Here is a 57,671-nt window from a genome sequence, read left to right as displayed (position 1 = left end):
GCAGGACGAGGTAGCCCGCGGTCCAGCCGATGGGGTACCAGAGCATCTCGGCGCCGAAGGTCAGCAGCAGTCCGGCGACGCCGAGGAAGGAGGCGGCGGAGAGGTACTCCCCGCCGATCGCGCTCGCGTTGAGCCGCGGCCGCACGGTGCGCGAGGCGACGAAGAAGTCGCTCGTCGTGCGCGAGATCCGCAGCCCCCACGTGCCGATCACGAGGGTCGCGAGCGAGACGAGCACGACCGCGACGACGCCCGGCACGACGTCGGTGCTCACCCGGGGTCCCTGCGGCGTTGGTCGGAGGAGCGAAGCGGGGGAGAGGAACGTCGTGGGGTGTTCATCGCGGCTCCTCGTCGGGGCCGTCGGACCCGACCGACCCGACCAGGTCGGCGAAGTCGCGCTCGTGGTCCTCGGCGCGCCGGATGTAGAACCAGCCGAGCACCACGAGCCACGGGTAGGCGAGCACCCCGAGCAGCAGCCAGGCCAGCGGCATCTGCCCCACCCGTTCGTCGCCGAGCGACGGGAAGAGGTGGAAGAGCAGCGGCAGCATCCCGAGCGTGAGCGCCAGCGCGGCCAGCACCCGCAGCGCCAGGAAGAGCTGCTCGCGCAACAACGAGCGCATGAAGACCTCGCCCAGCGCGGTCTCAGCGTCGATCTCCCGCGTGCCCACAGGGCGTACGACGTCCGCGCGACGCCGCGGCGGTCCGGTCACCCGGACCCGCGGAGGTGGCTGGTCGCTCACGGCTCGTGCCTCACGTCTCGCGGCGGGTGAGCACCGACCGCAGCTCGCGCGTGTGGCGGCGGCTCACCGGCAGCTCGGTGCCGGCGATGACGACGCTGACCCGCCCTCCCTCGCTGCGCACCTCCTCGACGTGGGGGAGTGCGACGAGCACCGAGCGGTGGATCCGGACGAACCCGGCCGACGCCCATTGCTCGGCGAGCGACGACAGCGGGGTGCGCACGAGGTGCGAGCCGTCGGCGGTGTGCAGGCGCGCGTAGTCGCCCTGCGCCTCGACGTGGGTGATCTCGGCGCGGCTGATGAAGCGGGTGACCCCGCCGCGCTCGACGGGGATCTGCACGTCACCCGACGGCGCGGGGCCGCCGGCCTCCACCACGCGGCGTACGGCCTCGGCGAGCCGTTCCTCCCGCACCGGTTTGAGGACGTAGTCGACGGCGCGCAGCTCGAACGCCGCGACGGCGTGCTCCTCGTGGGCGGTGACGAAGACGACCGGCGGCGGCGACTTGAAACGCGAGAGCACCTGCGCCAGGTCGAGCCCGGTGAGGCCGGGCATCTGGATGTCGAGGAAGACCGCGTCGACCTCCTCGGCCTGCAGCACCCGCAGCGCCTCGGTCGCGGAGTCGCTGCCGCGCACCTCGCCGATGCGCGGGTCGCGGCCGAGCAGGAAGGTGAGCTCGTCCAGCGCGGGACGCTCGTCGTCGATGACGAGGACCTTCAATTGCGTCATTTCGGGGTCCCTGTGCGAACCGCAGCGAAGCGAGGATTCGGATGGGGTGAATTCATACCTGCACTCCGGGGGCGAACTTCGGCACCCGGACGATCACCTTCGTGCCCGCGCCGGGTGCGGTCTCGACGACCAGACCGTAGTCGTCGCCGTAGGCGTTGCGCAGCCGCGCGTCCACGTTGCCCAGGCCGACGGAGTCCATCGACACGTCGCCGGCCAGCGCCTGTCGTACGCGCTCCGGGTCCTCGCCGGTGCCGTCGTCCTCGACCTCGAGGACGCACTCCTGGTCGTGGTCGCGGGCGACGATCGAGAGCCGCCCGACGCCGTCGACCTTGTCGGCGCTGGCCTCGAGCCCGTGGCGTACGGCGTTCTCGACGAGCGGCTGGATGCACAGGAACGGCACCGCGACGGGCAGCACCTCCGGGGCCACCTGCAGCGTGACCTGCAGCCGGTCACCGAAGCGCGCCTGCTCGAGCAGCAGGTAGCGCTCGACGGAGCGGAGCTCCTCGGCGAGCGTCGTGTACTCGCCGTGGCGTCGGAAGGAGTAGCGCGTGAAGTCGGCGAACTCGAGCAGCAGCTCGCGCGCCCGGTCGGGGTCGGTGCGCACGAAGCTGGCGATGGCGCCGAGCGAGTTGTAGATGAAGTGCGGGCTGATCTGCGCCCGCAGGGCCCGCACCTCGGCCTCCATCAGCCGGGTGCGCGACAGGTCGAGCTCGGCGAGCTCGAGCTGGCCGCTGACCCACGACGCCACCTCGTCGGCCGCGCGGACCAGGCCCCCGGTGGTGTGCGGGGCGCCCACCACGAGCGCTCCCACGAGGGTGTCCTCGACGACGAGCGGGCTCACGATCGCCTGCCGGACCTGGCAGCCGCCGTCCTCGCAGACCAGGGTCCGCTGGTCCACGATCATCGTGCGCCCGGTCTCCGCGACCTGCCCGATCGTGCCGGCGAGCTGCGAGCGGTGGTGGCTGCCGAGGCCGTCCCACGCCAGCAGCCCGCTGGTGTCACCCAGGCCAGCGGCCGGTGTGCCGAGCAGTGCGCGCAGGTGGCGTACGGACCGTTCCGAGCTCGCCGTGGTCAGCCCCTCCCGCAGGGCCGGGCTGGCGAGAGAGGCGTTGTGCAGCGCGCGGAAGGCTGCGCGGTCGGCCTCGCCACCCAGCGACGTACGCCGCCACCGCCATCTCGCCACGGCAGCGACCCTAGCCCCGCACCGGGGCCAGAGCCTGGGTCACCGCTCGCAGTGCTTCTCTCGCTCGGAGACGCAGCGGTCGCGGCCGGGGCCGCCGTCGCTTCTGTCCCGGCCACCGCCGCCGACGAGGACGTCGTTGCCGCTGGTGCCGTCGAGCCGGTCGTCGCCGCCCTCGCCGCGCAGGCGGTCCCGGCCGTACGCGCCCATGAGGTGGTCCCTGTCAGGTCCGCCCCTCATCGCGGTGGTGGTCCGGCAGCCGAAGTCGTAGGACTCGAAGACGTAGTCGAAGCCCTTGGCCAGGAAGTCACGGCCGTGCCCGCCGCTCAGGGTGCCCGTGCAGCCGGTGAACGTGAGGGCGTTGTCGGCGTTGCTGCCCACCATCGTGACCCGGGGAGCCATCAGGAAGGCATCCTCCAGCTCGTCGACGTCCGCCACGTCCTCGCCGGCGACGACGAACCGGTCGTGGAAGCCGAGGTCGAGCTCCAGGGAGCCGTTCCGCCTCGCCGCGATCAGCTTGTCGTGGCCGGCGCCCGTGTCGATCGTGCTGCCCGCGCCGATCGTCGCGGGCTCGAGCACCACCTGGTCCTTCCCCGCCCCGGTGGCGAGGTCGAGGACGGGTGCCCCCTCGGTGCGTACGGCGAGCGAGTCGGCGCCCGGCGTGCCGCGGTAGTGCACCGTCCCCGTCCCGGCGTCGATCGTCACCGACGCGAAGGAGGTGAGGGCGGCGGTGCCCGCAGCCGACGTGAGGGTCCCCGTGGCCTGGTCGACGGTGACCTCCTCGGTGCCCAGACGGAACCGGAGCGGGTCATCGCCCTCGCCACCGTCGAAGGCGGCGTCGCCCGCCAGCTGCGACGTGCCGAGGAAGAGGGAGTCGTCGCCGTTGCCGAGCGCGATCACGTCGTGGTCCACGCCCCCGGAAGACCCGGAGTGGACCTCGTCGTCGCCGGCGCCCGTCTCCACCCGGTCGCCGTCGACGTCGGAGCCCGGCTGGACCGGGTCCGCGGCGTCGCCGGCGTACACCAGGTCCAGCGACGCACCGCCGACGAAGGTGTCGGCTCCCGGGCCGAGCGTGGTCCTGGTGGCCACGTAGCTCGAGGTAGCGGCCGTGGCGTCGACGGTGTCGTTGCCGGGGCCTGCGTCGATGTCCTGCACGTAGTAGTCGTCGACGTCCTGGTTGAGGCAGATCAGGTCGTCGCCACCGAGGGCGTCGACCTCGTGCGAGATGCCGAGGACGATCACGTCGCGCCCCTCCGTGCCCCGGATCGGTCGACCGGTGCCCACGATGGTCGCGGCCTCGCCGCGACAGGTCTCCGCTGCTGCGGTGGCGGAGTACGCCGGTGTGAGCAGTGCCAGGCTGAGCAGCCCGACGGCCGCCAGTGTCGTCGTACGCATGGTGCTTCCCGTTGTCGTCGTGTGTGGAGGATCAGCGCTCGCAGGAGCGGGTGCGCTCGGCGAAACAGGTGTCGCGGCCCGGCCCGCCGACGGCGACGTCCTTGCCCTTGCGCCCCTTGATCCAGTCATTGCCGCCTCCGCCGCGAAGGACATCGGCGTTGATCGTGCCACGGATGGAGTCCTTGCCGGCGCCGCCGTCGACACGCATCCGCGGGGTGCACGACCTTCTCGGCAGGGCGTCGTCGCGGAGGTAGAGGATGTCGTCGTCGCCGCCGCGGCCCTCGACGACGCCGAGGCCGCAGGCGCCCGCGGCCAGGCGGTCGACCCCCGGGGAACCGACTAGCTCGACGCGCTGGGCGACGCCGAAGAGCATCCGGGGCGAGATGCCGAAGGTGTTGACGACCTGGCCGTCGACCCGGACCTCGCCGGCCTTGCCGTCGATCGCGATGCGGCGACCGACGGCCGTGACCTTGATCCACCCCGAGGAACGGTTGCTGATGGTCGAGCCGACCGTCTCGGGGAGGGCCTCGCCGGGCTCGATGCTGTAGCTGACGAGGTCGTCGCCGCGGTCGGCCACGACGGTGTCCTCGAAGCCGGCCTCCACGCGGTCCTCCCACCCGCCCCCGCGGAAGGTGTCAACGCCCGCGCCGAGCGTGGTCCACGAGTGGTTGTGCTCGCCCTCGGAGACGACGGTGTCGTCGCCGGCGCCCGCGTCGACCTCGGTGACGTTGCCGAGCAGGTCGCCCTCCAACGGGGGGATGCAGACCAGGTCGTCGCCGTCGCCCGCATCGACCGACCACGCGCCGCCGGACACGATGACGTCGTCACCGGCGGTGCCGACCACGTGGCCCTCGGGGGTGCCGACGATGGTGGCGGGCACGCCCTGGCAGGTCTCGGCGGCCGCCGCGGTGGCGGCCTGGATCGGGCTGAGAAGGGTGAGGCCGAGCAGGGCTGCGGCGGTCAGGGTCGTCGTGCGCACGGGTGCTCCTCGAGAGGTCGGGTCGGTGGTGGCGGGTCAGCGCTCGCAGCGCGTCTCGCGCTCGGCGACGCAGCGGTCGCGGCCCTGCCCACCGTCGGCGGTGTCGCGGCCCCGGCCGCCGAGGAGGGTGTCGTTGTCCGCGCGACCGATGAGCCGGTCCTTGCCCGTGCCGCCGCGGATGTCGTCGCGGCCCTCGCCGCCGTCGAGCTTGTCGTCGCCGGTGCCGCCCCGGATCGTGTCGTCGCCGCCCCGTCCGAAGACCTTGTCGTGGCCCCGGCCGCCGATGAGAAGGTCGTCGCCGCCGGAGGAGCGCAGGAAGTCGCGGCCGTCACCGCCGTCCATCGAGACCTCGCCGGCGCAGCGGAACTCGTAGGTCTCGAAGAGGTAGTCGTAGTTCCACTGCAGCGCGTCGTTGCCGGCACCGCCGCTGAGGGTGGCGTCGCAGCCGCTCCAGGTGAGGTCGTTGTCGCCGGGGTCGCCGGTGAGCGCGACGGTGGGAGCCATCAGCCACGTGTCCTCGACGCCGGTGGCGGTCGCCTCGACGCCCTGCACGGTGAGCAGCTGGCGGGTCAGGTCAATGGCGAGCTCGCCGGTCTTGCTCGCGACCACCAGCTCGTCACGACCGGCGCCCATGTCGATGCGGCTGCCCGCGGAGATCGCGGCGTCCGGTACGGCGACCTCGTCGTCGCCGTCACCCGTGGTCACGTCCAGCGTCGGCGTGCCGCCCTCCGGGCGGATCTCGAGGGAGTCCTTCCCTTCGGTGCCGCGGTACGTGACCGATGCCTCGCCCGCAGTGATGCCGACGGACTCGATGCCGGTGAAGGCTGCGGTGCCGGCCGGGCTGGTGAAGGTGCCTGCCGCCATGTCGAGGACGACGTCGGTGCTGCCGGACTGCAGGTCGATCCCGTCGAAGCCCTCGCCGCCGTCGAGCACGAAGTCGCCGCCGACCGCGGGCGAGCCGACGTGGACCTGGTCGCGGCCCTCGCCCAGGCGCACGACGTCGTGGTTGGTGCTGCCCGGCGAGCCGGTGAACACGTGGTCGCCGCTGCCGCCGGTGTCGAGGACGTCGCGCTCGGTGTCGACCCACGGGTCCTTGCCGTCGCCGCCGTGGACGGTGTCGCTGGCCTGCCCGCCGACGAAGGTGTCGCTGCCCGCGCCGAGGGTGGTCGTGACGTAGTTGCCGACCGGGGTGGCGGTCGTGTCGACCACGTCGTCACCGCTCCCGGCGTCGATCACGAGGACGTTGGAGCCGACGCGCGTCGGCGCCACGCAGACGAGGTCGTCGCCGCCGAGGGAGTCCACCACCCCGGCGCGCGCCGTGACGATCACGTCGCGCCCCTCGGTGCCGGTGACCTTGTCACCGGTGCCGACGAGGGTGGCGGCCTCACCGCGGCAGGTCTCGCCGGCGGCGGTGGCCGGAGCCGCCCAGGACGCCGGTGCGAGCAGGGCCAGGCCGAGGAGGCCGGCAACGGGCAGGGCGGTCGTACGCATGGTGTCTCCCCCGAGATCGGTGTGGTGTGTCCGGGGTGGGACGATCCGGAGCCTCGGGAAGTTGTCGCGCGTCAGCGGAAGTCGATGAGCAGCATGTCGGTGTCGCTGCCGTCGCTCACGACCGGTCCGTCGGGCTCCCGGTCGTCGGGGGACGGGCCGGTGTCGTCGCGGTCGACCACGACGGCGCGGTAGCAGCGCGTCACGTAGGGGATCTGCATGCCGTCCATCCCACGGCCGAAGTCGTCGTAGAAGGCGAGCACGTCGGCCAGGTGGCGCTCCCGCTGTGCCTCGTCCATCATCGCGAAGCTCGAGCGCGAGCGCGCCATGTCGAGGATGGTCTCGCGGTTGACCTCCTGCCAGTGCTTGAATCTCGCCTCCTCCATGAAGCCGAAGAGGTCGCTGTGCACGAGCCGCTCGGCCGAGCTCGTGTCGAGGTCCTGGCGGCCGAGGAGGTCACCCATGCGGCGCACCCACGGGATGCGCTCGTCACGGCTATTCCACACCAGGGCGACGTGGCCGCCGGGTTTGAGAACGCGAGCGATCTCGGGCAGCGCCACCTCGTGGTCGAACCAGTGGAAGGCCTGCGCCACGACCACCACGTCGACCGAGCGGTCGTTGGCCGGGATCTCCTCCGCCGTCGCGACCTTGGCGCTCACCTCGGGCACCCGCTGGCGCAGCACCTCGAGCATCGCCTCGTCGGGCTCGGTCGCGAAGACGGCGTGGCCCTGGTCGACCAGCTCGCGCGTCAGCTTGCCGGTGCCGGCGGCCAGCTCGAGGACGACCTTCGCCTCGCCGCCGGCCAGCCAGGCGACCGCCTCGGCGGGGTAGGTGGGCCGACCCCGGTCGTACGCCTCCGCGACGGACCCGAAGGACCGCGCGCGGTCGGTGGTGGCTGGGGTGGTCGAGGGTTCGTCGCTCATCGCGCTCACCGTATCCCGCGATCGGGCGATACCGCCGCCGCGACTACCGTCCTCCCCATGACCGACCCGCTCGCCTGGCTCACCGACCTTGAGGGTGTCCGCTCGGCCTACGCCGGCACCCGCGACGGGATCGACGTGATGCTGCGCGACCGCGGCCTGAGGCGTACGTCGCCGGAGCTGACCGCGGAGTCCCTCCTGCGCGGCGCCCACGCGAGCGCCGTCCTCGAGGGGTCGGAGTCCACGCTGGAGCAGGTGCGGGCGGGCGAGGGCGACGAGATCGCGAGCGACGCCGTACGGCTGTCTGCCTCGATGCTCGCGCTCGCGCCGCTGCTGAAGACCGCGCCGCTGCAGGCCATCGCGCGCCTGCACGCCGTCGTCGGGTCCGCGGCCCTCGCCCCCGACGAGCTCGGGCGTCCGCGCGACGCCGCGTCCGCCGACCGGCTGCGCGGCGTCGCGGAGCTCCTGCTGTCCGGCAGCGAGGCGCCCGCCCTGCTGACGGCCGCCGTGGCGCACGCCGACGTCGCGACCGCCGCGCCCTTCGCGTCGCACAACGGCATCGTGGCCCGGGCGCTCGAGCGGCTCGTGCTGGTCTCGCGCGGCGTGGACGCCAAGTCGCTCGTCGTGCCGGAGGCCGGGCACCTGGCCCACCGGGCGGCGTACGAGTCGAACCTGCGCGCCTACAGCAGCGGCGGGCCGAGCGGGGTGCATGCCTGGGCGCTCTACGGGGCCGAGGCGTTCAGCGCGGGGGCCGAGGCCTCGCCGCTGCGGGGGTAGCCGCCGCCAGCACGTGCGAGCGGCACCCGCTCACGTGGATCGGGTGCCGCCGCTTACACGTGAAGCCGTGGCTACCAAGCGTGCTCTTCTCAATCGCTGCCTCGGGCAGATCCCGATCGGCTAGCACCCCATCGGATGGGTGGATCGCCGCGTGGGTACCCGGTTCACGTGCTGCTGTGTAGTTCTGCCTCAGTTCTATCCCTGTCCACAGCCACCTTCAAGGGTTGACTTTGGCGGATGCGGATGGGTCCCGCTCAGGTGTCGGTGGTCCGCTTGCGGCGGTTCGACCAGATGAACCCACCTGCCGCGACGGCGCCCCCGACCGCCAGGGCGGCGAGGGTCGGCCGGGCTGGCGGCACGGGCAGCCGCCGGCGGAGGGCCACGGGACGGACGAACAGCAGGACCGGCCACTCCCGGGCCGTCGCGATGCGGCGCAGCTCGCGGTCGGGGTTCACCGCGAACGGGTGGCCGACGACCTCGAGCATGTGCACGTCGGTCACCGAGTCGCTGTAGGCGTAGCACTCGTCGAGGTCATAGCCCAGGGTCGCGGCGAGGTGCTCGATCGCGCGCGCCTTCTCCTCGGCGTAGGCGTAGTAGTCGATGTTGCCGGTGTACTTGCCGTCCGCGATCTCCATCCGCGTGGCGATCACCCGGTCGGCGCCGAGCATCTCGCCGATCGGCTCGACCACCTCGGCGCCCGACGCCGAGACGATGACGATGTCGCGACCGGCCGCGCGGTGCTCCTCGATCAGGGTGACGGCCTCGTCGTAGACGAGCGGCTCGACGATCGTGGTCAGGGTCTCGTGGACGATGTCGCGCACCGTCGCGACGTCCCAGCCGGCGCAGAGCTGCGACATGAACTCGCGCATCTTGTCCATCTGGTCGTGGTCGGCACCGCCGGTGAAGAAGACGAACTGGGCGTACGCCGACCGCAGCATCGCGCGTCGTGAGATGAGCCCACCCGCCTGGAACTCGCGGCTGAACGCCAAGGTGCTCGACTTGGCGATGATCGTCTTGTCGAGGTCGAAGAAGGCCGCTTGGGGGCGGGGCATGCGGCCATCGTAGGGGCCCCGACCGACTGCTTCGGGCCGCCAGGTGTCCACAGGCGGCGCCGGAAGACTGTTGTCCACAAGCACGGTCGGCGTGGGCTGACGGGGGTCGGTGCCGCCGTCGACGCTCGTCGCATGCCCGTCCTCCTGATCACCCGGTCCCCGTCCGTCCACGACTCGGTCGTCCCCCTCTGTGCGGCGGCGGGGGTCGGGGCCGAGGTCTGTGCCGAACCGTCCCTCTCCCTGGCCGCGTGGCGCGAGGCCGACCTGGTGCTGGTCGGAGACGACCTCACCGGCGCGCTCGTCGGCCTCGCACCCCCGAGACGGACGGGCGTCCACGTCGTCGGGGTCGGTGTCGGCGACGACGCCTTCCGCCACGCCGTCGAGCTGGGCGCGGCGTCGGTGGTCGACCTGCCCACGGGCGAGGGCTGGCTCTCCGACGAGCTCTCCGACGTCGGCGAGCGGGCCTCGCCCGGCCGTCTGGTCGGGGTGGTGGGCGGGGCGGGTGGCGCTGGAGCCACGACGCTGGCGTGCGCGCTCGCCCAGTGGCACGCGGCGCGAGCGTCGACGCTGCTCGTCGACGGCGACCCTCTCGGACCGGGGCTCGACCGCCTGCTCGGCATGGAGGACCTCCCCGGCGTGCGGTGGGAGGCCCTCGCCGAGACCGCCGGCCGGCTGGGCGCGCGAGCCCTGCGCGAGGGCGTGCCCCGGCGCGACCACCTCGGGGTCCTGACGTGGTCCGGCCTGCGACGCCGCCTCGACGTGGCGACCGCGCGGCGGGTCCTGCCGGCCGCGGTCCTCGGCCACGACCTCGTCGTCGTCGACCTCGCCCGGCAGGGCGGCCCGCTGCTGGCCGAGCTGGTCGACCGCTGCGACGACCTGCTCGTGGTGACGCCGGCGACCGTGCCCGGGCTGGCCGCCGCCGCCCGTCTCGTCGCCGACCTCGGCCGGGACGACCGCGCCGGGCTGGTGCTCCGGCCGGGCGGCCTCAGCGACGCCGATGCCGAGCGGGTGACCGGCCTGCCCGTCGTGGCCGCCGTCGCCGACCAGCGCGGTGTGGCCGCGTCGGTCGACCGCGGCCTCGGCCCCCTGGCCGGGAGGGGGCCGCTCGCCAGGGCCGCCCGTGCCCTGCTGGCGGACGCGGCATGAGCACCACCCCACGACCTTCCTCGCCTCCCCCACTCCGCTCCTCCGCCGAGCAGCGCCGCGGGGACCCCGGCATGAGCACCCCCGTCCCGACCGCGGTGCTCGACGACGTACGCCGCCGCCTGGCGGTGTCGGCGGGCGACCTGACGCCGCACCGGGTCGCGGAGGCCCTGCGGGCGTCCGGGTCCCCGGTCGGTGACGCGACGGTCCTGGCCGTGCACGACCTGCTCCGACGCGATGTGCTCGGTGCCGGCCCGCTGGAGGACCTGCTGCGGCTGCCCGACGTCACCGACGTGCTCGTCAACAGCCCCGACGAGGTCTGGATCGATCGTGGGGCCGGGCTCGAGCGCGCGGCGGTGTCGTTCCCCGACGACGCCGCCGTGCGTCGCCTCGCGCAGCGGCTGGCCGCCACGGCCGGGCGGCGCCTGGACGACGCGACCCCGCACGCCGACGTACGCCTCCCGGACGGCACGCGCTTCCACGCCGTGCTGGCGCCGGTGGCCAGGTCGGGCACCGTGCTGTCGCTCCGGGTCCCCCGGGGTCGGGTGTGGACCCTGCCAGAGCTGGTGACGGCGGGAGCGGTGCCTCCCGACGGCGCTTTCCTGCTGGAGGAGATCGTCGACTCGCGGTGCGCCTTCCTCATCACCGGCGGCACCGGCACCGGCAAGACGTCGGTGCTCTCCGCGCTCCTGTCGCTGGTTGACCCCGGCGAGCGCATCGTCCTGGTCGAGGACGCCAGCGAGCTGCGACCCGACCACCCCCACGTCGTCGCATTGGAGGGCCGCCCGGCCAACATCGAGGGCGCGGGCGAGACCTCGCTGCAGGTGCTGGTGCGTCAGGCACTGCGGATGCGGCCCGACCGGTTGGTGGTCGGGGAGGTGCGCGGGGCCGAGGTGGTCGACCTGCTGGCAGCACTCAACACCGGCCACGGCGGAGGGTGCGGGACGCTCCACGCCAACTCCGCCGCCGACGTCCCGGCGCGCGTCGAGGCACTGTCCCTGGCCGCCGGTCTGCCGCGCTCGGCGGCTCACAGCCAGCTCGCCTCCGCGCTTGACGTGGTCATCCACCTGGGCCGGGGTCGCGACGGGCGCCGCAGGGTGCTCGAGCTCGGCGTCCCCGAGCGGGACGAGTCCGGTCATGTCGCGCTCCGCACCGCAGCGACCTTCGAGGCGGACCGCGTGGTGCGGGGGCCGGCCGCGGGTGCCCTCGCCGCCCGGCTCGGATCGGTCGCGTGGTGAGCGCGTGGCTCCTCGCGCTGCTGGCCGGCATCGCCGTCGCGGCGCTCGTGCCGTCGGCGGGGCCGGGGCCGCGTCGTCCGGGCCGGTCGCGACCGGAGTGGTCGGTCCCGGTCCTGGCCCGCCGCAGGCGTGTCGCCGCCGACCAGGCGGCCGTGCTGGAGGTCTGTGACCTGCTGGCCGCCGACCTGGCGGCGGGGCGTCCGCCGGACACCGCCCTGGCCGCCGGCGCCGAGCGGTGGCCGCCACTGGTCCCGGTCGTCGAGGCGATGCGGCTGGGAGCCGACGTCCCCGAGGCGATGCGCCGTCTGGCAGCCGAGCGACGCGGCGCGGCAGACCTCCGCTGGGTCGCCGGGGCGTGGCAGGTCGCCCAACACTCCGGCCACGGACTCGCCGCGGCGCTCGAGCGCACGGCCGCCGGCCTGCGCGCGCGTCGTCGTACGCGCCGCCTCGTCGATTCTGAGCTGGCCTCGGCCCGGTCGACCGCGCGGCTCGTCGCCTGCCTGCCGGTCGCCGTGCTGCTGATGGGGTCGGGCGCCGGCTCCGACCCGTGGTCCTTCCTGCTGGCGACACCGGTCGGCTGGGTCTGCGGCGCCGCCGGCCTGACGCTGGTGGGGCTCGGCCTGTGGTGGATCGAGCGACTCGCCGACCAGGCGGCGGCGCCGTGACCTGGCTGAGCGTCGCGTGCGCGTCGCTGGCGGTGGCGGCGCTCGTCCCGTCGGTCCCGCGGAGGGTCCGCCGGCGCCGGGCCTCGTCGCCCGGCCTGCGTCCGCTCGCGGTCGGGGGCGTCGCGATCGGCGCCTGGCTGTTCGTGGGCGGGATGGCTGGGGTGCTGGTGGCAGCGGTGGCCACCGCGATCGCCCGGCACGTCCTCGTCGCCGCGGAGGCTCCGTCTGCGCGCCGAGAGCGGGAGGAGGTCGAGCGGACGCTGCCGCACCTCGTCGACCTGTTCGCCGCCACGCTGCGCGCCGGTTCCGAACCCGTCTCCGGCCTGGCCCGGGTGTGCGCCGCGCTCCCGGGCCCGGCGGCCGACCGGCTGGTGCCGGTCGTGGAGCAGGCCCGCTGGGGAGCCGCCGGCGTCGAGGCGTGGTCGGTGGTCGCCGACGACCAGGAGCTCGCCCCGCTGGCCCGGGCCATGGTCCGTTCGCAGGTGTCCGGTGCGTCCGTCGTGCAGAGCGTCGAGCGGCTCGCCGACGAGCTCCAGCGGGAGTCGCTCGCCCGCGCCGAGGACGCGGCCCGGCGGGTCGGGGTGGCTGCGGCGATCCCGCTCGGTGCGTGCCTGCTCCCTGCGTTCATGCTGCTCGGCGTCGTGCCGACCGTGGCGTCGCTCTTCGGTTCGGTGACGCCGTGACGGGCCGCCCGCCGTCCACAGGGCGGCGGATGCGGGCGTCCTCCACAGGCTCGCGTCCGTGGCCGTGCAGGAGGCCCGCGGTCCTCGCAGGCTGGGTGTCGGTCGGGGTTCATCGGGAGCCCCGCGACGACAGGGGAACTGATGAAGGTCACGCGTCATCTCGGACGGAACAGGTGGGGCGGGTCGGGCAGGTCGGCCCGGTCGGACAGGTCCGGCATGGAGGCGGGCATCACGACAGCGGAGTACGCCGTCGGCACCGCCGCCGGGGCCGGGTTCGCCGGCTTGCTCTACACGCTGCTCACCGGCGCGTTCGGCGACCAGCTGCTGGGGCGGCTGTTCAAGCACGTCATGGGCCTGCTCGGCATCGGGTGAGCGCGGTGTGGTCTCGCGGGGGACGGACTCGCCCGGAGTCGGGTGCGGCGACTGCGGAGCTCGCGCTGGGCATCCCGCTCCTCGTGGCGCTGACCGCCGGCCTGGTCTGGATGCTGGCGGTCGGCGCGGCACAGGTGCGCGTCATCGACGCCTCCCGCGAGGCCGCCCGCGCCGTCGCCCGCGGCGACGACGTCGCCTCGGCGCAGGGCGTCGCAGTCCGGATCGCCCCCGAGGGTGCCCGAGTGCGGGTCGAGGTCGGCGAGTCCGACGTCGTGGTGACGACCAGCGCCCGGGTCACGGGCCCGGGCGGCCTGCTCGGCTCGCTGCCCGGCGTGACCGTCTCCGCGGAGGCCGTCGCGGTCGTGGAGGAGTCGTGATGCGCGGATCCGGGACCCGTGAGGAGCGAGGCGGGGTGACGGTGCTCGTGGTGGCGATGGCGGGCGTGCTGATGTTCGTCATGGTCGGCCTGGCAGCGGCCGGCGGCCTCGTGACGGCCCAACGCCGGGCCCAGGCGGCAGCCGACCTCACTGCCCTCGCGGGGGCGTCCGCGCTCGCGGACGTCAGCGATCCGACGGACGCCTGCGCCGCGGCCGACAGGGTCGCGGGTCGCAACGCAGCCGTGCTCGATGCGTGCACGCCTGACGGTCGAGCGATCCGGGTCACCGTCTCGGTGGCCGGCCCGGACGTCCCGTGGCAGGAGGTGAGGGTGACCGCCGAGGCGCGCGCCGGTCCCGGCTAGGCGTCAGGGGGTGGTGTCGCGGCGCTCCGGGTCCTCGGTGCGGCGCTCGGCCTCGACCCGCTCGAGCTTCTGGTTGAGCTCGGTGAGCTCCTTGCGCTCGCGGCGGTGGGCCAGGCTCCGCTTCGTTCCCCACTTGAGGATCGCGAAGCCCCACAGGATGGCTGCGCCGGCGGCCACCCCGACGAGGAACGACTCGAGGGTGGTGACGTTGAAGCCCAGGAGCTCCCCACCGCTGCCCGGCTCGCTGACGAAGAGGGCGGAGAGCACGGCGATGCCGCCGAGGATGATGAGCCCGAGACCGAGGATGACCATGAGTCGAATCTAGCCCTAACCGTCCACGTGCGGTGCACCCGCGAGGAGGGCGTCGAGCAGCAGGATCGCGCCGTCCTTGTCGAGCGGGTTGTTCTGGTTGCCGCACTTGGGTGACTGGATGCACGACGGGCAGCCGCTGGCGCACTCACAGCTGGCGATCGCCTCGCGCGTGGCGGTGAGCCAGGCGACGGCCGTGTGGAACCCACGCTCGGAGAAGCCGGCCCCACCCGGGTGGCCGTCGTACACGAAGACGGTGAGCACACCGGTGTCGGCGTGGCGGGCCGTGGAGACGCCGCCGATGTCCCAGCGGTCGCACGTCGCGAAGAGGGGGAGGAGGCCGATCGAGCAGTGCTCGGCCGCGTGGGCCGCACCCGGCACGTCGAGCGTGGCGAGGCCGGCCTCGGCGACGACGTCGTCGGGCACCGTCCACCACACCGCAGACGTGCGCAGGGTGCGCTCGGGGAGGTCGAGCGGCTCCTCCGACAACACCTCGCCGCCGGGCTGGCGCCGTCTGAGGAACGAGACCACCTGGTGCGACACGTCGACCTCGCCCAGGGACAGCTCGCACCCGCCCCACGAGCGGCGCTCGCGGGTGGCGACGATGCTGATGTCGGTGACCTCCCGCGCGGTGGTGGAGTACGACGGCTCGTCGCGGTGCATGGTCGCGACGTGGTGCTCGAGGTCGAGGTCCTCGACCAGCCAGGTCTCGCCCTGGTGGACGTAGACCGCGCCGGGATGCGCCTGGTTGTGGGCACCGCCGGCGTCGACGGTGCCGACGACCCGACCGGTGTCGGCCTCGATCAGCTGCACCGGCGACCCGCCGGCCGACCGGATGTCGGCCAGGTCGGCCGCCCGGCCCCGGTCGGTCCAGAACCAGCCGCGCGGCCGCCGCCGCAGCAGCCCGAGGGTCGTCAGCTCGTCGACGACGTCGCGGGCGGTGGCTCCGAAGAGCGGCAGGTCGGCCTCGGTGAGCGGCTGCTCCTGCGCGGCCGCGCAGAGGTGCGGACCCATGACGTGCGGGTTCGACGGGTCGAAGACCGACGCCTCGACCGGCGCACCGATGAGCTTGTCGGGATGGGTGACCAGGTAGGTGTCGAGCGGGTCATCCTTCGCGACCAGCACCCCGAGCGCGTCCTGCGCACCCCGCCCGGCCCGTCCGACCTGCTGCCAGAACGCCGCCCGGGTCCCCGGGAAGCCGGCGATGAGCACGGCGTCGAGCCCGCTGATGTCGATGCCGAGCTCGAGTGCGTTGGTCGCGGCCAGCCCGACCAGGTCGCCGCGGCGCAGCGCCGCCTCGAGCGCCCTTCGTTCCTCGGGGAGGTAGCCGCCGCGGTAGGCCGCGACCCGGTCCGGCAGCGACGGGTCGACCTCGGCGAGCAGCTCGGCCGCCGACAGGGCCACCTGCTCGGCGCCGCGCCTCGAGCGGATGAAGGCGAGGGTGCGCACGTCCTCGGCGACCAGGTCGGCGAGCAGGTCGGCGACCTCCGACGACGCGGCCCGGCGCACCGGCGCGCCGTTCTCGCCGGCATGGGAGGTGAACGGCGGTTCCCAGAGCAGGAGCGACACCTGCCCGCGCGGGGAGTCGTCGCGGGTCAGCGCGACCACGTCGAGCCCGGTCAGCCGCGACGCGGTGACCTGCGGCTCCGCGACGGTCGCCGAGGCGAGCACGAACGTCGGGTGGGCGCCGTACATCGCGCAGACCCGTCGCAGGCGACGCAGCACGTGGGAGACGTGCGCCCCGAACACGCCGCGATAGTGGTGGCACTCGTCGACGACGACGTACTGCAGCGACCCGAGCAGCCGCGACCACCGGTGGTGTGAGGGGAGCAGCGACCGGTGGAGCATGTCGGGGTTGGTGAGGACGTACTCGCCGAAGTCGCGCGTCCAGTCCCGCTCCTCGCGCGAGCTGTCGCCGTCGTGCGCGGCGAGGCGTACGTCGAGGCCGAGCGACGACAGGCCGGCGAGCTGGTCGTGGGCCAGCGCCTTGGTCGGGGCGAGGTAGAGCACCGACGCACCGCGCTCGCCGCGCGGCCCGCGGGACGCGCGGATCGCCGACAGTGCCGGCAGCTGGTAGGCCAGTGACTTGCCCGACGCCGTGCCCGTCGCGACGATCACGTGGTCGCCGGCGTGGGCCGCGTCGGCCGCCACCACCTGGTGCCGCCAGGGTCGCGCGACGCCCTGGGCGGCGTACGCCCCGCGAACGTCGTCGGGCACCCACTCCGGCCAGTCCTCGTGCACTGCCTCGCGGGCGGGCAGCACCTCCAGGTGGCGCAGGCGGTCCTCCCGACCGGGCACGCCGGCGAGTCGACGCACGAGCGCGTCGACCGGTGGCAGGACGCCGGGGCGGGAGGGCTTCACCTCGTGAAGTCTGGCAAAGGGCGGGGACGCCGCCCGAGGCGGCGTGGGGTGTGATGTGCGGAGGAGTCCTGCGGAACCCTTGTGACTCGTGGTTTGATACCACCCGGAAGAACGAAGGGGCACCTGCGTGCCCGAAGGCGCACTGTCCGAACGAGTTCGGGGACCGGGGAGCAGTCGTGGATCTCACCCTTGCGACACGCGAGGTGGACGGCCGTGCCGTCGTTGCCGTCGGCGGCGAGATCGACGTCTACACCGCACCCAAGCTGCGTGACTGCATCACCGAGCTCGTCGGTGCCGGCACCTACGACATCGTCATTGACCTCGAGGCCGTCGAGTTCCTCGACTCCACCGGCCTCGGCGTGCTCGTCGGCGGGCTCAAGAAGGTCCGTGCCCACGACGGCTCGCTCGACCTGGTCTGCACCCAGGAGCGTCTGCTCAAGATCTTCCGCATCACCGGCCTCGCGAAGGTGTTCGTGATCCACGACTCCGTCGGCCTGGCGCCCGGCGCCTGAGCCCACCGACGCCCGTCGTCACCCCTCCGGACGTGTCCGGAGGGGTTTTGTCACGATCGAATCCGATACCCCGGTGTGGTGTGGGTCACGCCGATCCGTGATCTGGGTCACGTCTGCGTAGACTCCGGCGCGTTCACGGATCTTTTCCAGTCCTAGGAGGACACGCATGACGGGGATCTTGCCCGCGGTCGTTGCGACGCCCGAGCTCGAAGGTGGCAACCTCGTCCTGGTCGTCGTCGTCGCCCTGATCGCGCTCGGCGCGCTCGGGATGGCCGCGATGTTCAGGTCGCAGGTGCTCGCCGCGGGCGAGGGCACCGACAACATGAAGACGATCGCCCAGGCCGTCCAGGAGGGCGCCAACGCCTACCTGCAGCGGCAGTTCCGCACGCTCGGGATCTTCGCCGCGGTGGCGTTCGTGGTCCTGTTCGCACTGCCCGCCGACGACATGACCGTCCGCATCGGCCGCTCCATCTTCTTCCTCGTCGGTGCCGGGTTCTCCGCTGCCATCGGCTACCTCGGCATGAGCCTGGCCGTGCGCGCCAACCTGCGCGTGGCCGCCGCTGCCGAGACGGAGGGCCGCGACCCCGCCATGGTCATCGGCTTCCGCACGGGCGCCTTCGTCGGCATGGCGACCGTCGGCCTCGGCCTGCTCGGCGCCAGCGTCGTCGTGCTGCTCTTCAAGGACGAGGCGCCCCACGTGCTCGAGGGCTTCGGCTTCGGTGCCGCGCTGCTCGCCATGTTCATGCGCGTCGGTGGCGGCATCTTCACCAAGGCCGCCGACGTCGGCGCCGACCTGGTCGGCAAGGTCGAGCAGGGCATCCCGGAGGACGACCCGCGCAACGCCGCGACGATCGCCGACAACGTGGGCGACAACGTCGGCGACTGCGCCGGCATGGCCGCCGACCTCTTCGAGTCGTACGCCGTCACGCTGGTCGCCGCGCTGATCCTCGGCGCCGCCGCCTTCGGCGACAAGGGCCTGGTCTTCCCGCTGCTGATCCCCGCGATCGGCGCGCTGACAGCCGTCCTCGGCATCTACATCACCAAGCCCCGCGCGAGCGAGAGCGGCCTGACCACGATCAACCGGGCCTTCTACATCTCCGCGGGCGTCGGCGCGCTCGCCTCGGTGATCCTGTCCTACTCCTACCTGCCCGGATCCTTCAGCGACTTCACCAACATCACCGGTCTCGACATGGCTTCCGCCGAGGGCGACCCGCGCTTCATCGCGTCAGCAGCCGTCGTCATCGGCATCGTCATGGCCGCCGGCATCCTCGCTCTCACCGGCTACTACACGGGCACCGAGTACCGCCCGGTCAAGGACGTCGCGAAGACCTCCCTCACCGGTCCGGCGACGGTGATCCTCTCCGGCCTGAGCGTCGGATTCGAGTCGGCCGTCTACACGACGCTCGTCATCGGTGCTGCCGTCTTCGGAGGCTTCCTGCTCGGCGGTGCGACGCTCACGGTGTCGCTCTTCGCGGTCGCGCTCGCCGGCTGCGGCCTGCTCACCACCGTCGGCGTCATCGTGGCGATGGACACCTTCGGCCCGGTCTCCGACAACGCCCAGGGCATCGCCGAGATGTCGGGCGACGTCAGCGAGGAGGGGGCGCAGATCCTCACCGAGCTCGACGCCGTCGGCAACACCACCAAGGCGATCACCAAGGGCATCGCGATCGCGACGGCCGTGCTTGCCGCGACGGCGCTGTTCGGCTCGTACGCCACCTCGGTGGCCGAGTCACTCGCCGAGTCCGGGTCCGACGAGATCCTCAACTTCCAGGTCTACAACCCGGCCGTCCTGGTAGGCGTGCTGCTCGGCGCGGCCGTGGTGTTCCTCTTCTCCGGCCTGGCCATCAACGCGGTCGCCCGCGCTGCCGGTGCGGTCGTGATGGAGGTCCGCCGCCAGTTCCGCGAGATCCCCGGGATCATGGAGGGCACCGGCCGCCCGGAGTACGGCAAGGTCGTCGACATCGTCACGCGCGACTCGCTTCGCGAGCTGGTGACGCCCGGCATCCTGGCCGTGCTTGCTCCGGTCGCCGTGGGCTTCGGTCTCGGTGTGACCGCGCTCGCCGGCTTCCTCGCCGGTGCCATCGGTGCGGGCACCCTGATGGCCGTCTTCCTCGCCAATGCGGGCGGTGCGTGGGACAACGCGAAGAAGCTGGTCGAGGACGGCCACCACGGCGGCAAGGGCTCCCCGTCGCACGAGGCCACCGTCATCGGCGACACCGTCGGCGACCCGTTCAAGGACACCGCCGGCCCGGCCATCAACCCGCTCATCAAGGTGATGAACCTGGTCTCGTTGCTCATCGCGAGCGCGATCGTCTCCCTGAGCGTCGGCAAGGACGAGAACGACGCGCTCCGCATCGTCATCGCCCTCGTCGCCGTCGCGATCATCACGGTTGCGGTCGTCATCTCCAAGAAGCGCGAGGTCGCGATCGCGGACGACGGTGACAACACCGGGTCCTCGTCGTTCGCTCCGCACCACGCCTGACCCCTTCAAGGACCCAGGCCCGTTCCAGACGTCATGGCGGCTGGTCGCTCCGGCGACCGGCCGCCATGACGCTTTCGTACGGGGCCGGGACGACCTGCGAGGCTGGGACCATGCCGTCCGACCTCGACTTCGCCGGGCCCCTGCGCGAGGCCCTGCTCGCCGCCGACTTCACCTACGACCGGGTCGCCGAGGCGATCGGCGAGGAGGCGCACCGGGCGCTCGGACGCAACGAGACCCTCCCCGCCCTGCGTCGTACGACGTCGGGTGCGCCCATCGACACCCTGGTCCGGCTCTTCCTGCTGCAGACCCCGGTCGCCCGCGACGACGCGGAGCGGGCGCTCCCCGGCCTGGTCGACCGGTTGTGCAACGCCGGGCTGCTGGAGCAGAGCGTCAGCGAGGTCGCGGCCCGCACCGACTGCCGGCCCTACGCCACCTCGGAGGCAGGACGCGACCGTGACCTCTGGGTCGTCTCCGACCTCACGCCCGGCCTCGACGGAGCCCCGGTCGCGGTCGGCCCCGACCACGTCCTGGGCATCTCGAGCGCCTCGACGAGCCTGGCGCAGCTGACGATGCGTGAGCCGGTCGGCAGCGCGCTCGACCTGGGCACCGGGTGCGGCGTGCAGGCACTGCACCTCGCTGCGCACGCGCGCTCCGTCGTCGCGACCGACGTCAACGAGCGGGCGCTCTGGATGACCCGGCTCAACGCCGCACTCAACCAGGTCGAGGTCGACGTCCGCGACGGCTCGTTCTTCGAGCCGGTCGCCGGCGAGCGCTTCGACCTCATCGCCACCAACCCGCCGTTCGTGATCTCCCCGGCGACCGGCGAGCGGCTGGTCTACCGCGACTCCGGCCTCCCCGGCGACCGCGTCGTCGAGCACATCGTGCGCACCGGGCCCGACCACCTCACCGAGGGTGGCTGGCTGCAGGTCCTCGCCAACTGGGCGATCGTCGACGGGCGACCGTGGGACGAGCGGCTCGGGTCGTGGTTGCGCGACGACTGCGACGCGCTGGTCGTGCAGCGCGAGACGCTGGACCCGGCGGCCTACGTCGAGCTGTGGCTCAAGGACAGCGGGCACCACGGGCGTCCCGACTACGCCCAGCGCTACGACACGTGGCTGTCGTGGCTGGAGGACACGGGCATCGAGGGCGTCGGGTTCGGCTGGATCAACGTGCGGCTGGGTGGGGGAGGCCGCCACGACCTCCTCGAGTGGCCGTACGACGTCGAGCAACCGATCGGCCCGGCGATCCACGAGTGGGGCGAGGCGGCGACGGCGCTTCGCGGGCTCACCGACGACGAGCTGCTCCGCAGCGTGCTGCGTGCCCGGGAGGACGTCCAGCAGGAGACGGTCGGCCGGCCCGGCGCGGAGGACCCGGAGGCGATCGTCCTCCGTCAGCAGCGCGGCTTCCGGCGCGCGCGGACGGCCGACACCGTCGAGGCCGCCCTCGTCGGGGCCAGTGACGGCGACCTGGCGCTCGGCCAGCTGCTGGGGGCGATCGCCGCGCTGCTGCAGCGCGACGAGGCCGACCTGCACGAGACCTACCTGCCGGTGGTGCGAGAGCTGGTGGGGGAGGGCTTCCTGGTCCTCGACTGATCCCTGGCCCACCGCTGCGGGTGGTCTCCGAAGCGAGGTACTTGTGTCGACAGGCGAGCAAAAGTCGCCTGCTCGTTGACGTGACGCGGGTCACGTGCCTACGTTGCTAGTCGGCTCCCAGCCACCTCGGGAACAGGAGACCCCCCAATGAAGCATCCTTATCGCACTGGGCTCACGGCCGCCGTCGGCGCCGCCCTCTGCCTGCCCATGCTGGCGGCGACCACCGCGGCCAGCGCCCACGAAGGCCACGACGACACCGCCCCGCCCCCGCCCGCCGGGGCGTTCCAGAAGGTCACGCTCAACGACCACCCGGGCGAGGCCATCGACCTCGCCGTGCTGCCCGACGGCGACGTGCTGCACACCACGCGCGCGGGCGTGATCTGGCACAACGACGCCCAGACGGGCGTCAACAGCGTCGCCGGCCGCATCCCGGTCTACCTCCACGACGAGGAGGGCCTGCAGAGCATCGCCCTCGACCCGGGGTACGACGGCAAGAAGAACAAGTGGATCTACCTCTACTACTCGCCGCCGCTCGACACCCCGGCCGACGACCCGGCCACCGCCTCCATCAACGAGGGCGATGCCCCGGAGACCGGTACGGCGGCGGACTTCGCGCCCTACAAGGGCCACCTGACCGTCTCCCGGTTCCGCTACTCCGGCGGCCAGGTGGACACCGGGTCGGAGCAGAAGGTGCTCGACGTCCCGGTCGACCGCGGCATCTGCTGCCACGTCGGCGGTGACATCGTCTTCGACTCGGCGGGCAACCTGATCCTGTCGACCGGTGACGACACCAACCCCTTCCAGTCCGACGGCTTCGTGCCGCTCGACGAGCGCGCCGACCGCAACCCCGCCTTCGACGCCCAGCGCACCTCGGCCAACACCAACGACCTGCGCGGCAAGATCCTGCGGATCACGCCCAAGGCCGGCGGCGGCTACACGATCCCCGAGGGCAACCTGTTCGCCCCCGGCACGCCGAAGACGCGCCCGGAGATCTACTCGATGGGCTGGCGCAACCCGTTCCGCATCGAGATCGACCCCGACACCGACGACATCTGGGTCGCCGACTACTCGCCCGACGCCCGCAACGCCGACCCCAACCGCGGCCCCGCCGGCCACGGCAAGTGGGCGGTCGTGGACGAGCCGTCCAACTACGGCTGGCCCTATTGCGCCACGGCCGAGCTGCCCTACAACGACTTCGACTTCGCCACCCGCACGAGTGGCGCGAAGTTCAACTGCGACGCCCCGGTCAACGACTCGATCCACAACACCGGCCTGCGCGAGCTGCCGCCCGTGGAGCAGCCGGAGGTCTGGTACGGCTACGGCCTCTCCCCGGAGTTCCCCGAGCTCGAGACCGGCGGCATCGGCCCGATGGCGGGTCCGGCGTACCAGTTCGACAAGAAGGCCACCAAGGGTCGCAACCCCGTTGCCTGGCCCGAGCGCTACGACGACACCCCGCTGTTCTACGAGTGGACCCGCGACTACATCAAGGGCTTCCACCTCGACGACGGTGAGGTCGCCGCGATCGAGGACGTCGTCCCCGACATCGTCACCGACAACCCGATGGACATGGAGTTCGGCCCCGACGGCGCGCTCTACGTGCTCGAGTACGGCGACGGCTACTTCGCCGAGAACCCCGACGCGCAGCTGTCCCGGATCGACTACATCGGCGAGGGCGGCAACCGCAGCCCGGTCCCGGCGATCACGGCCGAGCCGACAGCGGGCAAGGCGCCGCTGACGGTCGCGTTCTCCAGCGAGGGCACCACCGACCCGGACGGCGACACCAAGCTGAAGTACGCCTGGGACTTCGACGGTGACGGCAAGGTCGACAGCCGCAAGGCCAGCGGGTCCTACACCTACACCGAGGACGGCAGCTACCGCGCCACGTTGACGGTGACCGACCAGGGCGGGCGCCGCGCCTCGACCGACGTCGACGTCGTCGTCGGCAACGAGGCCCCGGTCGTCGAGTTCGTCACCCCGGTGGCGGGCCAGGCGTTCAGCTTCGGCGACACCGTGACGTACGAGGTCAGGGTCACCGACGACGAGCCCGTCGACTGCAGCCGGGTCACCGTGACCTACGTGCTGGGCCACGACACCCACGGCCACCCGCAGTCCACGGCCTCGGGCTGCACCGGATCGCTGACCACCTCGGTGCCCGAGGGTCACGACCCCGCCACGGACGACCTCGCGGCCGTCTTCGTCGCGGAGTACACCGACACCGGCTCCGAGCCCGGTCTGAGCGGTTCGGACGAGGTCGTCCTCGAGCCGGCCGGCTGATCCGAGGCGAGGCGGACCCGGGTCACCCCGGGTCCGCCTCAGCCCCCGCCTTTCCCCGTGCACCCCCGGTCCACCCCCGACATCCCGAGAACCCCCCGAGAAAACCAGGAAGAAGGCAGCACATGTGTTTCGGATATGACGGCGACGCCGCCCTGCGCGAGTCGCTCGAGAGGAAGGGCGCCAGCCGCCGCGGCCTGCTCCGCGGTGCCGTGGCAGGCGCAGCAGGAGCCACCGTGCTCGCCGCAGGCTCCCCGGCCCTGGCCGCCAAGCCCAGCCAGCACCCCGGCAAGGGTCACGGCCACGGACGGCAGAAGGAGGTGCCGACCGACCTGATCAGCATCCAGCTCTACACGCTGCGCGCGAAGATGACGACCGACGCCGAGATCCAGCTGATGCTCGACCAGCTCGCGAAGTACGGCTACGAGCGCGTGGAGCGGGCCGGCCTCTACAGCTACACCGCCGCCCAGTTCAAGGCCGCGCTCGACGCCCGGGGCATCTGGGCCTCGTCGAGCCACGATGGGATCAGCACCACCACCCCCAACGGACCCGTCCTCGACCCGGCGAAGCTCAATGCGAAGCTCGACGACGCGCAGACGTTCCGCCAGAAGTACATCAACGTCCCCTACCTCAACTCCAACAGCAAGAGCGACTGGCAGATGTGGGCCGACCAGATGAACACCGAGGCGGCCGCCGCCCGCAAGCGCGGCCTGCGCTACGGCTACCACAACCACGCCCACGAGTTCACCATCGACCTCGGTGGCGGCGAGACGCCGTGGGACGTGCTCACCAGCGAGCTCGACCCCAAGCTCGTGCACCTCGAGGTCGACCTCTACTGGGCCTACACGGGCGGGGTCAACACGGGTGCGGCCGACCCGCTGCAGTTCGCGATCGACGTGATCAACTCGGCCCCACAGGAGGTCCGCCAGTACCACGTCAAGGACCGCCACGGTGCCGACGCGGCTCTGCTGTACGGCCAGACCCCCGGTGACATGGCCGACCTCGGTCTCGGTGTCATCGACTTCCCGACGATCTTCAAGGCCCACCAGGTCGAGGAGTACATCGTGGAGAACGACACCCCGGACTTCTGGCCGGCCGCGACCGCCAACACGGGGTTCCGCTACCTCGACGGTCTCGACTTCTGACCCGTCCGGCAGCCTGACCCGCTCGGGCCCCACGTCCTCGTGACGTGGGGCCCGAGCCGTGCCCGGGGCGGACCCGCAGTGGCCCCTGCGGACGGCCGAGGGGTGGCGATCTCGCGAACTGGCGCTACCGTTGCCGCGCTGAGCAACACCGCAGCAAGAACTTGAGGGAGCAAACACACGTGGCAAAGCTCGTCATCGTCGAGTCCCCGGCCAAGGCCCGCACCATCGGCGGCTACCTGGGCGCGGACTACGTCGTCGAGTCCTCGATCGGTCACATCCGTGACCTGCCCAACAACGCCGCGGACACCCCGGCCAAGATCAAGGACAAGCCGTGGGGCCGGCTCGCGGTCGACGTCGACAACGGGTTCGAGCCCTACTACGTCGTGCCGCGCGACAAGAAGAGCCACATCGCCAAGCTCAAGAAGCTGGTCAAGGACGCCGACGCCCTCTACCTCGCCACCGATGAGGACCGCGAGGGCGAGGCGATCGCCTGGCACCTCCTCGACGAGCTCAAGCCGCCGAAGGGCCTGCCGGTCCACCGGATGGTCTTCCACGAGATCACCAAGTCGGCGATCCTCGCCGCGGTCGAGAACCCCCGCGAGATCAACGACGACCTCGTCGAGGCCCAGGAGGCGCGCCGCATCCTCGACCGCCTCTACGGCTACGAGGTCTCCCCGGTGCTGTGGAAGAAGGTCATGTCCGGCCTCTCCGCCGGCCGCGTCCAGTCGGTCGCGACCCGGCTGGTCGTCGACAAGGAGCGCGAGCGGATGAAGTTCCGCGTCGCCTCCTACTGGGACCTCGACGCCACCTTCGACGCCGGCACGGGCCACGACCCGCGGATGTTCCCCGCCAAGCTCTACAGCCTCGACGACGTACGCGTCGCCCGCGGCGCCGACTTCGACAACACCGGCGAGCTGAAGGGCAAGGCCCAGCGCGCCCACCTCTCCCGCGCCGACGCCGAGGCGCTGGCTGCCGGCCTCAGCGACACGACGTACGACGTCCGCTCGGTCGAGTCCAAGCCCTACCGCCGCTCGCCGTACGCCCCCTTCCGCACGACCACGCTGCAGCAGGAGGCGAGCCGCAAGCTCGGGATGAGCGCCAGCGTGACGATGTCGGTCGCGCAGCGGCTCTACGAGAACGGCTTCATCACCTACATGCGTACGGACTCCACGACGCTCTCGGACGCCGCGGTGGGTGCCGCGCGCGACCAGGTGCGCGAGCTGTACGGCGCCGAGTACCTGCCCGACTCGCCGCGGACCTACGCCTCCAAGGTGAAGAACGCGCAGGAGGCGCACGAGGCGATCCGGCCGGCCGGCGAGTCGTTCCGCACCCCGGCGCAGACGGGCCTGTCCGGCGAGCAGTTCCGCCTCTACGAGCTGATCTGGATGCGCACCGTCGCCTCGCAGATGAAGGACGCCACCGGCAACTCGGTGACGATCCGCATCGGCGGCGCCGCCGCCGACGGCCGCGACGTCGTCTTCAGCGCGAGCGGTCGCACGATCACCTTCCACGGCTTCCTGAAGGCCTACGTCGAGGACATCGACGACGCCTCCAAGCGGCGCGACGACGCCGAGACCCGCCTGCCCAACCTGACCCAGGGTGCGGCGGTGTCGGCGGCCACGCTGAGCCCCGAGGGCCACGAGACCAAGCCGCCCTCGCGCTACACCGAGGCCACGCTGATCAAGGAGCTCGAGGACCGCGAGATCGGCCGCCCGTCGACCTACGCGTCGATCATCGGCACGATCCTCAACCGCGGCTACGTCTACAAGAAGGGCACCGCGCTGGTGCCGGCGTGGCTGGCGTTCTCGGTGATCCGGCTGCTCGAGGAGCACTTCCCGCGGCAGGTGTCCTACGAGTTCACCGCCGACATGGAGGACGTCCTCGACGAGATCGCGGGCGGCCGCGCCGACCGGGCCACCGAGCTCGGCGAGTTCTACTACGGCGCCGGTGACGTCGTGGGCCTCAAGACGCTGGTGACCGAGCTCGGCGAGATCGACGCCAAGGAGATGGCGACCTTCCCGATCGGGGAGGGGATCGACCTCCGTGTCGGTCGCTACGGCCCGTACGTCGAGGGTCCGGCGCCCGAGGACGGCGACGGCGCCCCGGTCCGGGCCAACGTGCCCGACGACCTGCCGCCCGACGAGCTCACCGTGGCCAAGGCCAAGGAGCTCCTGGCCAACCCGGCCGGCGAGGAGCAGGTGGTGGGCAACCACCCCGACACCGGCCTGCAGATCGTGGCCAAGAACGGCCGCTTCGGCCCCTACGTCACCGAGCTGCTGCCCGACGACGCGCCCAAGTCGGCCAAGCCGCGCACCGGCTCGCTCTTCGCGTCGATGACCCTCGACACGGTCACGCTCGAGCAGGCGGTCCGGCTCCTCGACCTGCCGCGCATCGTCGGCACCGACGAGGACGGCACCGAGATCACCGCGCAGAACGGTCGCTACGGGCCCTACCTCAAGAAGGGCACCGACTCGCGCTCGCTGACCAGCGAGGACCAGATCTTCGACATCACCCTCGACCAGGCCAAGGCGATCTACGCCCAGCCCAAGCAGCGCGGTCGCGGCGCGGCCACCCCGCCGCTCAAGGAGCTCGGCAACGACCCCGTCTCCGGCCAGCCGGTGATCGTCAAGGCCGGCCGCTTCGGCGAGTACGTCACCGACGGCGAGTACAACGCCACGCTCCGCAAGGACGACACCGTCGAGTCGATCACCCTCGAGCGCGCGGCCGAGCTGCTCGCCGAGCGTCGTGAGCGCGGCCCGGCCAAGAAGGCCGCCAAGAAGGGCGCGAAGAAGGCTCCCGCCAAGAAGACGGCGACGAAGAAGACGACCGCCAAGAAGACCGCGGCGAAGAAGACCGCCAAGAAGTCCTGACCTGCCGCCGGCCACTGCTTTCCTGCCTCCTCGTGCGGCACGTGTTCGGAGGCTGGCGCGGGTTCCACGGGCTGGTGACCGTCGTACGGACCGAACGCACCGCTCCGGCACCGGCGCGCGCCTGACGGGTCGGCCGCGACCGGCGTTGGGTCCGTCCGACCGATCGAGCGCGGGCGTAGACGCGCGGACACAACTCGGCCCCCGGGAGCTCGCGTCACGCGTGCCCCCGCGCGTGCCCGGACGTTGTGCCCGCGCGTCTCCGGCGCTGTGGGAGCCCGCCCGTAGGGTGGCCCCCGTGAGCGCAGGCGTGTTTTCGGAGACCGGCCTCTTCGTGTGCTTCGAAGGAGGCGAGGGGGCCGGCAAGTCCACCCAGTCGCGCCTGCTGCGCGACTGGCTCGTCGAGCGCGGCGAGGCCGTCCTGCTCACCTTCGAGCCCGGCGACACCTCGGTCGGCAAGGAGCTGCGGCGCATCGTCCTCGACCCGGCGACCGGTGACCTGTCCGACCGCACCGAGGCTCTGCTCTACGCCGCCGACAAGGCCGAGCACGTCGACCACGTCGTCCTGCCCGCGCTCGCGCGCGGCGAGGTCGTCATCACCGACCGCTACGTCGACTCGACGCTGGCCTACCAGGGTGCGGGCCGCACGCTCGACGTCGCGGAGGTCGAGGCCGTCGCACGCTGGGCCACCGGCGACCTCCGCCCGCACCTCACCGTCGTCCTCGACCTCGAGCCGCAGGCGGGGCTCGACCGGTTCACCGGCCGCGACCGGATCGAGGGGCAGTCGCTGGAGTTCCACCAGCGGGTCCGGCAGGGCTTCCTCGGGCTGGCCGCCGCCGACCCCGACCACTACGTCGTACTGGATGCGCGGGCCCCGATCGAGGAGATCGCCGCGGCGATCCAGCAGCGGGTCGCACCTCTCCTGGAGCGCGCGTGACCACCCCGACCAGTCCAGCGACCCGCACCGTCTGGTCCGACCTCGTCGGCCAGCGTCCGACGATAGAGGTCCTCCAGCGCGCCGCCGCAGGGGTCGGCATGACCCACGCGTGGTTGTTCACCGGGCCGCCCGGCTCCGGCCGGTCCAACGTGGCCCGCGCGTTCGCGGCTGCGCTGCAGTGCGAGCAGCGGACCGGCTGCGGCGAGTGCGAGGCGTGCCGCCTCGGCATCAAGGGCACCCACCCCGACATCACCTGGGTGAGGTCGGAGACCTCGGTGCTCTACGTCGACGACATGCGCGACCTGGTGCAGTCGGCGGCGAAGTTTCCCGCGATCGGGCGCTGGCAGATCGTGGTGATCGAGGACGCCGACCGGCTCGGCACCCCGGAGAACCCGCGCACCGGCAACGCCCTCCTCAAGGCGATCGAGGAGCCCACGCCCAAGACGCTGTGGCTGCTGTGCGCGCCGACCGTGCAGGACGTGCTCCCGACGATCCGCTCCCGCTGCCGCACCCTGACGCTCGCGACGCCCGGCACTCGCGACGTCGCGGCGTTCCTGCACAGCAACGACGGCATCTCCGAGACGATGGCCGGCTTCGCCGCGCGCGCCAGCCAGGGCCACATCGGTCGTGCCCGCGCCCTCGCCCTCGACGAGGAGACCCGCACCCGTCGGCGCGAGGTGATCAGCATCCCCGCCCGCCTGACCTCGCTGGGCTCCTGCATGACCGCGGCGACCAACCTCGCCGAGCTCGCCAAGGAGGAGACCGAGGCGATCACGGCCGACGCGGAGAGGCGCGAGCTGCAGGAGCTGCAGGCGATCTTCGGCAGCGAGCGCAAGGACACCACGAGCCGCTCCTACCGCGCCGCCCTCGCCGGGCTGGAGAAGCTGCAGAAGCAGAAGGCCAAGCGCCGCGTGCTCGACGTGATCGACCGCGCGCTGATGGACCTGGTCTCGGTCTACCGCGACGCGATCGCGCTCTCCGTCGGTGCGCCCGGGCTGCTGGTCAACGAGGAGCTGCGCGGTGACGTGCAGGTCGTCGCGCGGGCGGCCTCGCCGGAGGAGCTGCTGCGGATGATCGACGCGATCTTCACCGCGCGCGAGCAGATGCTGGAGTTCAACGTGCCGCCCCAGCTGGCGCTGGAGTCGATGACGGTCGCGCTGCGGCTGCCCGGAGGACGTTGATGAAGAAGGCAGTCGCGGTGATCGCCGTGCTCGCACTGGCACTCACCGCGTTCATCGCGGTCGGACTGGCCATCCAGGGCCCCACCCCCGGCTCGCCGGCCGCGGAGCCGACCCCGTCCCCGACCACTCCACCGCCTGCAGCGGTCACCGAGGCGCCGTCCCCCGAGCTCGCCGACCTCTACGCGCAGCGCATCGACTGGCAGCCCTGCGAGAGCGACGACGACCACGACTGCGGCTTCCTCACGGTGCCGGTCGACTACGCCGACCCGCAGGGGGAGACCATCGACCTGGCGCTGCTCCGGGTCCCCGCCAAGGGCTCGCGCGTCGGCTCCCTCGTGGTGAACCCGGGCGGTCCCGGCGCCCGCGGGACGACGTACGCCGCCGCGGGTGGGCAGATGTTCCGAGAGCCGCTGCTCGACGGCTTCGACATCGTCGGCTTCGACCCCCGCGGGGTCGGGGCCTCGGACCCTGTCGACTGCCTCAGCGACGCCGAGCTCGACGACTACCTCGGCGGTGACCCGACCCCCGACACGGCCGAGGAGCGCGCGGACTACCGCTCGACGGTGCTGTCCTTCGGCCCGGGCTGCGTCGCCGGCTCCGGCCCGGTCGTCGGCCACGTGACCACGACCGAGGCCGCCCGCGACATGGACGTGCTCCGCTCGGCGCTGGGGGAGGAGACGTTGAGCTACTTCGGCGCCTCCTACGGCACCAAGCTCGGTGCGACCTACGCCGAGCTCTTCCCCGACAAGGTGGGCCGCTTCGTCCTCGACGGCGCGGTCGACGTCTCCCTCGACGCCCGGTCGCTGGCGCTCGAGCAGGCCACCGGGTTCGAGACCGCGCTGCGGGCCTACGTGCAGAACTGCCTCGACACGACCGACAACTGCTTCCTCGGCGACACCGTCGACGAGGGCATGGCCACGATCACCGGGCTGCTCGAGTCGATCGAGGAGGAGCCCCTGCCCGCGGGCGACCGCGAGCTGACCGTCGGCAACGCGTTCTACGGCGTCATCACCCCGCTGTACAACCGCGACTACTGGTTCCTGCTCAGCACCGCGCTCGCCTCCGCGCTGGAGGGCAAGGGCTCCGCCCTGATGTCGCTGGCCGACGCCTACGCCTCGCGCAACCCCGACGGCAGCTACGCCGACAACTCGGTCGAGGCCAACTACTCGATCAACTGCCTCGACGACCCGTCGTCGGTGCCGTTCGGCAAGGTGCCGTCGCTGTACCCCGAGTTCGAGGAGGCCTCGCCGACCTTCGGCCGGATCTTCGCCTGGGGGATGGCCCTGTGCCGCGGCATCGACGTGTCGTCCAGCGAGGAGCCGCTGACGATCCGCGGCGAGGGCGCCGCGCCGATCGTGGTGCTCGGCACCAGCCGTGACCCCGCCACGCCCTTGAAGTGGGCGCAGGCCCTCTCGGCCCAGCTCGACTCCGGCGTGCTCGTCGAGCGCGACGGCGACGGCCACACCGCCTACAACGCCGGCAACGAGTGCATCGACACCCTCGTCGAGGACTACCTCCTCGATGGCGACGTGCCCGCCGACGGCACCACCTGCTGAACCGACGGGACCTTCGGCCCTACGTGGCGTCTGCAGGCGTGCCTAGCGTGGAGGCATGGCGTACGTCGACGCGCGGTGCCCGCTGCGACCGGGTGACATGTGCAGCCTGTGCGTGCCCGGAGCCACCGGCCCCGCGGACTGCCCGACCGTGGCCGAGGTGATGCGCGACCCGGCGCTCCGCGAGCGGCTGGCCGAGCTGCGCCGTGAGGCCGTCGTCGGCTGACCCGTGGTGATCAGCCCTCGAGGGCGGCGTCGAGTGTGATCTCGACCCCGGTCAGCGCCTTGCTGATCGGGCAGCCGACCTTCGCCTGGGCGGCCGCCTCCTTGAAGGCGGCGTCGTCGATGCCCCCTACCTCGCCGCGGACGGTGAGCTTGATGCCGGTCAGCTTCACGCCGCCGGCCTCCTGGTCAGGGCCGAGCGTCACGTCGGCGGTGACGTCGAGCGCGTGCACCGTCCCGCCCGCGTCGGCCGCAAGCTTGGACAGCGACATCGCGTAGCAGGCCGAGTGGGCCGCGGCGACGAGCTCCTCGGGGCTCGTGGTCCCGTCGGCGTCCTCGGCCGCGCGCTTGGGGAAGCTGACGTCGTAGGTGCCGACGCCGGAGCTGGTCAGCTCGACCTGGCCGGAGCCGTCCTGGAGTCCGCCGGTCCAGGCGGTGCGTGCGGTGCGAGTGGGCATCATGTCTCCTGACTGAGGTGAGATGTTGCGGTCACTGCCGAACCTAGCGGGTGGGCCGAACCCCCGGATTTCGGTCCGGCCCGGCGTGCTCCGTATACTCACCCGCGGTCCTTCGAGCACAGCTCGGCGGGCCACGCCGCCTTAGCTCAGTCGGTAGAGCGAGTCACTCGTAATGACTAGGTCGTCAGTTCGATTCTGACAGGCGGCTCCGACTCCCCCGGGGACCCGAGACCCTGGGGGAGTCTCTGCGTCCCGGTGAGCTGTCTCATGGTCCCCGTCCCGGGACCAGCATCTCGAGAAGCCCCGGCACACCGGGAACAACGGCACTTCGCACGGGCACCTCCGAGCGATGTGCTGGGAGCAGGTGGGAGGTGAGGTCATGAACGACATGTCGAGGGCAGAGGCGATGAGCGCCGCGCACGAGGCGAAGGACCGTGTCGGGTCGTCCCGCGGGTCCTCCGTGACGGCGATCGAGGCCGCGATGCGGCGCTACCTGAGCGCGGAGCAGTACCTGGAGGTCGCGGAGAGTGCGCGGCTCGCCACGGACGAGCAGGAGCAGGCCGGCGAGCCGGAGTGACCGACTGCGTCCCGGGATCGAGTCCGAGGCTCTCTGTTCAGGCTGACCGTGACCGGGCCGGCCGCACTGCTCGGCAAGCCGTCGGCCGACCCGACCGTCAGGTGTTGGCGCCCCGCGCGTCGACGCGCCACGTCCCATCGCCCAGGACGAGCTCGTCGGCGAGGTTGACGGTGTTGCAGACGTGGTTGGGCACGACACGTACGCGGGTGCCGCGAGGTGCGTCAAAGCCGGTCACGGTCGCGTGGTGCTCGGACAGGGCGGTGATCACGGCGTCGGGGTGGTCGAGCAGGCGTCCGTGGCCCGTGGCCCACGAGGACCGGTCGGCGCCGAGCACCTTGCTGCCGGCGTCCAGGACCACCCGGTCCGGGTAGCGACCGACGACGGTGGCGACGACCGTCAGCGCGACCTGCTCGGGTGTCGTGGCCCCCAGCTCCCACTGCTGGGCGTCGCCAAAGACGTACACACCGGGTCGGACCTCGGTGAGCACGTCGCCCCGGGCGTACTCGACGGACGGGGTCGAGCCGCCGCTGACCACCGGGCACGGGACTCCCGCCGCCACCAGGGCGTCCCGGGCGGCGCCGAGCTCACGCTGCTCGTCCGCGGCGGCGGACGCGCGGGCGTCGGGGGAGTAGGAGTGGCCGGGGAACGTGAAGACGCCGTCGACCGCGAGGCCAGCCTCGGACGCGGCGGTCGCGACGTCCACGGCGTCGCCGGCCGGTACGCCGCTGCGGTGGTGGCCGCTGTCGACCTCGATGCGGACGCGCAGCCCGCCGGCGGCGAGGGGCGCGAGCTGCCGGACAGACTCGACGGAGTCGACACCGACGGTCACCACGGACGTGCCGAGGAGGCCGCGCAGGCGTTGGGCCCGTTCGTCGTCGACCCAGAGCGGGTACGCGACGAAGAGGTCGTCGCACACCTCGGCGAAGACCTCCGCCTCGGAGACGGTCGCGACGGTGAGGCCGATCGCCCCCGCCGCGAGCTGGAGTCGCGCGACCTCGAGCGACTTGTGGGTCTTGGCGTGCGGGCGCAGGGCGAGTCCGGCGGCCTCGGCCGTCTGCTGCATCGCGTCGATGTTGCGCTCGAGGACCTCGCGGTCGATCCGGACGTGGGGTGTCGGCCTGCTCACCTCGCCATGGTGGCGCACCGAAGGGTGATCGTGACGAGCGAGGCGCCGACGGACGACCTGCCCTACTGTTCCTCGCACGCTGCTGATCGCCATGCAGAGGGAGGAACGAGGATCGTGGACGTGCTGGACGAACAGCCTCCCCGGCTCACCCCGGAGCTCGTGCGCGAGGTGCTGGAGACGCACTGGGGCATCGAGCCGGCCGACGTATCGCCGCTCTCGAGCGAGAGGGACGTCAACGTCCTCGTCGGCGACAGCCACGTCCTGAAGGTGTCGAACCCGGCCGAGTTCCGGGCGCTGGTCGACATGGAGGTCGCCGCGATGCGGCACGTGGAGGCCACGGACCCGGGCCTGCCGATCCCGCGGGTGGTGCCGTCGCGCGACGGCGCCGACGTCGTCACGATCGTCGACGACGAGGGCCGTGACTGCCTCGTGCGGCTCATCACGACCGTCCCGGGCACCCCGCTCGAGGGGCAGGTCGTCACGGAGGAACTCGCCGAGCAGGTCGGTTCGGCGACGGCTCGCACGGCCCGCGCGCTGCAGGGCTTCTTCCACCCGGCCGCCGGCAGCCGCGAGCTCGACTGGGACGTACGCGCCCTCCCGTCCGTGGCGGCGGCAGCCGGGCTCGTGGACGACGATCCGCTGCGCGCCGTCGTCGACAGGGTGACCGCAGTCCTGAGCCGACTTGCCGCGCTGCCCAGCGGGGTCCACCACGCTGACGTCACGCTGACCAACCTGCTCGCGATCGACGGTGCGATCACCGGGATCATCGACTTCGGCGACATGCACCACACGGCCGATGTCGCCGACCTCGCTGTCGCGCTCACTGCCGTGCTGCGCAACACCAGCGACACCCAGGTGTGCTCGGTGTGGGAGCTCGCGGGCGCGACCCTCCGCGGCTACCAACGCGTGCGCCCGCTGTCCCACGACGAGGTCGAGGTCCTCGGCGAGCTGGTGCTGTCGCGACTCGCGCTGAGCACGATCATCTCCCGCAGCCGCGCCGCGACCCACCTCGACAACACCGCGTACATCACCCAGTACGACGACGCCAACGCGCGTACGACGGCCGAGCTGGCGCGGCTCTCACCCGGCGAGCTGGCGCAGAGGTTGCACCGCCTGGCCGGCACCCGGGCCGCTGACCCCGGCGACGACGTCGCCGCCCGCAGGGCCGACGCGATGGGTGGCACCGTCGCGCCCCTGTTCTACGACCGGCCGCTCCAGATCGTCAGCGGCGAGGGTGCGTGGCTGACCGAGGCGTCGGGCCGAAGGTTCCTCGACGCCTACAACAACGTGGCGGTCGTCGGGCACGCCGAGCCGACCGTCGTCCGCCGCGTGAGTCGCCAGCTCGGCCGACTCAACACCCACTCGCGCTACCTGCACCCGGAGGTGGTCGAGCTCGCCGAGCGGCTGGTCGCAACCATGCCGGCCGGACTCGACACGGTGCTCTTCACGACCTCGGGCACCGAGGCCAACGAGCTGGCCTGGCGGCTGGCCACCGAGGTGACCGGCGGGACCGGCGCGCTGATCGTCGAGCACAGCTATCACGGGACGACCCGCTGGATGGCCGACCTGAGCTCCAACGAGTGGCCGCCGGGGCACCTGCCCGAGGCGGTCGGCACCTTCCGTGCACCGATCGCGGGCAGGGACCTCGGCGTCGAGGCGACGACCGCGATGGTGCGCGCCGCCGCCCAGGAAGTCGCGGCCCGCGGCCACCGTCCGGCGCTGCTGCTCGCGGACTCCGGCTTCACCAGCGAGGGCGTGCACGACGCCCCCGCGTCGTACGTCGAGGGCCTGCTCGCCGGCGCCCACGCGGAGGGCGCCCTCTACCTCGCCGACGAGGTGCAGATCGGCTACGGCCGCACGGGACCCGGCCTCTGGCGCGTCGCGCAGTCCGGTGTCGTGCCCGACCTGGTCACCCTCGGCAAGCCGATGGGCGCCGGCTACCCGATCGGTGCCGTGGTGACGCGGCGCGAGATCGTGGACCGGTTCGCCGAGCGCTGGGAGTACTTCTCGACCTTCGCCGCGACCCCGGCGGCCGCGGCCGCCGGCAACGCCGTGCTCGACGTTCTCGAGGACCGGCGGCTGCCCGAGCGCGCGCTGGTCACGGGCGCGCACCTCGCCGAGCGGTTGCGCGACCTCTCGGCTGCGACCGACGTGCTCGGTGACGTGCGCGCGATGGGGCTGGTGGCCGGCATCGACGTCGTCGACCGGCCGACGGCCCACCGGCTGCTCCAGGCCCTCGTCGCCCAGGGTGCCCTCGCCGGTCTCACCGGTCCCCGCGGCGACGTGCTGAAGGTGCGGCCGCCACTCGTCTGGGACGAGACGCACGTCGACCACTTCGTCGACAGCCTGGCGCGGGCGGTCGACGACCTCAGTGTCGCGCGCTGAGGAGCTCGCGCATCGGCACCGGCACCTCCGGCGGGCCGGGTGGCGTGCCCACGGTCGCGACTGAGACCATGGCGGTTCGCCCGACTCGGACCGGGAAGTGGACCATGCTCGACACCGACAGCCTGCGCATCTCATTCGCCCTCGAGGCTCTTGTCCTGCTGGTGCTCTTCCTCGCGATCACCTACCGGATCGGCCGGTCCGCCTACGCGGCGTGGTGGTGCGCGTCCCTCGTGGCGTTCCTCGTCGGGGCCGTGGCGTTCCTCCTCACCGGCACCGTCCACCAGTCGTGGGCGATCCCGCTGGGCAACGCCCTCATCGCCCTCGGTGTGGGTTGCGTGTGGGCGGGCGCCCGGTCCCTGCGACAGCTCTCGCTCCCGTGGCGGCTACTGCTCATCGCACCCGCCGTCGTGGCGATCGCAACGACGCTCGGTGGCCCGGGAGGCGACGTGTGGGCGGGCGGAGCGACCTTCCTCGCGGCCATGTGGATCCAGTTCGCCCTGGCGGCCCGCGAGCTCTGGCGCCTGGTGGCCGAGAGCTACGCCGCGCAGGTCGACGGCGGCTCGTACCGCGCATCGGTCTGGGCCCTCGCGGCCATGTCCAGCGGCGCGGCCGTGTTCTACCTCGGTCGCTGGATCGCGTTCTTGGCCGTCGGCCCCGCCGAGCCACCGTTCACGACGGTCTTCGGGGAGGCCGTCACCACCCTCATCACCACTGCGCTGCTGGCCACGGTGTCGTTCGGCATGTCCACCCTGAGCGAGGAGCAGCAGAAGGCGGTGCTTCGCGACGCGGCGCACCGGGACGCCCTCACCGGGCTGCTCAACCGAGCGGGCTTCGTGCACCACGCGCAGGTGGCGCTCCACGCCGGGAGGCGACACGGCACGTCGGGCTCGCTGATCATGGCCGATCTCGACCACTTCAAGCAGGTCAACGACATCCACGGTCACCAGGCAGGCGATCACGCGCTCGTCGCCTTCGCCGACTCGTGTCGCAGCGCCGTACGAGTCAGCGACGTGGTGGCTCGTCACGGCGGTGAGGAGTTCGTCCTGCTGCTCCCCGGCGCCGACTCCGACCGGGCCGACGAGGTGGCGCGTGCGATCAGCGAGGAGATGGCACGGCGGTCGCCACTCGGCGAGGTGGTGCTCCCGACGGTCAGCTTCGGCATCTCCCCGCTCGAGCCCACGTCGAGCCTCGAGCACGTGATCGAGCGCGCGGATGCGGCGCTCTACCGAGCGAAGGAAACCGGGCGGAACCGCGCGGTCCACTACGCCGGCGACCACCACGACCGGGACTGACGGTCACTCGCGAGGAGGCACGATGAGCTCGGTGGTGGTGGTCGGCTCGATCAACGTCGACATCGTGGTGCACGTGCCCGGCTTCCCCGTGCCAGGGGTGACCCTCCTCGCCGACGGCGTCGAGCGCTCGCCCGGTGGCAAGGGGGCGAACCAGGCAGTGGCGGCCGCTCGGGCCGGTGCGGCGACCCGCCTCCTGGGAGCGGTCGGCGACGACGGCGACAGCGCGCCCCAGGTCGACGCGCTGGTCGCGGCCGGAGTGGACGTGTCGGGAGTGGAGACCTGTCGTGGGCGGACCACCGGGACGGCGTTCGTGATGGTCTCCCCGTCCGGTGAGAACGCCATCGTGGTGGACGCCGGTGCCAACGGCCACCTCGACGTACGTCGTGTCGTCGCGGCGCTGTCCGACCGCGGGAGCGCGGCCCCGGACGTCGTGCTCCTGCAGTCGGAGGTCGGGGCCGCGGTGGTCGACGCCGCTGCCGCAGCGGCGTGCGAGAGAGGGATCCGGGTGGTCGTCAACAACGGCCCCTGGCTGCCCCTCGCGGCGGCGACGCTCGAGGCGGCGAACCCCCTCGTGGTCAACGAGCACGAGGCGGTCGAGGCCTGCGACGGGTCAGGAGCAGAGGGCGCGGACCTGGCTGATGCCGTACGCCGGCGACACGGCTGCAGGTCGGTGGTGGTCACCCGCGGCGCCGGGGGAGCGTCGATCAGCGGCGCGGAGGCGACCGCCCGGCTCGCCGCGCCGACGGTGGATCTCGTCGTCGACACGACGGGTGCCGGGGACGCCTTCGTCGGGACGCTCGCTGCCGTGCTGGCACAGGGCCTCAGCCTGAGGCGGGCGGTCGAGGAGGGACAGCACGCAGGTGCAGCAGTGGTGGCCCGCCCGGGAGCACGCGGCGACCGGTGAGCTCCTGGCCTCACGCCCACCGCGGATGGCCGTGCATCGCGTGGGTACTGTGCCCGGAGGCGTCGGGGTCGGGCGACACGCGGCTGCCCGGTCGAGCACGCCGGGCGGGCGGAGAGCATGGAGCCGCTGCCGGCGAGCGCTGAAGCGTTGGAGCTGCTGGCGGTCTCCGGTGACGAGGACCTCGGCGCGAGGGCCGCGTGGGTAGCTGAGACCCTCGCCGAGGTCGTACCGCAGGCCGACGCCGTGGCCATCTGGTTCGCCGACGAGGACCTCACTCTGGTCCTCGTCGACCCGCTGGCCGAGGTGTCGCGCCGCGTCGTCGATCCAGTGATGCGGTCCAGCCTCGCGCTGCGACTGGCAACGTCGACCAGGGTGATCTCGGTGGTCACGATCTACTCCGAGCGCGTCGACGTGTTCGCCGGCCGGGTCTCCGCCGTCGAACGCGCTGTCGGGGCCGTGTGGGGCGCCTCGGTGGTGGACGGCGACCTCGCGTTCGATGCCCTCCAGAGCGCCGAGCTCGCACCGGCCCAGCTTCGGGCCCGCCTGGTCATCGACACCGCCGTCGGGTTGCTGGTGGGAACCCGAGGGCTCAGCATCGACGAGGCCGAGGACTGGCTCGACCACGTGTCCCGGACCGGCGGCCACACAGCCCTCGAGGTGGCGACCCAGGTCCTCGCCGCCCGCTCCTGGCCGGACGGGGCATAGGCCCGAAGCCGCCCCGACGCGGTTCTTGCGACAGCGGCTAGGTCCTGGTCGATGGATGTGCGCCGATCGAGCTGTGAGCCCAGCTCGCAAGGAACTTGATCGCCTCGAATGACGTGGTGGCGGGCTCCACGGTGTACGTGACGAGCGTGAGGCCGGGGTCACCGGGCAGGAGGAGCGCCTCGCCGGTGAGCTCGAGCTCACCGGCGACGGGGTGGTGCATCTTCTTGGTGGAGGTTCGGTGCAGCTTGACGTTGTGGCTGGCCCACCAGGTGCGGAAGTCCTCGCTGCGCGTCGAGAGCTCGCCGACGAGGTCGGTGAGCTGGCGGTCGTAGGGATTGCGGCCAGCTTCGATGCGGAGGGCCGCGACTGAGTCCTTGGCGACGGACGCCCACTCGACGTAGAAGTCGCGGGCCCGGGGGTCGAGGAACATGTACCTGGCGAGGTTGGACCGGCCTTCGGTCGGGTCCGGCAGGTCCGGCATGAGTGCGCGACCGAGGCGGTTCATGCCGAGTAGGTCCATCCGGTCGTTCCGGACGTAGGCGGGGGCGTCGATGGAGTCGAGGATGCGTTGCACGCCGACCCTCAGGTGCTGCTTGGGGGCTGCGCGGCGGGCTCGCCCGCCCGCGTTCGCCGTGCGGGCGAGGTCGAGCAGGTGGGTGCGTTCGGCTTCGTCGAGGTGGAGGGCGCCCGCGACGGCGTCGAGGACGGAGTCGGAGACGCCGCTGAGGCTCCCGCGCTCGAGCTTGGTGTAGTAGTCGGTGCTGACACCTGCGAGCAGGGCGACCTCCTCCCGGCGCAGCCCGGACACACGACGATTGGTGCCGTAGAGCGGTAGCCCGGCCTGGTCGGGGGTGATGCGGGAACGGCGCGAGGTGAGGAAGTCGCGCACCTCCGCGCGGTTGTCCATGCGCTTGTCCGCGCCTCCGGTGGGATCAGCCATGCCACGACCGTACGTCGGTCGGCGGCGTGCCTGGGAGGGTCTGGTGGTACCCCGAACGACCGTCACTGCCACGCACGACGAGAACGCGGTTTCCTCGTTGCATGCCGTCCGCCACCCACTCCGTCACGATCCCCGAGCTGTCCGACCGCGCGCCAGACGCAGTCGCGGAAGGGCGCGCGCCGTCCACTGTCCGACTCGACCACCTGGCTCCGCTCGGCGTGGCGATGCTGGGTTTCTTCGTCGTGGCGCTCGACGCACAGATCGTCAACGTCGCCCTGCCCGACATCAGCGCCAGCCTCGGCGGTGGCCTGTCGGGCCTGCAGTGGGTGGTGACGGGTTACACGCTGACGTTCTCGTCGCTCCTGCTGTTCTCCGGCACGCTGTCGGACCGTGTGGGCGCCCGTCACGGCTACGGCCTCGGGATGGGCATCTTCGTCCTCGCCTCGGTCGCCTGCGGGTTCGCGCCCTCACTCCCCGCGCTGGTGGCGGCCAGGGTCGCCCAAGGTGTCGGGGCGGCACTGATCACCCCCACGTCCCTGGCCCTGGTGCGCGAGGCGTACGAGGACTCCCGACAGCGGGCACGGGCGATCGCGTACTGGGCCCTCGGCGGGTCCGTCGCCGCGGCGGCCGGCCCGGTCCTCGGCGGGGTGCTGACCGAGATCGACTGGCGCATCATCTTCTACCTCAACCTCCCTGTCGGCCTGCTCGCGCTGGCACTCCTGTCACGGGTCCCGGCATCTCCGCGCACGGCGAACCCCTTCGACGCGGTCGGACAGGCCACGGCACTGGTGGCACTGGTCGGGCTCACCTACGCCGTCATCGAGGGCGGCGGCCGCTCCTACCACGACGCCGACGTGGTCGCCGCGTTCGGCGTGGCCGCCCTCGGGGCGATCGGGTTCGCGGTCTCGCAGGCCCGCGGACGGCACCCGATGGTGCCGCTCGACCTGTTCCGTACACGGCCCGTGGCCATCTCGCTGGCAGCTGCCTTCCTCACGATGGCCGCCTTCTACGGCGTGGTCTTCGTGCAGAGCCTGTACTTCCAGCAGGTCCGCGGTGCCTCGCCACTCGAGACCGGGCTGCTGTTCCTCCCGATGACCGGACTGGTCGCCGCCCTGAACCCCACCGCAGCGAAGGTCGCGCTCCGCTTCGGCTCCCGCGTGCCGATCATCGGCGGGCAGGTCCTGATGGTCGTCGGGCTCCTCGGACTGGCGCTCGCTCCCGCGGACCTGCCGCTGTGGGCGGTCGCGGCGCTCATGGTGCCGGTCGGAGTCGGCGGTTCGTTCACCGTCCCGCCGCTGACGTCGCTGCTCCTGGAGTCCGTCCCGGCACCCCGGGCAGGCACCGCCAGCGGCGTCCTGAACACCGCGCGCCAGGTCGGCGGGTCCATGGGTGTGGCCGCGGCCGGCGCCGTGATCGCCCACCTGGCCGGGTTCATGGACGGGCTGCGCGTCAGCCTCGTCGCCTTGGCGGCCCTGGTCGCCGTCACCACCGCCCTCAGCCTGCTGCTGCCCCACGGGAAGGACCTCTCCTCGTGAACCTCCACCTCCCTCGCCCCGAGATCCGACGCCGAACCGTGCTGCGCGGAGGCCTGCTCGGCGGCACGCTGGCGATGGCTTGCGCACAGGCCGCCTGTGCGACCGACACCGCCCCGGACCCGTCAGGGTCGACGACCACCGGCCCGGCCGGCCCGACGACGAGCGCCAGCCCGCCGTCTCCGTCCCCGAGCTCCGGGAGCGCGCGCGTCCTGGTCGTCTACTACTCGCGACCCGGCGAGAACTACTACTACGGCGACCGCATCGACCTCGAGGTCGGCAACACGCAGGTCCTGGCCGGCGTCATCGGCAACCGACTCGACGACCTGGGTGTGGAGCACGACGTGCACCGCCTCGAGGCCGCCAACCCCTACCCGGACGACTACGACGCGACCGTCGCCCGCAACAGCGACGAACAGGACGCCGACGCACGCCCCGGGCTGGCCAACCCGCTCGACTCGGTCGAGGGGTACGACGCCGTCCTGACCGGCAGTCCCATCTGGAACATTCGCCCGCCGATGCTGATGCGCACGTTCGCCGAGGCCCACGACTTTACCGCGACAACCGTCCACCCGTTCGTCACGTATGCCGTCAGCGGTCTTGGTACTGCCGAGGACGCGTACGCCGCCGCCTGCCCCGGGGCCGACATCGGCGCCGGCCTCGCCGTCCGCGGCGAGACAGTGCGCGAGGACGCACCGGCAGCCGTGGCCGACTGGCTCGACCAGATGAACCTCCCCGGTCGTCGTTCCTGATCAGCAGGCGAAGGGGGTTGCGACAGCCACTCCCACCACGACGACCACCTGCCTACCGTCGAGAGGAGGCAGGCACCACGACCCTCGAACACCTCAAGAGCTCATGGAGATGACGACATGGAACACCTGAAGCTGAACAACGGCGTCGAGATGCCCGCACTGGGGCTCGGCGTCTTCCAGACCCCACCGGACGAGACCCGCGCAGCCGTCGAGGCCGCACTGGGCACCGGCTACCGGCACATCGACACCGCGGCGGCGTACGGCAACGAGCGCGAGGTCGGCGAAGCCATCCACGCCTCCGGGGTCGACCGCGACGAGGTGTTCGTCGAGACGAAGATCTGGATCAGCGACTACGGCTACGAGGAGACGCTGCACGGCTTCGAGAAGAGCGCCGGCAAGCTGGGCGTCGACCAGCTCGACCTGCTGATCCTCCACCAGGCGCTCCCGTCGGCGTTCGACAGGACCCTCGAGGCCTATCGCGCGCTGGAAGAGCTGCTGGAGCAGGGCAAGGTCCGGGCCATCGGCGTCAGCAACTTCATGGTCGACCACCTCACCCGGCTGCTCGACACGGCGAGGGTCGTGCCGGCCGTCAACCAAATCGAGGTCCACCCCTACTTCCAGCAGCGTCAGGTGCAGGCCTTCGGCGCCGAGCACGGCATCCTCACCCAGGCCTGGTCGCCGATCGGCGGCATCACGTTCTACCGCGACGGCAGCCACGGCAGCACCCTGGAGGACCCCGTCATCGGCGCCATCGCCGAGGCGCACGGCAAGTCGCCGGCCCAGGTGATGCTGCGCTGGCACCTGCAGGAGGGCCGCTCGGTCATCCCGAAGTCGACCAAGGCCCACCGCATCGCCGAGAACTTCGACGTCTTCGACGTCGACCTGACCGCCGACGAGCTGGCCGCCGTCGACGCGCTCGACACCGACCAGCGCGGCGGACCCGAGCCCGAAGACATCACCCTCGAGGCGTTCGGCCGCGCCATCCCGGAGGCCTGAGCGATGACCAGCACCGCCAGCACCACCGCACGGGTCGCCGTCGTCACCGGCGCCTCCTCGGGAATCGGCGAAGCCACAGCGCGGGCGCTCGCGGCCGACGGATACCGGGTCGCGCTGCTCGCCCGCCGCGCCGACCGGATCAAGGCGCTGGCCGAGGACCTCGACAACGGCTCCATCGCCATCACCGCCGACGTCACCGACCGGGACAGCCTCGTCGCGGCCGCGCAGCGGGTCGCGGACGACCTCGGTGGCGCCGACGTGCTCGTCAACAACGCCGGGGTCATGCTCCTCGGCCCGTTCGCCGCCGACCAGCGCGCCGACTACCGGCACATGGTGGAGGTCAACCTGCTCGGTGCGATCACCGCCACCGAGGTGTTCCTCGACCAGCTCAAGGCCCGCGCCGGCGAGCGCGGTACGGACATCATCAACATCTCCTCGGTGGCCGGCCGGACAGCTCGGGCCGGCAACGGCGTGTACGCCGCGACCAAGTGGGGCGTCAACGGGTGGTCCGAGTCGCTGCGCCAGGAGCTCCTGCCCGACGTACGCGTCACGCTGGTCGAGCCCGGCGTGGTGGCCACCGAGCTGCCCGACCACATCACCCACGGCGAGACCCGCAAGGGCGTCCAGGAGCTGTACGACCACGCCGAGGTCACCGCCGCGGACGTCGCCGAGGTCATCGCGTTCGCCCTCAGCCGTCCGCGCCACCTCGCCATCAACGAGATCCTGCTCCGCCCCGCCGGGCAGGCCTGAACCACCACACGACCAGCGACACGAGAGGACCACCGAGCATGAGCACACGCGTACTGGGCCAAGGCCTGCAGGTCTCCGCCCCCGGGCTGGGGTGCATGGGCATGAGCCAGTCGTTCGGCCCACGTCCGCCGCACGACGAGATGATCACCTTCCTCCGAGCCGCCGTCGACCGCGGAGTCACCTTCTTCGACACCGCCGAGGTCTACGGTCCGTTCCACAACGAGGAGCTCGTGGGCGAGGCCCTCCAGCCGGTCCGCGACCAGGTCGTGATCGCCACCAAGTTCGGGTTCGACCTCGATGCGGACGGCAACCAGGTCGGTGTCACCAGCCGACCGGAAAGGATCCGTGCGGCTGTCGACGGCTCGCTGCGCCGGCTGCGCACCGACACCATCGACCTCCTCTACCAGCACCGGGTCGACCCCGACGTCCCCATCGAGGACGTCGCCGGCACGGTCAAGGAGCTCATCGAGGCCGGCAAGGTCCGTCACTTCGGTCTGTCCGAGGCCGGGGTCGGCACGATCCGCCGGGCCCACGCCGTGCAGCCGGTGACGGCGTTGCAGAGCGAGTACTCCCTCTTCTGGCGCGAGCCCGAGGACGAGATCCTCCCCGCGTTGGAGGAGCTCGGGATCGGCTTCGTCCCGTTCAGCCCGCTGGGTCGCGGCTTCCTCACCGGTCAGGTCACCTCTGCCACCGAGTTCGGTGAGGGCGACATCCGGGCCACGCTGCCGCGGTTCGAGCGCGAGGCGCTGGCGGCGAACCTCGCCCTGGTCGACCGGATCACCGCCGTCGCCGGGCGGAAGGACGCCACCATCGGCCAGGTGGCCCTCGCCTGGCTGCTCGCCCAGCAGCCGTGGATCGTGCCCATCCCAGGCACGAGGCGGCTCGAGCGACTCGACGAGAACCTCGGCTCCGCCGACCTCGAGCTGACCGCCGGGGACCTCGAGGAGCTGAACGACGCGTCGACGTCTGTGCAGGTCCAGGGCGACCGATACCCCGAGGCCATGCAACGCATGATCGACCGCTGAAGTCCCACAAGACCGAGCGGACTCCTGACCTCAGGAAGGAGTGGAGGCGCGCACGCTCGGGACCGGGCGCGTCAGCCCCGGGTCGAGCGACGCGCGACGAGCTCGGGGGTGAAGACGACCTGCTGGTGCCGGTGGTCGGGGTCCTCGGCCTCGTCGAGCACCAGCTCGGCGGCGCGGCGGCCGAGCTCCTGGCGCGGCTGGCGCACCGAGGTGAGCGGCACGGCAGCGGCAGCGGCGTACTCGATGTCGTCGTAGCCGACGATGGCCAGGTCGCCCGGCACCGTGAGGCCGGCGGTGCTGAGCTGCTGGAGCAGGCCGAGTGCCAGCAGGTCGTTGGCGCAGAACGCCGCGGTCGGGCGTCGGCTGCTCGCGATCCCCATCACCCGCTCGCCCGCCGAGCGTCCCTCGGCGACGGTGAGGGCCTCGGTGCCGACCACGACCAGCTGGTCCTCGGGCAGACCGGCGGCGACCCAGGCCTCGCGGGCGCCCGCGAGGCGGTCGCGCACCTGCCCGATCGTCTCGGGGCCGCCGATGAACGCGACCCGGGTGTGCCCGGCCTCCACGAGGTGCTCGACGGCCAGCCGCCCGCCGAGGACGTCGTCGACCGCGACGGAGCAGAACTGGTCGTCGTCGCGCGTGCGGTCCACGATCACCAGCGGCGTGCCGTTGCGGCGTACGTCGTCCAGCACGGCCGCGTTCGGGTCGACCGGAGTGACGAGGATCCCCTGCACCCGCTGCTCCACGAGGTGCGCCAGGTAGTCGCCCTCGCGGGAGGCCCGGTTGTCGGAGTGGCACAGGAAGAGCGAGAGGCCGGCCGACTCGGCCGCGAGCTCCGCGCCCTGCGCGACGTCGGTGAAGAAGGGGTTGCGGGCGTCGAGCAGGACGTAGGCCAGCGTGCGGCTCCGCCCGGCGCGCAGCTGGCGCGCGGACTCGTTCCGGACGAACCCGAGGTCGCGCATGGCCTGCTCGACCTTCGCCCGGGTGGCGGGGGAGACCCGCTCGGGCCGGTTGAGGACGTTGCTCACGGTGCCGAGCGACACGTGGGCGAGCGCAGCGACGTCCTTGACCGACGAGGCCTTCGCCACGACAGCCCCCTCTCGCATCGCCGTCGTCACGAGGGTCGCGCCGGGCGTTGAAACGATTGTCGACCCGGAGCGTACGCCATCGCGGCCCCGGGCGTGGCGAGCCGGCGCTGACCCACAAATGACCCGTGGTGACGGTTGACAGGTGTGACGACCCTCACCTACCGTTTCATTGAAACCTTTCAAACCAAGGAGCCACATGCTTGCCAGCAACGCCGCCGCACCGGTGCTCGAGCTGCGCGACGTCTCCAAGTCGTTCGGGCCCGTGGTCGCCCTGCGCTCCGGCAGCCTGCGCGTCGAGGCGGGCTCGATCCACGCCCTGGTCGGGGAGAACGGCGCCGGCAAGTCGACGCTGGTCAAGGTCGTCGCCGGCGTGCACCGTCGCGACTCCGGCACCTTCGAGCTCGGCGGCGAGCCCGTCGACTTCTCCTCCACCGCCGAGTCCAAGAAGTCGGGCGTCGCGGTGATCTACCAGGAGCCGACGCTCTTCCCCGACCTCTCGGTCACCGAGAACATCTTCATGGGCCGTCAGATCCTCGCCGCCGGCCGGCGCATCGACCGCCCGGCGATGTACGCCGAGGCGGAGCGGCTCTTCGACCGGCTCGGTGTGCGGATCGACCCCCGCCGTCCGGCCGAGGGCCTCTCGATCGCCGACCAGCAGATCATCGAGATCGCCAAGGCCATCTCGCTCGACGCCCGGCTGCTCGTGATGGACGAGCCGACCGCCGCGCTGAGCGGCGTCGAGGTCGACCGGCTGTTCGCCGTCGCCCGCAGCCTGCGCGACGAGGGACGTGCCCTCGTCTTCATCTCCCACCGCTTCGACGAGGTCTTCGACCTCGCCGACACCGTCACCGTCATGCGCGACGGCTCCTACATCGACACGAAGACGATCGCCGACACCACGCCGTCCGAGCTGGTCTCCCTGATGGTCGGCCGCGACGTCGACGACCTGTTCCCCAAGGTGGCTGCCGAGATCGGCGAGCCGGTCCTGCAGGTGCGCGGCCTCAGCCGCGCCGGCGTCTTCCACGACATCGACCTCGAGGTCCGCGCCGGCGAGATCGTCGGACTGGCCGGCCTGGTCGGCGCCGGGCGCAGCGAGGTCGCCCGGGCGGTGTTCGGCGTCGACTCCTACGACTCCGGGTCGGTCTCGGTGTCCGGCAGGCCGGTGAAGGCCAAGGCCCCCCGCTCCGCGATCCGCGACGGCATGGCGTTCATCCCCGAGGACCGCCGCAAGCAGGGCCTCGTCATCGACTCCTCGGTCACCCGCAACGTCGCCGGGGTCATCCGGCGCAGCATCGCGAAGGCCGGGCTGCTGACCTCCTCCATGGAGAACCGGGCCGCCGGCCCCTGGGCCGGACGCCTGGAGGTGAAGACCAGCGCGCTGGACATGACCGCGGCGACGATGAGCGGCGGCAACCAGCAGAAGGTCGTCATCGCCAAGTGGCTGGCCACCCATCCCAAGCTGCTGATCATCGACGAGCCCACCCGGGGCATCGACGTCGGCACCAAGGCCGAGGTGCACCGGCTGCTCTCCGAGCTCGCCGGGCAGGGCCTCGCGATCCTGATGATCTCCTCCGAGCTCCCCGAGGTCCTCGGCATGGCCGACCGCGTCGTCGTCCTGTGCGAGGGCCGGATCACCGCCGAGCTCGACCGCGCCGACGCCACCCCCGAGGCCGTCATGCACGCCGCCACCCACCACCTGGAGACCGCGCGATGAGCCACACCGACATCGAGCGCCCGGACTCGAGCCACGACGACTCCCACACCGAGGTGTCCGCGAGCGAGGCGCTGCTCGTCGAGCCGAGCCGGCTCTCGCCCACCCGCCGCGCGCTGACGACCGTGCTCCGCTCGCGCGAGCTGTCGATCTTCCTCGTGCTGGTCGCCGTCGTCGTGCTCGCCACCACGAAGAACAACGCCTTCCTGTTCAGCAGCGACGGTTGGCGCAACTTCCTGCTCAACCCGTCGATCCTCCTGCTGCTCGCCGTCGGCCAGGCGGTCGTGATCATCACCCGCAACGTCGACCTCTCCGTCGGCTCGGTGATGGCGCTGACCGCCTACCTCACCGGCCGGCTGTTCATCGAGCAGCCGAACATCCCGATCGTCGCGGTGCTGGCGGCCTGCCTGCTCCTCGGCGCGGTCCTCGGCCTCGTCAACGGCGTGCTGGTGGCGTACGGCGGTGTGCCCGCGCTGGTCATCACGCTCGGCACGCTCTACATCTACCGCGGCATCATGCTCACCTGGGCCGGCAGCGACCGGATCAACGCCGGCGACCTGCCCCGCGAGTTCCTCCAGCTCGGCACCCGCTCGGTGCTCGGCGTGCCCCTGCTCACGATCCTCGCGCTCGTCGTCCTGGCGATCGTCGGCTACTACCTCTACACCGCCCGCGGTGGTCGCGAGCTCTACGCGATCGGCTCCGACCCGGACGCAGCGGTCCTCTACGGACTGCCCGTACGCCGCCGCCTGCTCGCGGCGTTCGTCCTGAGCGGCGCGCTGGCGGGTCTCGCCGGCGCCCTCTACACCGCCCGCTACGGCACCGTGAGCTCGAGCGTCGGCCTGGGCATCGAGCTGCAGGCCGTCGCCGCGGCGGTCATCGGCGGTGTCGCGATCTTCGGCGGCAGCGGCACCGTGTGGGGCGCGGCGATCGGCGCCTTCCTGCTCGTCACCATCAACCGGGCGCTGCCCAGCCTCGGCATCGAGGACTTCTGGCAGCGCGCCGTCGTCGGCGCCCTGATCCTCGGCGCGATCGTGCTCGACCGCGTCCTCGCCGTCAGACAGGCCCGCAAGCTCGCCGAATCGAGGGACCACTCATGACGACCACCCAGTCCCCGGCCGCCCCGGCTGCGCCGACCCGCACGTACGCCGACTACTCGGCGCCGCTGTGGCGGCGCTGGCTCCTGACCCGCGAGATGGCCGTCATCGCCCTGACCGTCGCGGTCTTCGTCTACGCGACGATCAACGTCGACAACTTCGACGGCCCGCTGACCGTGAAGTTCCTCCTCCAGGACATCGCCCCCATCCTGCTGATCGCCCTGCCGATGACGCTGATCATCATCACCGGCGAGATCGACCTCTCGGTCGCCAGCATCATGGGACTGAGCAGCGTGCTGCTCGGCGTCTTCCACGACAGCGGCATGTCGATCCCGGCCGCCGCGGTCCTCGCCCTGCTGGCCGGGCTGGCGTGCGGCGCTCTCAACGGCTTCCTCATCGCCTACGTCGGACTGCCGTCGCTCGCCGTCACCATCGGCACGCTGGCGCTCTTCCGCGGCATCGCTGTCGGGCTGCTCGGCACGACTGCCATCACCGAGTTCACCGACAAGTGGTCCGACCTCGCGACCAACACGATCGGCGAGTCGCGGATCCCGCTGGTGATGATCCCCTTCGCGGTGCTGACCATCGCCTTCGTCGTGCTGCTGCACTTCTCCACCTTCGGGCGCGGCATCTACGAGATCGGGCTCAACGACGAGGCGGCCCACTTCACCGGCGTCAACGTCGCCCGGACCAAGTTCATCCTCTTCGTCCTCTCGGGCGTGGTGTCCGCCTTCGCCGGCATCTACTTCACCCTGCGCTACGGATCGGCCCGCGGCGACAACGCCACCGGCTACGAGCTCCAGGTGATCGCCGCGGTCCTCCTCGGCGGCGTCTCGATCTTCGGCGGCCGCGGCCGGCTGCACGGTGTGCTCGCCGGCGTCGTGCTGATCGGCGTCATCTCCAGCGCCCTGCGCCTGGAGAGCGTGACGGTCAACGTCACCAACATCATCGTCGGCCTGCTGCTCGTGGCCTCGGTGATCCTCCCCAGCGTCCTTGCGTGGACCTCGTCGAGGTTGCCCCGCAAGGCAGCGACTCCTCCGGAGTCGAGCTCCACCCCGAACGCCGCATCCGCCGGCGTCTAGGAACCCGAAAGGCAGAACCGACATGAAGTTCCACACCCGGCGGCCGATCGCTCTGGCTGCGATCATCCTCACCGCCTCCGCGGCGCTCACCGCGTGCGGCAGCGACGACGGCGGCGACAGCGGCTCCGACAGCGGCAGCGACGGCGGCGGCGAGCTCAGCATGACGATGCTGCCGAAGAACCTCGGCAACCCCTACTTCGACACCAGCACCGCCGGCGCCGAGGCAGCAGCCGAGGACCTCGGTATCGAGATCGAGGAGGTCGGCCCCGAGACCGCCAGCCCCGACGCCCAGGTGTCCTACATCAACACCGTCGCCCAGCAGGGCAAGGACGCCCTGATCCTGTCGGCCAACGACCCCGAGGCCCTGTGCGACGCGATCGACGAGGCCCGCAGCGCCGACGTCAAGGTCATCACCTTCGACGCCGACACCAACCCTGACTGCCGCGACCTGTTCATCAACCAGGCCACCGCCGAGGGCATCGCCGCCAAGCAGCTCGAGCTGATCTCCGAGCAGATCGGCGGCAAGGGCGAGATCGCCATCCTCTCCGCCGCCGCCAACGCGACCAACCAGAACGCGTGGATCGACATGATGGAGAAGGAGCTCGCCGACAACCCCGACTACGCCGACATCGAGCTCGTCGACACGGTCTACGGCGACGACGACGACCAGAAGTCCTTCGACCAGACCGAGGCGCTGCTGCAGAACCACCCCGACCTCAAGGGCATCATCTCGCCCACCACGGTCGGGATCGCGGCCGCGGCCCGCTACCTGTCGGACTCCTCCTCCAAGGGCAAGGTCGCGCTGACCGGCCTGGGCACCCCCAACCAGATGCGTGAGTACGTCGAGAACGGCACCGTCGAGTCCTTCGCGCTGTGGAACCCGAGCGACCTCGGCGCCCTGGCCACCTACGCCGCGGCCGCCCTGGCCAACGGCGACATCTCGGGCGAGGAGGGTGACTCCTTCGAGGCCGGTGACCTCGGCGAGTTCGAGGTCGGCGCCGACGGCGTCGTCCTGCTCGGTGAGCCGTTCACCTTCGACGCCGACAACATCGGCGACTTCGACTTCTGAGTCGAACCACCAACGTCCCGGGGCCGTCGGGCCCGAACCGCCGCCGGCCCCGGGACTCCCCACCCAGCAACGACAGACCCCGGCAACGGAGAGGAGACCGCGATGCACCGCGCCTGCTTCACCCTGCAGGTCCGCACGGACCGCATGGACGAGTACGTCGAGCGCCACGCCGCCGTATGGCCCGAGATGCTCCGCGCGCTCCACGACACCGGCTGGACCAACTACTCCCTCTTCCTGCGCGAGGACGGCCTGCTCGTCGGCTACCTCGAGACGCCTGACCTCGCCGCCGCGCAGGAGGGCATGGCCCGCACCGACGTGAACGCCCGCTGGCAGGCGGAGATGGCCGAGTTCTTCGTCGACCTCGACCTCCCGCCCGACCAGGGCTTCTGGCAGCTGGCCGAGGTCTTCCACCTCGAGGACCAGCTCGCTGCCCACACCCCCACCAGCACGGCCACCGACTCACCCACTCCCACAGCTCAGGACCCGTCATGACCAGCTTCTCCACCATCAGCGACCGGCTCGGCGAACTCGCGATCGAGGTGCCGTCCTGGGCCTACGGCAACTCCGGCACCCGCTTCAAGGTGTTCGGCACCCCCGGCACCCCGCGCACCGTCGAGGAGAAGATCGCCGACGCCGCGGCCGTGCACCGCTTCACCGGCCTCGCGCCCACCGTGGCGCTCCACATCCCGTGGGACGAGGTCGACGACTACGCCGCGCTGTCGGCGTACGCCAAGGAGCAGGGCGTCGCGCTCGGCACGATCAACTCGAACACCTTCCAGGACGACGACTACAAGCTCGGCGCGCTGACCCACACCGACCCGCGGGTGCGGCAGAAGGCGATCGACCACCACTTCGCCTGCATCGAGGTGATGCACCAGACCGGCTCGCAGGACCTGAAGATCTGGCTCGCCGAGGGCACCAACTACCCCGGCCAGGGCGACATGCGCGCCCGCCAGGACCGGCTCGCCGAGGGCCTGCGCACGATCTACGACCGGCTCGCCGAGGACCAGCGGCTGGTGCTCGAGTACAAGTTCTTCGAGCCGGCGTTCTACCACACCGACGTCCCGGACTGGGGCACGTCGTACGCCCACGTGGCCGCCCTCGGTGACCGCGCCAAGGTGTGCCTCGACACCGGCCACCACGCGCCCGGCACCAACATCGAGTTCATCGTGGCGCAGCTGCTGCGCCTCGGGAAGCTCGGCTCGTTCGACTTCAACAGCCGCTTCTACGCCGACGACGACCTCATCGTCGGTGCGGCCGACCCGTTCCAGCTGTTCCGGATCATGGTCGAGGTGATCCGCGGTGGCGGCTTCGGCACCGAGAGCGACGTCGCGCTGATGCTCGACCAGTGCCACAACATCGAGGACAAGATCCCCGGCCAGATCCGCTCCGTGCTCAACGTCCAGGAGATGACCGCCCGCGCGCTGCTCCTCGACACCGAGGCCCTCGACGAGGCGCGGTCCGCCGGCGACGTGCTGCGTGCCAACGAGATCTTCATGGACGCCTTCTACACCGACGTACGCCGTGACCTCGCGGCCTGGCGCGAGGAGCGCGGCCTGCCGGCCGACCCGATGCGCGCCTACCTCGAGTCGGGCTACCAGCAGCAGATCGAGGCCGACCGCGTCGGCGGCTCGCAAGCCGGCTGGAACTGACCCCCACAACCCCGTAAGGAAACCAGCACCGTGAGTGACATCAAGCCCACCGTCAACCCCACTGTGGAGCAGCTCGTCGAGCGCTCCAACCGGCTGGGCGCCGACCCGAAGAACACCAACTACGCCGGCGGCAACACCTCCGCCAAGGGCACCGAGACCGACCCGGTCACCGGCGAGGACGTCGAGCTGCTGTGGGTGAAGGGCTCCGGCGGTGACCTCGGCACGCTGACGCCGGGCGGCCTGGCCGTGCTGCGGCTGGACCGGATGCGCGCGCTCGTCGACGTCTATCCCGGTGTTGACCGCGAGGACGAGATGGTCGCGGCCTTCGACTACTGCCTGCACGGCAAGGGCGGTGCCGCGCCGTCGATCGACACCGCGATGCACGGTCTCGTCGACGCGGCGCACGTCGACCACCTGCACCCCGACTCCGGCATCGCGATCGCGACCTCGGCCGACGGCGAGGAGCTGACCCGGACCATCTTCGGCGACCAGGTCGTGTGGGTGCCGTGGCGCCGCCCCGGCTTCCAGCTCGGCCTCGACATCGCCGAGATCAAGGAGAAGAACCCGCAGGCCCGCGGCTGCATCCTCGGCGGCCACGGCATCACCGCCTGGGGCGACACGAGCGAGGAGGCCGAGGCCAACAGCCTCTGGCTCATCGACACCGCCGCCGCCTACATCGCTGAGCACACCAGGGCCGAGCCGTTCGGTCCGGCGCTCGAGGGGTACGCCGCCCTGCCGGAGGCCGAGCGCCGCGCCAAGGCAGCCGCCCTCGCCCCGACGATCCGCGGCATCGCCTCGGCGGACCGCCCGATGGTCGGCCACTTCACCGACGCCGGCGTCGTCCTCGAGTTCCTCGGGCACGCCGAGCACCCGCGGCTCGGCGAGCTCGGCACCTCGTGCCCCGACCACTTCCTCCGCACCAAGGTCAAGCCGCTGGTCCTCGACCTGCCCGCCTCCGCCTCGGTCGAGGAGAGCATCGCCCGCCTCCAGGAGCTCGCCGTCTCCTACCGCGAGGACTACCAGGGCTACTACGACCGCAACGCCACGCCCGACAGCCCCGCGATCCGCGGCAAGGACCCGCTGATCGTGCTGGTGCCCGGCGTCGGCATGTTCAGCTTCGGCAAGGACAAGCAGACCGCCCGTGTGGCCGGCGAGTTCTACGTCAACGCGATCAACGTGATGCGCGGCGCCGAGGGCCTGTCGTCGTACGCCCCGATCGACGAGTCGGAGAAGTTCCGCATCGAGTACTGGGCGCTCGAGGAGGCCAAGCTCCAGCGGATGCCGAAGCCCAAGCCGCTCGCGACCCGCGTCGCGCTCGTCACGGGCGCCGCCTCCGGCATCGGCCTCGCCACCGCGAAGAAGCTCGCGTCCGAGGGCGCGTGCGTCGTCATCGCCGACCTGTCGCTGGAGAAGGCCCGGGCCGCGGCCGCCGAGATCGGCTCGGCCGACGTCGCCGTCGGGGTTCAGGTCGACGTCTCCGACGGCGCCGCCGTCGAGGCGGCCCTGGAGGCCACCGTGCTGGCCTTCGGTGGTGTCGACCTCGTCGTCAACAACGCCGGCCTCTCGCTCTCGCGCTCGCTGCTCGAGACCACCGAGCAGGACTGGGACCTCCAGCACGACGTGATGGCCAAGGGCTCGTTCCTCGTCGCGAAGGCCGCGGCCAAGGCGATGATCGAGCAGGGGATGGGCGGCGACATCGTCTACATCTCGTCGAAGAACTCGATCTTCGCCGGCCCCAACAACGTCGCCTACGGCGCCGCCAAGGCCGACCAGGCCCACCAGGTGCGGCTGCTGGCCGCCGAGCTCGGCGAGCACGGCATCAAGGTCAACGGCGTCAACCCGGACGGCGTCGTGCAGGGCTCCGGGATCTTCGCCTCCGGCTGGGGCGCCAACCGCGCCGCGGTCTACGGCGTGGAGGAGCAGGACCTCGGCAAGTTCTACGCGCAGCGCACGATCCTCAAGCGCGAGGTCCTGCCGGACAACATCGCCAACGCGGTCTTCGTGCTCTGCACCGACCAGCTGAGCCACACGACCGGGCTGCACATCCCCGTCGACGCGGGCGTGGCGGCGGCGTTCCTGCGATGACTCTGCGCGTCGCGGCCGTCGACCTCGGGGCGACGAGCGGTCGTGTGATGGCCGCCCGCGTCGGTCCGGGGCACCTCTCCCTGAAGGAGGTGCACCGCTTCCCCAACGGCGGCGTCCCGGTCGGCGGCTCGCTGTTCTGGGACGTGCTCGGCATCCACCGTGAGGTGCTGGCCGGTGTCGCCGAGGTGGCGCGCACCGGGGAGCTGCACGGGATCGGCATCGACTCGTGGGCCGTGGACTACGGCCTGCTGGACCGTGACGGCGAGCTGCTCGGCAACCCCTACAGCCACCGCGACCCGCGCACCCGCGACGTACCCGAGCTGGTCGCCAAGACGGTCAGCGTGCAGGAGCAGTACGCCGTCAACGGCCTGCAGCAGCTGCCGTTCACCACGGTCTTCCAGCTCGCCGCCGCCCGCGGCACCGCGGCGCTGGAGTCGGCCCACACGATGCTCCTGCTGCCCGACCTGCTCGGCTACTGGCTGACCGGCGAGGTCGGCGCCGAGCGCACCAACGCGTCGACCACCGGGCTGCTCGACGTGGTGACGGGGGAGTGGTCCAGCGAGCTGGCTCGCCGTCTCCAGCTGCCCTGGTCGATCCTGCCGCCGCTGCGTGACGCCGGCTCCGTGGTCGGGCGGCTGCGCGCCGAGGTCGCGGCCGACCTCGGCCTCGCGCCGGACGTGCCGGTGGTGGCGGTCGGCTCGCACGACACGGCCTCCGCCGTCGTCGCCGTACCCGCGGACTCGGGCACCTCCTTCGGCTACATCTCCTCGGGCACGTGGTCGCTCGTCGGCCTCGAGCTCGACGAGCCGGTCCTCACCGAGGAGGCCCGCGAGGCCGACTTCACCAATGAGGGCGGCGTCGACGGCACCGTCCGCTTCCTCAAGAACGTGATGGGCCTGTGGGTGCTCTCGGAGTGCCTCAAGGCGTGGCGCGACCGCGGCACCCCTGCCACCGATCTCGCGTCCCTGCTCGCCGACGCCAGCACCGCGGCGCCGCTGCGCACCGTCGTCGACATCAACCACCCGTCCCTGCTGGGCCCGGGCAGCGCCACCGACCCGATGCCCGAGCGCGTCGTCCGGCTGGCGCGGGACGCCGGCGAGCCGCTCCCGCAGACCCCCGGTGAGATCACCCGCTGCATCCTCGACAGCCTCGCGCTGGCCTACCGTCGCCACCTCCGCACCGCCGCTCGGTTGGCCGGACGGGACCTCGAGGTGGTGCACGTCGTCGGCGGCGGCTCCCACAACCACCTGCTCTGCCAGCTGACCGCGGACGCTCTCGGCGTACCGGTGCTGGCGGGCCCGGGCGAGGCGGCCGCGCTCGGCAACGCCCTCGTCCAGGCGCGCGCCCTCGGCGCCGACCTGCCCGACCTCGCCGCCATGCGTGCCCTCGTCCGTGAGACGCACGACGTACGACGTCACGACCCCCGCCCCGGCCTCGACTGGGACGCCGCCGACCGCCGCGTCGGACCCGCCACCGCCTGACCCCACCGCCTGACCCCCACAGGAGATCTCGATGGACCAGCACGGCCCGACCCACCTCACCCGCCGCACCCTCCTCGGTGCGTCCGCCGCCGCGGCGGGCTTCGTGGCCGCCGCCAGCGCCACGCCCGCGGCCGCCGCTCCTGGCGGCGCCTCGGCCGCCACCCAATGGCTCCCCAAGGACCTCGTGCGCCGCTTCGCCTCGCCCGGCACCGCGACCGCTGCCGGCTTCCGCTGGTGGTGGCCGCACGGCCTCGTCGACCCCGTCGAGATCGCCCGCGAGGTCGACCAGGTCGCCGACGCCGGCTTCGGCGTGCTCGAGGTCGCCGACGTCACGCACAGCCTCCGCGCCCGCAACATCACCATCGACGTCGGGTCGCACGGGTGGGGCACGGCGCCGTGGGTCGCCGGTGTGAAGGCCGCGCTCGCCCGGGCCGCCGAGCGCGACGTGCGCATCGACATCACCGTCGGTCCCTCGTGGCCGGCCGCCGTCTCGACCATCACCCCGGACGACGACGCCGCCTGCACCGAGCTGGCGCACGGCCTGGCCGACCTCGCCGCCGGGGCGACGTACGACGGACCCGTCCCGGCCGCCGTGCTGCACGCCGAGGGAGCGGTGACCGAGCAGACGCTCGTGGCTCTGCAGGCGCACCGCTACACCCCCTCGACCAACACCCGCGTGCTGCCCCAGGTCGACCCCGACTCCTACGTCGACCTGCTCGGCCAGGTCGTCGACGGCGGCATCACCTGGACCGCGCCGTCCGCGCCCGCCGGCGGGACGTGGGTGCTCTTGTCCTTCTGGCAGCGTGGGTCCGGTCAGGAGCCCGAAGCCGCGCCGCACACCTCGCCGCGGTCCTACGTCGTCGACCACTTCAGCGCGTTGGGCTCGCAGGCCGTGGTCGCCCTGTGGGAGGACCGCGTCCTCGACCGCGAGCTGCGCGGTCTGCTCGGCCGCGCCGGTGGCTACCTCTTCGAGGACTCGCTCGAGATCGAGACGGAGGCGACCATCTGGACGCCGAGGATGTTCGAGGAGTTCGAGAAGCGCGCCGGCTACGACCTGCGCCCGTGGCTGCCGGTCGTGATGGAGCTGAAGGAGAAGTACCTCTACGACCTCGGCACCGGTGCCAACGCCGCGACGACCGACAGCCTGCGCACCAACCAGGTCCGCGACGACTACAACCAGGTGCTCTCCGACCTCTACCGCGACCACCACCTGCTCCCGCTGCAGGCCTTCGCCCGCACGCTCGGCATGGGCCTGCGGGTCCAGCCCTACGGCCTCGAGACCGACACGGTGGAGCACGCGGCACTGCTCGACATCCCCGAGACCGAGTCGCTCGGCTTCAAGAACCTCGACGACTACCGGGTGATGGCGGGCGGTCGCGACATGGCCGGCCACACGATCCTGTCCTGCGAGGCGATCTGCTACAACGGCGCGGCCTACAACACGAT

The 57,671-nt window shown here is 72.1% G+C and carries 52 protein-coding genes and 1 tRNA gene (2 of these 53 cut by a window edge); 38 read left to right on the top strand and 15 right to left on the bottom strand.

Going from position 1 to position 57,671, the window contains the following annotated elements; genetic code table 11:
- The 8 genes from JOD65_RS00845 to JOD65_RS00810 all read right to left on the bottom strand — a co-directional run.
- Positions 1–271 carry the start of a sodium/solute symporter gene (locus JOD65_RS00845; protein ID WP_191194202.1) on the bottom strand. Its footprint begins 1,244 nt before the window's first position, so only the first 271 of its 1,515 coding nucleotides appear in the window; its start codon is at positions 269–271; its stop codon lies off the left edge, out of view.
- Between the two features lie 61 nt (positions 272–332).
- Positions 333–737 (bottom strand): hypothetical protein, encoded by a 405-nt coding sequence (locus JOD65_RS00840; RefSeq protein ID WP_191194203.1) that lies wholly within the window; start codon positions 735–737, stop codon positions 333–335.
- Positions 738–747: 10 nt separating this feature from the next.
- Positions 748–1,461 (bottom strand): LytR/AlgR family response regulator transcription factor, encoded by a 714-nt coding sequence (locus JOD65_RS00835; RefSeq protein WP_191194204.1) that lies wholly within the window; start codon positions 1,459–1,461, stop codon positions 748–750.
- 52 nt (positions 1,462–1,513) lie between these two features.
- On the bottom strand, positions 1,514–2,644 hold the full coding sequence (locus JOD65_RS00830; protein WP_191194205.1) for a sensor histidine kinase: 1,131 nt from the start codon (positions 2,642–2,644) through the stop codon (positions 1,514–1,516).
- Positions 2,645–2,683: 39 nt separating this feature from the next.
- Positions 2,684–4,036 carry a hypothetical protein gene (locus tag JOD65_RS00825; RefSeq protein WP_191194206.1) on the bottom strand — a complete coding sequence of 451 codons (1,353 nt, stop codon included), beginning with the start codon at positions 4,034–4,036 and terminating at the stop codon, positions 2,684–2,686.
- Positions 4,037–4,067: 31 nt separating this feature from the next.
- Positions 4,068–5,015 carry a calcium-binding protein gene (locus JOD65_RS23875; RefSeq protein WP_191194207.1) on the bottom strand — a complete coding sequence of 316 codons (948 nt, stop codon included), beginning with the start codon at positions 5,013–5,015 and terminating at the stop codon, positions 4,068–4,070.
- A 36-nt stretch (positions 5,016–5,051) separates the two neighbouring features.
- Positions 5,052–6,506, bottom strand: a complete 1,455-nt coding sequence (locus JOD65_RS00815) for a calcium-binding protein (protein WP_191194208.1) — start codon at positions 6,504–6,506, stop codon at positions 5,052–5,054.
- Positions 6,507–6,577: 71 nt separating this feature from the next.
- The gene (locus JOD65_RS00810) at positions 6,578–7,426 is read right to left on the bottom strand and encodes a class I SAM-dependent methyltransferase (protein WP_191194209.1); all 849 of its coding nucleotides are present in this window, start codon (positions 7,424–7,426) and stop codon (positions 6,578–6,580) included.
- Between the two features lie 57 nt (positions 7,427–7,483).
- Between JOD65_RS00810 and JOD65_RS00805 the strand changes: the two genes are divergently transcribed.
- Entirely contained in the window at positions 7,484–8,200 is a 717-nt protein-coding gene (locus JOD65_RS00805) for a Fic family protein (RefSeq protein ID WP_191194210.1), read from the top strand.
- Positions 8,201–8,454: 254 nt separating this feature from the next.
- On the opposite strand, the gene JOD65_RS00800 is transcribed toward JOD65_RS00805, so the two are convergent.
- Positions 8,455–9,252 (bottom strand): HAD family hydrolase, encoded by a 798-nt coding sequence (locus tag JOD65_RS00800; protein WP_191194211.1) that lies wholly within the window; start codon positions 9,250–9,252, stop codon positions 8,455–8,457.
- 132 nt (positions 9,253–9,384) lie between these two features.
- On the opposite strand from JOD65_RS00800, the gene ssd reads away from it, so the two are divergent.
- The 7 genes from ssd to JOD65_RS00765 all read left to right on the top strand — a co-directional run bounded on the left by ssd (position 9,385) and on the right by JOD65_RS00765 (position 14,092).
- Complete coding sequence (gene ssd, locus JOD65_RS00795; RefSeq protein WP_191194212.1) at positions 9,385–10,398, top strand: septum site-determining protein Ssd; 1,014 nt, start codon at positions 9,385–9,387, stop codon at positions 10,396–10,398.
- A gap of 71 nt (positions 10,399–10,469) precedes the next feature.
- The gene (locus JOD65_RS00790) at positions 10,470–11,633 is read left to right on the top strand and encodes a TadA family conjugal transfer-associated ATPase (protein WP_191194213.1); all 1,164 of its coding nucleotides are present in this window, start codon (positions 10,470–10,472) and stop codon (positions 11,631–11,633) included.
- A complete protein-coding gene (locus JOD65_RS00785; protein ID WP_191194214.1) occupies positions 11,627–12,298 on the top strand; it encodes a type II secretion system F family protein in 672 nt (223 codons plus the stop codon). The genes JOD65_RS00790 and JOD65_RS00785 overlap by 7 nt, the downstream gene beginning before the upstream one ends.
- Positions 12,295–12,981 carry a type II secretion system F family protein gene (locus JOD65_RS00780; protein ID WP_191194215.1) on the top strand — a complete coding sequence of 229 codons (687 nt, stop codon included), beginning with the start codon at positions 12,295–12,297 and terminating at the stop codon, positions 12,979–12,981. Before JOD65_RS00785 ends, JOD65_RS00780 begins: the two co-directional genes overlap by 4 nt.
- 216 nt (positions 12,982–13,197) lie before the next feature.
- Positions 13,198–13,353 (top strand): DUF4244 domain-containing protein, encoded by a 156-nt coding sequence (locus tag JOD65_RS00775; protein ID WP_204810889.1) that lies wholly within the window; start codon positions 13,198–13,200, stop codon positions 13,351–13,353.
- A 5-nt stretch (positions 13,354–13,358) separates the two neighbouring features.
- On the top strand, positions 13,359–13,730 hold the full coding sequence (locus tag JOD65_RS23540) for a TadE family protein (RefSeq protein WP_191194217.1): 372 nt from the start codon (positions 13,359–13,361) through the stop codon (positions 13,728–13,730).
- A complete protein-coding gene (locus JOD65_RS00765; RefSeq protein WP_191194218.1) occupies positions 13,730–14,092 on the top strand; it encodes an Rv3654c family TadE-like protein in 363 nt (120 codons plus the stop codon). The genes JOD65_RS23540 and JOD65_RS00765 overlap by 1 nt, the downstream gene beginning before the upstream one ends.
- A 3-nt stretch (positions 14,093–14,095) precedes the next feature.
- Here the strand turns inward: JOD65_RS00765 and JOD65_RS00760 are convergent, their stop codons facing one another.
- Both JOD65_RS00760 and sftH read right to left on the bottom strand, forming a co-directional pair.
- Entirely contained in the window at positions 14,096–14,404 is a 309-nt protein-coding gene (locus JOD65_RS00760; protein ID WP_191194219.1) for a hypothetical protein, read from the bottom strand.
- Between the two features lie 15 nt (positions 14,405–14,419).
- Positions 14,420–16,762, bottom strand: a complete 2,343-nt coding sequence (gene sftH / locus JOD65_RS00755; protein WP_191194220.1) for a DEAD/DEAH box helicase — start codon at positions 16,760–16,762, stop codon at positions 14,420–14,422.
- Between the two features lie 176 nt (positions 16,763–16,938).
- On the opposite strand from sftH, the gene JOD65_RS00750 reads away from it, so the two are divergent.
- From JOD65_RS00750 to JOD65_RS00705, 10 genes are all read left to right on the top strand, one after another.
- Positions 16,939–17,274 carry an anti-sigma factor antagonist gene (locus JOD65_RS00750; protein WP_129427178.1) on the top strand — a complete coding sequence of 112 codons (336 nt, stop codon included), beginning with the start codon at positions 16,939–16,941 and terminating at the stop codon, positions 17,272–17,274.
- A gap of 166 nt (positions 17,275–17,440) precedes the next feature.
- The gene (locus JOD65_RS00745; RefSeq protein ID WP_191194221.1) at positions 17,441–19,756 is read left to right on the top strand and encodes a sodium-translocating pyrophosphatase; all 2,316 of its coding nucleotides are present in this window, start codon (positions 17,441–17,443) and stop codon (positions 19,754–19,756) included.
- Between the two features lie 110 nt (positions 19,757–19,866).
- Positions 19,867–21,348 carry a DUF7059 domain-containing protein gene (locus tag JOD65_RS00740; protein ID WP_191194222.1) on the top strand — a complete coding sequence of 494 codons (1,482 nt, stop codon included), beginning with the start codon at positions 19,867–19,869 and terminating at the stop codon, positions 21,346–21,348.
- Positions 21,349–21,495: 147 nt separating this feature from the next.
- Positions 21,496–23,622, top strand: a complete 2,127-nt coding sequence (locus JOD65_RS00735) for a PQQ-dependent sugar dehydrogenase (protein ID WP_191194223.1) — start codon at positions 21,496–21,498, stop codon at positions 23,620–23,622.
- A gap of 122 nt (positions 23,623–23,744) precedes the next feature.
- Entirely contained in the window at positions 23,745–24,764 is a 1,020-nt protein-coding gene (locus JOD65_RS00730) for a sugar phosphate isomerase/epimerase family protein (protein ID WP_191194224.1), read from the top strand.
- Between the two features lie 179 nt (positions 24,765–24,943).
- Entirely contained in the window at positions 24,944–27,634 is a 2,691-nt protein-coding gene (gene topA / locus JOD65_RS00725; protein ID WP_191194225.1) for a type I DNA topoisomerase, read from the top strand.
- A 295-nt stretch (positions 27,635–27,929) separates the two neighbouring features.
- The gene (gene tmk / locus JOD65_RS00720) at positions 27,930–28,568 is read left to right on the top strand and encodes a dTMP kinase (RefSeq protein WP_307820866.1); all 639 of its coding nucleotides are present in this window, start codon (positions 27,930–27,932) and stop codon (positions 28,566–28,568) included.
- Entirely contained in the window at positions 28,565–29,749 is a 1,185-nt protein-coding gene (locus JOD65_RS00715) for a DNA polymerase III subunit delta' (RefSeq protein WP_191194227.1), read from the top strand. The genes tmk and JOD65_RS00715 overlap by 4 nt, the downstream gene beginning before the upstream one ends.
- Complete coding sequence (locus tag JOD65_RS00710) at positions 29,749–31,305, top strand: alpha/beta hydrolase (RefSeq protein ID WP_191194228.1); 1,557 nt, start codon at positions 29,749–29,751, stop codon at positions 31,303–31,305. Before JOD65_RS00715 ends, JOD65_RS00710 begins: the two co-directional genes overlap by 1 nt.
- Before the next feature lie 55 nt (positions 31,306–31,360).
- The gene (locus tag JOD65_RS00705) at positions 31,361–31,528 is read left to right on the top strand and encodes a DUF6767 domain-containing protein (RefSeq protein WP_191194229.1); all 168 of its coding nucleotides are present in this window, start codon (positions 31,361–31,363) and stop codon (positions 31,526–31,528) included.
- Positions 31,529–31,538: 10 nt separating this feature from the next.
- Here the strand turns inward: JOD65_RS00705 and JOD65_RS00700 are convergent, their stop codons facing one another.
- Positions 31,539–31,982: an OsmC family peroxiredoxin gene (locus JOD65_RS00700; RefSeq protein WP_191194230.1), complete on the bottom strand. Its 444-nt coding sequence runs from the start codon at positions 31,980–31,982 to the stop codon at positions 31,539–31,541.
- 135 nt (positions 31,983–32,117) lie between these two features.
- On the opposite strand from JOD65_RS00700, the gene JOD65_RS00695 reads away from it, so the two are divergent.
- Positions 32,118–32,190 (top strand) — tRNA-Thr (locus JOD65_RS00695).
- A 171-nt stretch (positions 32,191–32,361) separates the two neighbouring features.
- Positions 32,362–32,559, top strand: coding sequence for a hypothetical protein (locus JOD65_RS00690; protein WP_191194231.1), 198 nt, complete (start codon positions 32,362–32,364; stop codon positions 32,557–32,559).
- 97 nt (positions 32,560–32,656) lie between these two features.
- Here JOD65_RS00690 and JOD65_RS00685 read toward each other — a convergent pair whose 3' ends face one another.
- Positions 32,657–33,685: an alanine racemase gene (locus JOD65_RS00685; RefSeq protein ID WP_307820865.1), complete on the bottom strand. Its 1,029-nt coding sequence runs from the start codon at positions 33,683–33,685 to the stop codon at positions 32,657–32,659.
- A gap of 120 nt (positions 33,686–33,805) precedes the next feature.
- Between JOD65_RS00685 and JOD65_RS00680 the strand changes: the two genes are divergently transcribed.
- From JOD65_RS00680 to JOD65_RS00665, 4 genes are all read left to right on the top strand, one after another.
- A complete protein-coding gene (locus JOD65_RS00680) occupies positions 33,806–36,070 on the top strand; it encodes an aminotransferase class III-fold pyridoxal phosphate-dependent enzyme (protein ID WP_191194233.1) in 2,265 nt (754 codons plus the stop codon).
- A 104-nt stretch (positions 36,071–36,174) separates the two neighbouring features.
- Positions 36,175–37,362, top strand: coding sequence for a GGDEF domain-containing protein (locus tag JOD65_RS00675; RefSeq protein ID WP_191194234.1), 1,188 nt, complete (start codon positions 36,175–36,177; stop codon positions 37,360–37,362).
- Between the two features lie 22 nt (positions 37,363–37,384).
- The gene (locus JOD65_RS00670) at positions 37,385–38,266 is read left to right on the top strand and encodes a PfkB family carbohydrate kinase (protein ID WP_191194235.1); all 882 of its coding nucleotides are present in this window, start codon (positions 37,385–37,387) and stop codon (positions 38,264–38,266) included.
- Positions 38,267–38,383: 117 nt separating this feature from the next.
- Positions 38,384–38,971 (top strand): ANTAR domain-containing protein, encoded by a 588-nt coding sequence (locus JOD65_RS00665; RefSeq protein WP_191194236.1) that lies wholly within the window; start codon positions 38,384–38,386, stop codon positions 38,969–38,971.
- Positions 38,972–39,008: 37 nt separating this feature from the next.
- Here JOD65_RS00665 and JOD65_RS00660 read toward each other — a convergent pair whose 3' ends face one another.
- Positions 39,009–39,911, bottom strand: a complete 903-nt coding sequence (locus JOD65_RS00660; RefSeq protein WP_224747151.1) for a helix-turn-helix transcriptional regulator — start codon at positions 39,909–39,911, stop codon at positions 39,009–39,011.
- 101 nt (positions 39,912–40,012) lie between these two features.
- Between JOD65_RS00660 and JOD65_RS00655 the strand changes: the two genes are divergently transcribed.
- From JOD65_RS00655 to JOD65_RS00635, 5 genes are all read left to right on the top strand, one after another.
- Positions 40,013–41,446, top strand: a complete 1,434-nt coding sequence (locus tag JOD65_RS00655; RefSeq protein WP_191194237.1) for an MFS transporter — start codon at positions 40,013–40,015, stop codon at positions 41,444–41,446.
- Positions 41,443–42,195, top strand: coding sequence for a flavodoxin (locus JOD65_RS00650; protein WP_307820863.1), 753 nt, complete (start codon positions 41,443–41,445; stop codon positions 42,193–42,195). The genes JOD65_RS00655 and JOD65_RS00650 overlap by 4 nt, the downstream gene beginning before the upstream one ends.
- 117 nt (positions 42,196–42,312) lie before the next feature.
- Positions 42,313–43,191 carry an aldo/keto reductase gene (locus tag JOD65_RS00645; protein WP_191194238.1) on the top strand — a complete coding sequence of 293 codons (879 nt, stop codon included), beginning with the start codon at positions 42,313–42,315 and terminating at the stop codon, positions 43,189–43,191.
- 3 nt (positions 43,192–43,194) lie between these two features.
- Positions 43,195–43,941: an SDR family oxidoreductase gene (locus JOD65_RS00640; protein WP_191194239.1), complete on the top strand. Its 747-nt coding sequence runs from the start codon at positions 43,195–43,197 to the stop codon at positions 43,939–43,941.
- A gap of 38 nt (positions 43,942–43,979) precedes the next feature.
- Entirely contained in the window at positions 43,980–44,966 is a 987-nt protein-coding gene (locus JOD65_RS00635; protein ID WP_191194240.1) for an aldo/keto reductase, read from the top strand.
- A 71-nt stretch (positions 44,967–45,037) separates the two neighbouring features.
- On the opposite strand, the gene JOD65_RS00630 is transcribed toward JOD65_RS00635, so the two are convergent.
- Positions 45,038–46,051, bottom strand: coding sequence for a LacI family DNA-binding transcriptional regulator (locus JOD65_RS00630; protein ID WP_307820862.1), 1,014 nt, complete (start codon positions 46,049–46,051; stop codon positions 45,038–45,040).
- A gap of 196 nt (positions 46,052–46,247) precedes the next feature.
- Here JOD65_RS00630 and JOD65_RS00625 point away from each other — a divergent pair, with 196 nt between their 5' ends.
- From JOD65_RS00625 to JOD65_RS00585, 9 genes are all read left to right on the top strand, one after another.
- The gene (locus JOD65_RS00625) at positions 46,248–47,765 is read left to right on the top strand and encodes a sugar ABC transporter ATP-binding protein (protein WP_191194242.1); all 1,518 of its coding nucleotides are present in this window, start codon (positions 46,248–46,250) and stop codon (positions 47,763–47,765) included.
- Positions 47,762–48,859 carry an ABC transporter permease gene (locus JOD65_RS00620; protein WP_191194243.1) on the top strand — a complete coding sequence of 366 codons (1,098 nt, stop codon included), beginning with the start codon at positions 47,762–47,764 and terminating at the stop codon, positions 48,857–48,859. The genes JOD65_RS00625 and JOD65_RS00620 overlap by 4 nt, the downstream gene beginning before the upstream one ends.
- Entirely contained in the window at positions 48,856–49,938 is a 1,083-nt protein-coding gene (locus JOD65_RS00615) for an ABC transporter permease (protein WP_191194244.1), read from the top strand. The genes JOD65_RS00620 and JOD65_RS00615 overlap by 4 nt, the downstream gene beginning before the upstream one ends.
- Before the next feature lie 22 nt (positions 49,939–49,960).
- Positions 49,961–51,007 carry a rhamnose ABC transporter substrate-binding protein gene (gene rhaS / locus JOD65_RS00610; protein ID WP_191194245.1) on the top strand — a complete coding sequence of 349 codons (1,047 nt, stop codon included), beginning with the start codon at positions 49,961–49,963 and terminating at the stop codon, positions 51,005–51,007.
- A gap of 102 nt (positions 51,008–51,109) precedes the next feature.
- Complete coding sequence (locus tag JOD65_RS00605) at positions 51,110–51,499, top strand: L-rhamnose mutarotase (protein ID WP_191194246.1); 390 nt, start codon at positions 51,110–51,112, stop codon at positions 51,497–51,499.
- Positions 51,496–52,659, top strand: coding sequence for an L-rhamnose isomerase (rhaI, locus tag JOD65_RS00600; RefSeq protein WP_191194247.1), 1,164 nt, complete (start codon positions 51,496–51,498; stop codon positions 52,657–52,659). The genes JOD65_RS00605 and rhaI overlap by 4 nt, the downstream gene beginning before the upstream one ends.
- A gap of 30 nt (positions 52,660–52,689) precedes the next feature.
- Positions 52,690–54,744, top strand: coding sequence for a bifunctional aldolase/short-chain dehydrogenase (locus tag JOD65_RS00595; protein ID WP_307820861.1), 2,055 nt, complete (start codon positions 52,690–52,692; stop codon positions 54,742–54,744).
- Positions 54,741–56,225, top strand: a complete 1,485-nt coding sequence (locus tag JOD65_RS00590; RefSeq protein ID WP_191194248.1) for a rhamnulokinase — start codon at positions 54,741–54,743, stop codon at positions 56,223–56,225. Before JOD65_RS00595 ends, JOD65_RS00590 begins: the two co-directional genes overlap by 4 nt.
- Positions 56,226–56,256: 31 nt before the next feature.
- Positions 56,257–57,671 carry the beginning of a glycosyl hydrolase gene (locus JOD65_RS00585; RefSeq protein WP_191194249.1) on the top strand. Its footprint extends 1,666 nt past the window's final position, so the window shows 1,415 of its 3,081 coding nt (coding positions 1–1,415); its start codon is at positions 56,257–56,259; its stop codon lies beyond the right edge, outside the window.

The sequence above is a fragment of the Nocardioides cavernae genome (assembly GCF_016907475.1).
GTDB classification, from domain to species: domain Bacteria; phylum Actinomycetota; class Actinomycetes; order Propionibacteriales; family Nocardioidaceae; genus Nocardioides; species Nocardioides cavernae.
This window is presented reverse-complemented; position numbering and strand designations above follow the sequence as displayed.

Bases quoted from the DNA above. Each gene is read 5' to 3' on its own strand.
- JOD65_RS00760 (WP_191194219.1), bottom strand. From the start codon at position 14,404: ATGGTCATCCTCGGTCTCGGGCTCATCATCCTCGGCGGCATCGCCGTG.
- JOD65_RS00615 (WP_191194244.1), top strand. From the start codon at position 48,856: ATGACGACCACCCAGTCCCCGGCCGCCCCGGCTGCGCCGACCCGCACG.
- JOD65_RS00675 (WP_191194234.1), top strand. From the start codon at position 36,175: ATGCTCGACACCGACAGCCTGCGCATCTCATTCGCCCTCGAGGCTCTT.
- JOD65_RS00705 (WP_191194229.1), top strand. From the start codon at position 31,361: ATGGCGTACGTCGACGCGCGGTGCCCGCTGCGACCGGGTGACATGTGC.
- JOD65_RS00790 (WP_191194213.1), top strand. From the start codon at position 10,470: ATGAGCACCCCCGTCCCGACCGCGGTGCTCGACGACGTACGCCGCCGC.
- rhaI (WP_191194247.1), top strand. From the start codon at position 51,496: ATGACCAGCTTCTCCACCATCAGCGACCGGCTCGGCGAACTCGCGATC.
- JOD65_RS00835 (WP_191194204.1), bottom strand. From the start codon at position 1,461: ATGACGCAATTGAAGGTCCTCGTCATCGACGACGAGCGTCCCGCGCTG.
- JOD65_RS00690 (WP_191194231.1), top strand. From the start codon at position 32,362: ATGAACGACATGTCGAGGGCAGAGGCGATGAGCGCCGCGCACGAGGCG.
- JOD65_RS00745 (WP_191194221.1), top strand. From the start codon at position 17,441: ATGACGGGGATCTTGCCCGCGGTCGTTGCGACGCCCGAGCTCGAAGGT.
- JOD65_RS00825 (WP_191194206.1), bottom strand. From the start codon at position 4,036: ATGCGTACGACGACACTGGCGGCCGTCGGGCTGCTCAGCCTGGCACTG.
- JOD65_RS00815 (WP_191194208.1), bottom strand. From the start codon at position 6,506: ATGCGTACGACCGCCCTGCCCGTTGCCGGCCTCCTCGGCCTGGCCCTG.
- JOD65_RS00640 (WP_191194239.1), top strand. From the start codon at position 43,195: ATGACCAGCACCGCCAGCACCACCGCACGGGTCGCCGTCGTCACCGGC.
- JOD65_RS00805 (WP_191194210.1), top strand. From the start codon at position 7,484: ATGACCGACCCGCTCGCCTGGCTCACCGACCTTGAGGGTGTCCGCTCG.
- JOD65_RS00660 (WP_224747151.1), bottom strand. From the start codon at position 39,911: ATGGCTGATCCCACCGGAGGCGCGGACAAGCGCATGGACAACCGCGCG.
- JOD65_RS00605 (WP_191194246.1), top strand. From the start codon at position 51,110: ATGCACCGCGCCTGCTTCACCCTGCAGGTCCGCACGGACCGCATGGAC.
- JOD65_RS00625 (WP_191194242.1), top strand. From the start codon at position 46,248: ATGCTTGCCAGCAACGCCGCCGCACCGGTGCTCGAGCTGCGCGACGTC.
- ssd (WP_191194212.1), top strand. From the start codon at position 9,385: ATGCCCGTCCTCCTGATCACCCGGTCCCCGTCCGTCCACGACTCGGTC.
- JOD65_RS00730 (WP_191194224.1), top strand. From the start codon at position 23,745: ATGTGTTTCGGATATGACGGCGACGCCGCCCTGCGCGAGTCGCTCGAG.
- JOD65_RS00810 (WP_191194209.1), bottom strand. From the start codon at position 7,426: ATGAGCGACGAACCCTCGACCACCCCAGCCACCACCGACCGCGCGCGG.
- JOD65_RS00665 (WP_191194236.1), top strand. From the start codon at position 38,384: ATGGAGCCGCTGCCGGCGAGCGCTGAAGCGTTGGAGCTGCTGGCGGTC.
- JOD65_RS00740 (WP_191194222.1), top strand. From the start codon at position 19,867: ATGCCGTCCGACCTCGACTTCGCCGGGCCCCTGCGCGAGGCCCTGCTC.
- JOD65_RS00765 (WP_191194218.1), top strand. From the start codon at position 13,730: ATGCGCGGATCCGGGACCCGTGAGGAGCGAGGCGGGGTGACGGTGCTC.
- JOD65_RS00635 (WP_191194240.1), top strand. From the start codon at position 43,980: ATGAGCACACGCGTACTGGGCCAAGGCCTGCAGGTCTCCGCCCCCGGG.
- JOD65_RS00775 (WP_204810889.1), top strand. From the start codon at position 13,198: ATGGAGGCGGGCATCACGACAGCGGAGTACGCCGTCGGCACCGCCGCC.
- JOD65_RS00655 (WP_191194237.1), top strand. From the start codon at position 40,013: ATGCCGTCCGCCACCCACTCCGTCACGATCCCCGAGCTGTCCGACCGC.
- JOD65_RS00700 (WP_191194230.1), bottom strand. From the start codon at position 31,982: ATGCCCACTCGCACCGCACGCACCGCCTGGACCGGCGGACTCCAGGAC.
- JOD65_RS00800 (WP_191194211.1), bottom strand. From the start codon at position 9,252: ATGCCCCGCCCCCAAGCGGCCTTCTTCGACCTCGACAAGACGATCATC.
- JOD65_RS00590 (WP_191194248.1), top strand. From the start codon at position 54,741: ATGACTCTGCGCGTCGCGGCCGTCGACCTCGGGGCGACGAGCGGTCGT.
- rhaS (WP_191194245.1), top strand. From the start codon at position 49,961: ATGAAGTTCCACACCCGGCGGCCGATCGCTCTGGCTGCGATCATCCTC.
- JOD65_RS00670 (WP_191194235.1), top strand. From the start codon at position 37,385: ATGAGCTCGGTGGTGGTGGTCGGCTCGATCAACGTCGACATCGTGGTG.
- JOD65_RS00620 (WP_191194243.1), top strand. From the start codon at position 47,762: ATGAGCCACACCGACATCGAGCGCCCGGACTCGAGCCACGACGACTCC.
- JOD65_RS00645 (WP_191194238.1), top strand. From the start codon at position 42,313: ATGGAACACCTGAAGCTGAACAACGGCGTCGAGATGCCCGCACTGGGG.
- JOD65_RS00735 (WP_191194223.1), top strand. From the start codon at position 21,496: ATGAAGCATCCTTATCGCACTGGGCTCACGGCCGCCGTCGGCGCCGCC.
- JOD65_RS00710 (WP_191194228.1), top strand. From the start codon at position 29,749: ATGAAGAAGGCAGTCGCGGTGATCGCCGTGCTCGCACTGGCACTCACC.